Source organism: Bradyrhizobium sp. 139 (assembly GCF_023074175.1).
GTDB lineage: Bacteria > Pseudomonadota > Alphaproteobacteria > Rhizobiales > Xanthobacteraceae > Bradyrhizobium.
This window is the reverse complement of record NZ_JADPKS010000087.1, coordinates 1-50,167: the sequence shown is the minus strand read 5'-3', so window position 1 is coordinate 50,167 and position 50,167 is coordinate 1. Positions and strand designations below refer to the sequence as shown.

37 protein-coding genes, 4 pseudogenes and 1 riboswitch are annotated in these 50,167 nt (G+C 59.0%); of the genes and pseudogenes, 28 read left to right on the top strand and 13 right to left on the bottom strand.

What is annotated here, in order from left to right; translation table 11 throughout:
• From IVA80_RS20910 to IVA80_RS20900, 3 genes and pseudogenes are all read left to right on the top strand, one after another.
• A partial coding sequence (locus tag IVA80_RS20910; RefSeq protein WP_247434500.1) for a hypothetical protein occupies nt 1-418 on the top strand: 418 nt, incomplete at its 5' end.
• Nucleotides 419-591: 173 nt separating this feature from the next.
• The gene (locus tag IVA80_RS20905; protein WP_247434497.1) at nt 592-1,005 is read left to right on the top strand and encodes a hypothetical protein; all 414 of its coding nucleotides are present in this window, start codon (nt 592-594) and stop codon (nt 1,003-1,005) included.
• Between the two features lie 189 nt (nt 1,006-1,194).
• Nucleotides 1,195-1,606: pseudogene (locus tag IVA80_RS20900) on the top strand (ArdC-like ssDNA-binding domain-containing protein); the annotation flags it as partial.
• Here the strand turns inward: IVA80_RS20900 and IVA80_RS20895 are convergent.
• From IVA80_RS20895 to queD, 3 genes are all read right to left on the bottom strand, one after another.
• A complete protein-coding gene (locus tag IVA80_RS20895; protein ID WP_247434494.1) occupies nt 1,586-3,193 on the bottom strand; it encodes a recombinase family protein in 1,608 nt (535 codons plus the stop codon). The pseudogene IVA80_RS20900 and the gene IVA80_RS20895 overlap by 21 nt on opposite strands.
• Before the next feature lie 993 nt (nt 3,194-4,186).
• A complete protein-coding gene (locus tag IVA80_RS20890; RefSeq protein WP_247434491.1) occupies nt 4,187-4,390 on the bottom strand; it encodes a hypothetical protein in 204 nt (67 codons plus the stop codon).
• Between the two features lie 972 nt (nt 4,391-5,362).
• Nucleotides 5,363-5,725, bottom strand: a complete 363-nt coding sequence (gene queD / locus IVA80_RS20885; RefSeq protein ID WP_247434512.1) for a 6-carboxytetrahydropterin synthase QueD — start codon at nt 5,723-5,725, stop codon at nt 5,363-5,365.
• 781 nt (nt 5,726-6,506) lie between these two features.
• Here queD and IVA80_RS20880 point away from each other — a divergent pair.
• Entirely contained in the window at nt 6,507-7,934 is a 1,428-nt protein-coding gene (locus tag IVA80_RS20880; protein ID WP_247434488.1) for an MATE family efflux transporter, read from the top strand.
• Nucleotides 7,935-8,551: 617 nt separating this feature from the next.
• Nucleotides 8,552-9,718, top strand: a pseudogene (locus IVA80_RS20875) (Glu/Leu/Phe/Val dehydrogenase).
• A gap of 475 nt (nt 9,719-10,193) precedes the next feature.
• On the opposite strand, the gene IVA80_RS20870 reads toward IVA80_RS20875, so the two are convergent.
• Nucleotides 10,194-11,897: an outer membrane beta-barrel protein gene (locus IVA80_RS20870; protein WP_247434485.1), complete on the bottom strand. Its 1,704-nt coding sequence runs from the start codon at nt 11,895-11,897 to the stop codon at nt 10,194-10,196.
• 350 nt (nt 11,898-12,247) lie between these two features.
• Here IVA80_RS20870 and IVA80_RS20865 point away from each other — a divergent pair, with 350 nt between their 5' ends.
• On the top strand, nt 12,248-12,919 hold the full coding sequence (locus IVA80_RS20865; RefSeq protein ID WP_247434482.1) for a hypothetical protein: 672 nt from the start codon (nt 12,248-12,250) through the stop codon (nt 12,917-12,919).
• A gap of 439 nt (nt 12,920-13,358) precedes the next feature.
• Nucleotides 13,359-13,544 (top strand): hypothetical protein, encoded by a 186-nt coding sequence (locus tag IVA80_RS20860; protein WP_247434515.1) that lies wholly within the window; start codon nt 13,359-13,361, stop codon nt 13,542-13,544.
• A gap of 308 nt (nt 13,545-13,852) precedes the next feature.
• Here the strand turns inward: IVA80_RS20860 and IVA80_RS20855 are convergent, their stop codons facing one another.
• Complete coding sequence (locus IVA80_RS20855; RefSeq protein WP_256467482.1) at nt 13,853-14,542, bottom strand: IclR family transcriptional regulator; 690 nt, start codon at nt 14,540-14,542, stop codon at nt 13,853-13,855.
• Nucleotides 14,543-14,704: 162 nt separating this feature from the next.
• Between IVA80_RS20855 and IVA80_RS20850 the strand changes: the two genes are divergently transcribed.
• From IVA80_RS20850 to IVA80_RS20825, 6 genes and pseudogenes are all read left to right on the top strand, one after another.
• Complete coding sequence (locus IVA80_RS20850; protein ID WP_247434474.1) at nt 14,705-15,493, top strand: ABC transporter ATP-binding protein; 789 nt, start codon at nt 14,705-14,707, stop codon at nt 15,491-15,493.
• Complete coding sequence (locus IVA80_RS20845; RefSeq protein ID WP_247434471.1) at nt 15,477-16,250, top strand: ABC transporter permease; 774 nt, start codon at nt 15,477-15,479, stop codon at nt 16,248-16,250. Before IVA80_RS20850 ends, IVA80_RS20845 begins: the two co-directional genes overlap by 17 nt.
• A 33-nt stretch (nt 16,251-16,283) precedes the next feature.
• Entirely contained in the window at nt 16,284-17,306 is a 1,023-nt protein-coding gene (locus IVA80_RS20840) for an ABC transporter substrate-binding protein (RefSeq protein WP_247434468.1), read from the top strand.
• Nucleotides 17,307-17,360: 54 nt separating this feature from the next.
• On the top strand, nt 17,361-18,626 hold the full coding sequence (locus IVA80_RS20835; protein WP_247434465.1) for a CoA transferase: 1,266 nt from the start codon (nt 17,361-17,363) through the stop codon (nt 18,624-18,626).
• Nucleotides 18,627-18,681: 55 nt separating this feature from the next.
• Entirely contained in the window at nt 18,682-19,509 is an 828-nt protein-coding gene (locus IVA80_RS20830) for a citryl-CoA lyase (protein WP_247434463.1), read from the top strand.
• A pseudogene (locus IVA80_RS20825) lies at nt 19,506-20,405 on the top strand (SMP-30/gluconolactonase/LRE family protein). Before IVA80_RS20830 ends, IVA80_RS20825 begins: the two are co-directional and overlap by 4 nt.
• 580 nt (nt 20,406-20,985) lie before the next feature.
• Here IVA80_RS20825 and IVA80_RS20820 read toward each other — a convergent pair.
• The gene (locus IVA80_RS20820) at nt 20,986-21,501 is read right to left on the bottom strand and encodes a GNAT family N-acetyltransferase (RefSeq protein ID WP_247434460.1); all 516 of its coding nucleotides are present in this window, start codon (nt 21,499-21,501) and stop codon (nt 20,986-20,988) included.
• Nucleotides 21,502-22,105: 604 nt separating this feature from the next.
• Here IVA80_RS20820 and IVA80_RS20815 point away from each other — a divergent pair.
• Together IVA80_RS20815 and IVA80_RS20810 are read left to right on the top strand one after the other, a co-directional pair.
• The gene (locus tag IVA80_RS20815; protein WP_247434457.1) at nt 22,106-23,320 is read left to right on the top strand and encodes an EAL domain-containing response regulator; all 1,215 of its coding nucleotides are present in this window, start codon (nt 22,106-22,108) and stop codon (nt 23,318-23,320) included.
• A gap of 545 nt (nt 23,321-23,865) precedes the next feature.
• Nucleotides 23,866-24,132 (top strand): 4Fe-4S binding protein, encoded by a 267-nt coding sequence (locus IVA80_RS20810; RefSeq protein ID WP_346348009.1) that lies wholly within the window; start codon nt 23,866-23,868, stop codon nt 24,130-24,132.
• A gap of 21 nt (nt 24,133-24,153) precedes the next feature.
• Here IVA80_RS20810 and IVA80_RS20805 read toward each other — a convergent pair whose 3' ends face one another.
• Both IVA80_RS20805 and IVA80_RS38380 read right to left on the bottom strand, forming a co-directional pair.
• The gene (locus tag IVA80_RS20805) at nt 24,154-24,309 is read right to left on the bottom strand and encodes a hypothetical protein (RefSeq protein WP_247434452.1); all 156 of its coding nucleotides are present in this window, start codon (nt 24,307-24,309) and stop codon (nt 24,154-24,156) included.
• 132 nt (nt 24,310-24,441) lie between these two features.
• The gene (locus IVA80_RS38380) at nt 24,442-24,576 is read right to left on the bottom strand and encodes a hypothetical protein (RefSeq protein WP_256467477.1); all 135 of its coding nucleotides are present in this window, start codon (nt 24,574-24,576) and stop codon (nt 24,442-24,444) included.
• A gap of 649 nt (nt 24,577-25,225) precedes the next feature.
• A riboswitch (cobalamin riboswitch) is annotated at nt 25,226-25,426 on the top strand.
• Between the two features lie 99 nt (nt 25,427-25,525).
• Between IVA80_RS38380 and metE the strand changes: the two genes are divergently transcribed.
• The 8 genes from metE (at nt 25,526) to IVA80_RS20765 (ending at nt 37,074) form a co-directional block, all read left to right on the top strand.
• The gene (metE, locus tag IVA80_RS20800) at nt 25,526-27,841 is read left to right on the top strand and encodes a 5-methyltetrahydropteroyltriglutamate--homocysteine S-methyltransferase (RefSeq protein ID WP_247434449.1); all 2,316 of its coding nucleotides are present in this window, start codon (nt 25,526-25,528) and stop codon (nt 27,839-27,841) included.
• A gap of 1,137 nt (nt 27,842-28,978) precedes the next feature.
• Nucleotides 28,979-29,365 (top strand): hypothetical protein, encoded by a 387-nt coding sequence (locus IVA80_RS20795; protein ID WP_247434447.1) that lies wholly within the window; start codon nt 28,979-28,981, stop codon nt 29,363-29,365.
• Between the two features lie 11 nt (nt 29,366-29,376).
• Complete coding sequence (locus IVA80_RS20790; RefSeq protein ID WP_247434444.1) at nt 29,377-29,679, top strand: hypothetical protein; 303 nt, start codon at nt 29,377-29,379, stop codon at nt 29,677-29,679.
• Nucleotides 29,673-29,990, top strand: coding sequence for a hypothetical protein (locus IVA80_RS20785; RefSeq protein WP_247434441.1), 318 nt, complete (start codon nt 29,673-29,675; stop codon nt 29,988-29,990). Before IVA80_RS20790 ends, IVA80_RS20785 begins: the two co-directional genes overlap by 7 nt.
• A gap of 45 nt (nt 29,991-30,035) precedes the next feature.
• Nucleotides 30,036-30,263 carry a hypothetical protein gene (locus tag IVA80_RS20780; protein WP_247434438.1) on the top strand — a complete coding sequence of 76 codons (228 nt, stop codon included), beginning with the start codon at nt 30,036-30,038 and terminating at the stop codon, nt 30,261-30,263.
• A 508-nt stretch (nt 30,264-30,771) separates the two neighbouring features.
• Nucleotides 30,772-31,725 (top strand): tripartite tricarboxylate transporter substrate binding protein, encoded by a 954-nt coding sequence (locus IVA80_RS20775; RefSeq protein WP_247434510.1) that lies wholly within the window; start codon nt 30,772-30,774, stop codon nt 31,723-31,725.
• Between the two features lie 538 nt (nt 31,726-32,263).
• Nucleotides 32,264-33,706, top strand: a complete 1,443-nt coding sequence (locus tag IVA80_RS20770; protein ID WP_247434435.1) for an FAD-binding oxidoreductase — start codon at nt 32,264-32,266, stop codon at nt 33,704-33,706.
• A gap of 38 nt (nt 33,707-33,744) precedes the next feature.
• Entirely contained in the window at nt 33,745-37,074 is a 3,330-nt protein-coding gene (locus IVA80_RS20765; RefSeq protein WP_247434432.1) for an adenylate/guanylate cyclase domain-containing protein, read from the top strand.
• A gap of 272 nt (nt 37,075-37,346) precedes the next feature.
• On the opposite strand, the gene IVA80_RS38375 is transcribed toward IVA80_RS20765, so the two are convergent.
• A complete protein-coding gene (locus tag IVA80_RS38375) occupies nt 37,347-37,472 on the bottom strand; it encodes a hypothetical protein (RefSeq protein ID WP_256467476.1) in 126 nt (41 codons plus the stop codon).
• A gap of 279 nt (nt 37,473-37,751) precedes the next feature.
• Between IVA80_RS38375 and IVA80_RS20760 the strand changes: the two genes are divergently transcribed.
• Nucleotides 37,752-38,507, top strand: coding sequence for a Crp/Fnr family transcriptional regulator (locus IVA80_RS20760; protein WP_247434429.1), 756 nt, complete (start codon nt 37,752-37,754; stop codon nt 38,505-38,507).
• Between the two features lie 258 nt (nt 38,508-38,765).
• On the opposite strand, the gene IVA80_RS20755 is transcribed toward IVA80_RS20760, so the two are convergent.
• Together IVA80_RS20755 and IVA80_RS20750 are read right to left on the bottom strand one after the other, a co-directional pair.
• Nucleotides 38,766-38,990 (bottom strand): hypothetical protein, encoded by a 225-nt coding sequence (locus IVA80_RS20755; RefSeq protein WP_247434426.1) that lies wholly within the window; start codon nt 38,988-38,990, stop codon nt 38,766-38,768.
• A gap of 139 nt (nt 38,991-39,129) precedes the next feature.
• Nucleotides 39,130-39,381, bottom strand: coding sequence for a hypothetical protein (locus IVA80_RS20750; protein ID WP_247434507.1), 252 nt, complete (start codon nt 39,379-39,381; stop codon nt 39,130-39,132).
• 1,847 nt (nt 39,382-41,228) lie between these two features.
• On the opposite strand from IVA80_RS20750, the gene IVA80_RS20745 reads away from it, so the two are divergent.
• From IVA80_RS20745 to IVA80_RS20735, 3 genes are all read left to right on the top strand, one after another.
• Entirely contained in the window at nt 41,229-41,474 is a 246-nt protein-coding gene (locus IVA80_RS20745; RefSeq protein ID WP_247434423.1) for a helix-turn-helix domain-containing protein, read from the top strand.
• 323 nt (nt 41,475-41,797) lie between these two features.
• A complete protein-coding gene (locus IVA80_RS20740) occupies nt 41,798-43,738 on the top strand; it encodes an AAA family ATPase (RefSeq protein WP_247434420.1) in 1,941 nt (646 codons plus the stop codon).
• Nucleotides 43,739-45,041: 1,303 nt separating this feature from the next.
• Complete coding sequence (locus IVA80_RS20735) at nt 45,042-45,188, top strand: hypothetical protein (RefSeq protein WP_247434417.1); 147 nt, start codon at nt 45,042-45,044, stop codon at nt 45,186-45,188.
• A gap of 176 nt (nt 45,189-45,364) precedes the next feature.
• On the opposite strand, the pseudogene IVA80_RS20730 reads toward IVA80_RS20735, so the two are convergent.
• Nucleotides 45,365-45,883: pseudogene (locus tag IVA80_RS20730) on the bottom strand (transposase); the annotation flags it as partial.
• A 1,161-nt stretch (nt 45,884-47,044) separates the two neighbouring features.
• Nucleotides 47,045-48,112, bottom strand: a complete 1,068-nt coding sequence (locus IVA80_RS20725) for a cytochrome-c peroxidase (RefSeq protein WP_276007591.1) — start codon at nt 48,110-48,112, stop codon at nt 47,045-47,047.
• 1,865 nt (nt 48,113-49,977) lie between these two features.
• Between IVA80_RS20725 and IVA80_RS20720 the strand changes: the two genes are divergently transcribed.
• A partial coding sequence (locus IVA80_RS20720) for a transposase (protein WP_247434414.1) occupies nt 49,978-50,167 on the top strand: 190 nt, incomplete at its 3' end.

The following is a 50,167-nucleotide window of genomic DNA, read 5'->3' as shown; positions in this document are numbered from 1 at the left end:
TCCTGCCATGATGTCGCTCCTCATTGCGCCAATCGCAAACGAGGAATCCGCCAACACCCAATCAGTTCCGACGCAGATTTCTTGGAATCGATCGTCTAGCTCGTCCAACACGCCCCCTTCGAGGTGGGAAAATCGCTCCGAACCGCTTTTGATCCGGCAATGCGCGGTGCATTTCTGCGTCAGCTCCGGATCGAATGAGGGCAGGCGCAATGACGTCACCGGCGCGTGCTTTGACGATCTCTGTACGCTCGGCCAACACCACCTTGGGCGCCAAGGTCTGAAACGCTTCATCTCCGCGCCGCCAACGCTGATGGTAGAGGCTGAGGTCAACGATATCGAATGGCGGTGCAACGAGCCAGTAGTGTCCGGTCTCGTAACCAAGACCCTCATGTTCATCGACAATCGCGAAATGACGTGACTGGCCGTCTGAATTTCTTATGGATACCGAGCCTTCATCACTGTGTTCCAAACGCCGAGGCAGTCGAGCATTCTTGTGAGGATACCCGTTATAGCGATGCACGAGCCAAACCATTGATAACGGTCCAACCGCGCCGAAATGATCGGGGCAAGCTTCGCCAAGACCTCGCGCACATGGGCGTCGTAGTCTGCGGTGCATTCGCGGTGGACAACCCATTCCGAGTACAACTCGAGAAATCGACGATCCCGACGTTTCTCAGCGACGAACTGTGGATCATCGAAGAAGCCTGGCGCGGAGGTGTCGATACCAACGCTCTCAAACGTCTCAGCAACTGGCCTCTCCACACGGCGGAAGCGCCCAGCATCTTCTTGCGTTTGTCTTCGCCCATCGCCCGCCCCCCAAAAAAGCATCCCAGAGAAATATTCTTACAACGAATCGCAAGTGCGGCGCGCTCAATCGGAACCTTCGCATACAAGCTGCACCTGCAGCGATCCTCTTGGCAGCGCTCCGAGCAGCCGGAAGTCGGGCTTGCTGATCCGGTAGTCCTTGGGGCGTCTCCCTGCGGGCCGGCCTGTCGGCTTCGCTGAAGGCCCGGCTGACGCCGGGTCTTCACCCTTCGGGCTTCCATCCCTGACGCGGCCTCGCGGAAGCGTTCGCCGAAATTGCTCCTTTTTGAGCGCGTTGAGCGCGTCCAGGAGTGAGAGTGCCGGCCGGGTTGGCCGTGACGGGTTGGAAGTCGCGAGAAAGGCTCGCGGCGACCGCCGCGGAGACCCGCGATGTCGAGACATGTCGTTCGGGCGCGCGCCGGCGAGAGCCGGGCGAATCTCTATGACGAAATAACCGACAAGATCATCACTGAGTTGGAGGCGGGCCATGTGCCCTGTCCAGTCTTGGGGAACATCGTCGGCGAGGGCACCCCTCGCCATGCCCAAGAACGCTTCAACGGCCCGGCAGTATAGTGGCATCAACGTCCTCATTCTCTGGGGCGCGGTGATCGAGCACGGATTTACTGGCCAGAGCTGGCTGACGTTCCGCCAAGCGCTCTCGCTTGGCGGGCATGTCCGAAAGGGCGAGCGCGGCACAACTGTCGTCTATGCCGACCGCTTCATTCCCAACGATGAAAAGAAACGCGCGGCGGAGAGCGGCGAGGAAGCCCTAGCGATTTCGTTACTGAAGCGGTTCACGCTTCAGGTAGGGCGTATATTCGTAGGGCATCCGCTTGCGAACCGGATGCACTACTATGCATTCAATCAAGGTGCGGAAGGCGACGCGAGTTTCGATCGCCTTCGGATTGGTCTTGAGCGCGGTGACCAGCCTTCTAACCTCCGAACGGTATCGGTCACCGAACTTCGGGTGATCGAAGCCAATGACATTTTCGCCGCCACCGCCCAGCAGCCGCAAGCGCTCTTCAACGCTTTCCCGCTCCAGGTCGCACTCATCGATCCGCTTGAGCAACTCGTCCGGCTTCCGACGGCTATTTGCGATGGCATATGACAGGCGTTCGATCTCGGTAGTCAACACGCGGAGTCGACGCTCTAGCTTAGCGTGTTCGCTGCCCTTGTTCCGATCGTTTTTGCGCCCCTCCTTCCAGGCACACATCGCCTCTTCGATGGCTTTCGGCGAAAGCAATTTCAGTTGGATTTTGTCAGAAGCATCCTCGAGCAGAACGTCCATGTCAAAGCTACGGGTGTGCTCGCAGGTGCCCCGCTGATGCGCGCTCGCGCATGCCGCGCGCGGTGCACCGTTACGCGAGGATTGAGCGATTCGCATGTGGCCATTGCAGACGCCACACCGGAGCACACCAGCAAGCGGGTGCTCATTGTTGCGCGGGATCACGACCCGACGCCGCGGCTTGCCAGTTGGTCCGAACATAGATATGGCGCGCGCGCTACGAAGCTCCTGCGCTCGATTCCAGAGCACTTGCGGAACGATCCGCAGCTCTGGCTTCTTGACTACGATGTGGCGCTCTTCTGGATTGCGGCGCTTCTGTTTCTTCTGGGTCTCCGGGTTGAGAATTGTCGAGCGAACGTTCCAATGTATCTCGCCGATATATAGATCGTTGCCGATAATGCCGCGACCATGCCGACCGCCTGTGATGCACTGATGATTCCAGGTGGTACGGCCAGCCTTGTTCTTGTGACGAGTTGCCCCTGGTGAGGGCACGCCTTCGCGGGTGAGATCAGCGGCGATAGTTCGGGTCGAGCGGCCCGCTGCATATTCGGTGAAGATGCGGAGCACAATCTTTGCTTCGTTCTCATCGATCACGCGTTCGCCCGGCGCGCCCGGCCTCGGTCGATAACCATAGGCGTATGAGCCAGGAATTCTTCCGTTGGCAACAGCGTTGTCATGGCCGCGCCGAACCTTTTCGGCGAGCTGCGGCTTGTAAATCGTGTTGTAGAGACTTGCGATGCTGATGTCAGTGGCGGTCGCATAGACCCCTTTCTGATCCATCAGCTCAACGCCGTTGAACTCGAAAACCTGCTTGAGACGCTGGATGGTTGCGGGATCGCGCGACAAGCGGTCGAAATGCTCAACCACGACTACGTCAAAGTCCTGGTTTCTCACACCGTTGAGCAAGCGCTGATAGCCGTCCCGCGCACCTTCGGTAAGACCAGATTTTGCGGCATCCACAAACTCGCCGATGACATCGAGGTCGTTGCGCAATGCGACCTTCCGGCAGAGCAATAGCTGACCGTCAATCGAGGTCGCCTTTTGCATGTCGCTGGAATAACGGGCGTATAGTACGGCCGTTTTCTTCGATGACGCTGTCGTCATGCCGGTCCTTTATCGGCTGCCCCGAGCCGTGATTTTCATCCCGTGCGACCTGACGTCCGATAGCGCGCGCCAACTCAAACCAGATTTCCTCATTGTCCGGATTGTCCCAGCTCTGAGGATGAGAGGGGGCAAGCGGTCGAATGATCGCTCGTTGTCTTCGGAGAGATCGGATGCGGGTACGCATTTGCAAACTCGCGAGCAGAAGCTAGCGTAAATTTCTGCGCTGCGCTACAGCCAAGCCGCAGCGATTGCTCGCAACGCTTCTCTCATGCTGACTTCGGCAGCGTCGAATGAAAATGAAATTCTTCAAGTGCCGCGGCGCGCGTGAGGGCATTCCTAGCGATGAGGCGCGTAGTCGAGAGCAGATACGCTAAGCAAAGCGGAGTAAAAATACTTGCGGGTGACAGCGACGTAAGTCTGTGGCTGAGTGACCGGTGCCTAGCGGACCCGTTCTCGGTTCACGCGGCTTCTCGTACAGATGTGTAGTGGCTGCCGCGGAGCGCCGGCTCGTCCATCAATGAAATTTGGCCGCTGGCGGCGAATTGTCGCGCACAGCCCAGACGCGGTGGTCCGACCCCAAGGAACCGTCGCTGATTGGGTCTTTCTTATTCCGCTGCTTCGATGACCCTTGCGTAGAGCCTCCAAGAGCAAGCACTCCGTCTGCGTGAGCTCCCTAATCGGGCGTCGAAAAGCACTGTCAGAAAAACGCATACTTCTGACAGAGTCCTTCCGCTCCGATATCCAAGGAGTTCAAAAACTGAACTCGCTGCCCAGGTCCAGTCCAGCGTCTGGATCCTCACGGATTTCCTCCATGTCGGCTGGCGAGACACCGTCGATGGTACCCGTGGCCTATTTTATTGAAGGTTGTCGGGTTTATGTGTCCATGTTTTGCGGGAACGAAGACCGCGACCCCAAAGCATCAGACCTCGCTTGAAAAGATTGAACAGAAGATCGAGCGGAAGAAGGATGAGGCTGCCTTCCTAGCGCGTGAGTTCACCAAGTCTCGGCGGCGAAGATCAGGTCTTGGGCGCGCTTCGTGCCCTTCTGGGCAAGGGCTGTCTCGTACGGCTCGGCTACGCCCCATGGCCGTGCCAGTCCCTCGCGGCTGACGCCAGATGGCTTCGCCGGGTGGCGCGTCAGGCGCTCGATGAGCCTGGCGTGGAATGGGAACGCGAGTCGGATCAAGGTTGTGGCCATTGACCATCTCGTCGGTAATCCCGGTGAGAGCCGTAACCTCGGGGGATGGCCACCGACGGCTGGTTGAAACAGCTGAATGTATCGCGGGCTCGGGTGGTCCGGCCGTCCGGTAGGTACGCGAATTTGACCATTCCAAGCTCGATGATCTGATCGCGGGTCGAATTCACGCCGATCGTCTCGACATCCAGTAGGAGAGCAGTCTTGGCTGCTTCATCGTTGCTCGCAGCGAATTCTGGCCGCGGAACGAGCCGGCGCAAGATGCGATAATCCTATGATTGCTCGAGCGCGGCCGCCATTTCGGCCAGGTTACGGGATCGGTCACTTTCTTGGTCAACAGATGAAACCGCGCTCCGTGGCACCTGACTGCACTCTACCGGATGCGCTCGGCCGAGGCATCGGTGCCTGTGGACAGCTATTCGCCCGTTTACGTCCGCAGCTATCGGCTGGGTGGAAATAACCAGTCGGGCGAAACGGCATCCGCGACCAGCCAGCGGGGACGCTCGAGTCCAGCACCTTGCCAACTTCACTAGAGGCTTCGCCCGCCGAAGTGTCGAACGGCGGGTATTGATGGCGATCTCTATCGCACGCTCGCATCCACCCGTGCTCCTCGCATTCGCGGCTAGCGCCGTGCAGCACCGAGATTGCCCAGCCGCGAGCGTCCGGGATCGAGGGTCCTCTCTCCGGTACAATCAGCATCGAATTCGCTCCAACGAATCCCCAGACAGTTCCGGCGGTTAGCACAACGCGGGATTCCGGATCGTCCGGCCGAATGCGGTCACGTGCTAGGGGGGCCTCATGACCCAGCCGGGTGGTCCTCTGACCTCCCGCGAGATCCAAGGGCATTCCGCGAGCACGGGAATCTGCCCGCGGACCCGGCCGACGAGGAGCCGAAGTGCAGATCGAGCAAGTCGGCTTCGGAGCCGAAGAAGGACAGGCGTGCCTCATCGACACAGCCCCAAATGAGCGCTGAATTCAGCGATCGGGCCCGTCATATTCCGCCCAACAATCGGTCGTCTCGTACACCCTCACGCTCGAGAGTTGCGCAAGGCGCGGTTTCGCGTGCTTCCAGATCCAGATGGCGATATTTTCCGCCGTCGGATTTTCCAGTCCCAGGACTTCGTTCAGGCAATGGTGATCGAGCTTCTTTAGAAGAAGACCGAACGCTTCTTCCATGTTGAAGAAATCCATTACGAACCCGGTGTGCGGATCGACGGGCCCGTTCAGCACGACCTCGACCCGATAGGAATGACCGTGCATCCGATGACAGCGATGTGTCTGCGGGACTTTTGGAAGTCGGTGCGCTGCCTCGAACTTAAATACCTGGGATATCTTCATCTGATGCCGGGATGTTTGTGGGGTTGCACGCTGAGTCGCCATTTTCGATGAGCAGACATTACGCGACGGCGTGCCGCATGTGGTCGACGGCGTCAAATTGTCGAGCCCCCTCTCATCGAACCGGTCCGGCAGAGCTTCCGGCTGCGGCTACACGAATTTTGAGTTCGTGTCCGCGAGCGATAACCAGCGCGGCGCGATTTGCTGACGCAAATCCAGTTACCACGCCGGCCGAGACCAGCAGCCTGCCGTTCGTCTCGATCGCGACAAGGAACCCGAGATCATGGAGCGCTTGCACGAGATCGTCGCCGAACCGCAACAGTGGTTCTGGGCACGTTCATTGCGTGTGCCATGCAGACGATGGAGCGTCTACTACAAGATCCGGTAGATGCCAAAGCCAAATTGAGGCCCTAGGGTCCGGCCGCGTTCCCCCGCCGATCATCATCGAGGAAACAGAAATGAACGCAACCGATGAGAAGTCAACAAAGGGCAGAACAGCACAATACGACTGGCAGAACCTGGGTGGCTACCCACGAACACCTCAATCAGGATCCTCGTTGTTCTAACTTAAGAGCCGCAGAAGGCTACGATTGGCGGGAGGCGTATGCCTAGGGAAAATCGACCAAGGCAAAAATCAGCTTGTGAAACGTCAAACGGGTCCACGCGACCACGGCGATCGATCGGCGCAGATAAACTTATGTACCGCTGTGCAAGAGCGGATCCGGAGAGGGTAGCGCTGAGTACGCGATCAGCGAATTTGGAAAAGCTCGCGACACGTTCATGCATGAATGAGCCGGATACGGAATTCGCGCTCGAGAGCGAGCGAAATTTGATGCCACAGAAGAAACAGCACATCGATCTATCGGACCCGAATCTCTCAAGCCTTATCCTGCGGCTCGCCATTCCATCTGTGGTTGGGTTAACCATCCATGCGTTACAGCAGGTCGTCAATGCGATCTTTGTTGGCGCACTTGGCGCGCAGGCGATCGCAGCTGTGAGCATGACCTTGCCGATCATGGTCCTGCTCGCGGCAGCCGGACAGGGGATCGGTGTTGGAACGGCGTCGTTCATATCTCGTCATCTGGGCGCTCGTGAGTACCTAGAGGCGAGTCGAGGCGCAAGTACAGCTCTCGCGCTCACCGCTCCGACTGGTATCATCGTTACCGTCGCTCTGCTTCCAAGTCTGCCAGCGATATTCGCAACCCTCGGAGCGACTCCAACCATCATGCCCGTGGCGCTCGACTACGCGGGAACGCTTTTGTTCGGGAACACCCTGATGCTTCTAAACATCGTCAGCGGGTTCATTGTCAGAGCCGCAGGCGATACGAGATTCAGCATGTGGGCGATGCTTACCGCGTTTCTACTGAACGCTGTGCTTGACCCCGTCTTCATATTCTTGTTTGACCTTGGTGTGCGTGGCGCAGCCCTCGCAACGCTGGTATCGCAGATCGCTGCTATTGGACTCTATATCGCGTATTTTACGAAGCTTGGCGGGACAGTTCTCGTCAGGATATCTCACATATCATTGCGAGCAGATCGCATCAGACAGCTCGCGTTGGTGGGCGCGCCAGCGACAATGACGAGTATCTTATCGGCACTTGCGGTTATGCTCTTGTACGGAGCTGCTGCACCGTTCGGCGATGATTCCATCGCCGCAGTTGGAATAGCTGTGCGAATCTTGATGGTCGGCGCACTGCCTATCACCGGGTTCTGCATAGGCGCTCAAGCTGTCCTGGGTTTCGGTTGGGGCGCACGCGACTATGTTCGTATTCTGAAGGCTGCGAAGTTCATGCTCTTCGTGACGGTCGCATTCTCCATCGCGTATTCTGCGGCCGTTGTGATTTTTGCAAGGCCTTTGGTGAGCCTATTTAGCGATAACGAGAATGTCACGGAAATAGCCGTCTCGTCCTGCATCGTGTTCCATCTCTTCTTTGGACTGTTTGGGGTTCAGAGTTTCGTGACGGCAATGCTTCAGGCGTTTGGGAGAGCACGCCTCAGTGCAATTGTGGCCCTGGCGAGGCAGGGCTATCTCTTCATACCGGCCGTACTGTTATTCCCGGTGGTTGCGGGTTTCGATGGACTGTTAGCCAGTCAAGCAATCGCTGAGCTGGGCGCCGGAATGATCGCTCTGTTCGTCATGTTCCACCAGTTCGGTGAGCTCAGACGAGCGCTCCGGCACCGTGGTTCAAGAGCGATCGGGATAGCGGGTTGACCTTAGAACGGATGTCATCGAGCCCAGAGCATTGGGCGCAAGCCTCCTGAGAAGCTCGCGGCAAGATGCGCTACCAGTGGGCACGGATTTTGCGGGCTCGCGGGCGTGCGATCGGCGCGGTCCTTCATCCAGCCGTGCTCCTCGCACTCGCGGATCGCACCGGCTCGCCTAGCGGACGGATCGGGCAGTTCGGCGAGCGATAGCCGATGTGCTCCCGCTCGCCAAGCCGGGGGTGCCTTTTTGCGAGCGCGGTTGGCGGGGCGGCAAGGGCTCTACGCGCGGTCGAAAGGCTCGGCTTTAGCAGAGTGGGTGGTTTCTGCGCTTATGCAGGTTTGTCATAACCCGGGTCTTTGGAGCTGACTTGAATGCCGCCGCTTTGGGTCGACACTTCGCAGGACGCTCTTGAATTTTCGCCTGCCACGATTCGCTGTTGGGCCATCGTGGCCGCCTCGGTCAATCTCGCTTTCATCGCATTGGTCATATTTTTGGCGTGACCGCGAGACGCAATCTTGCTGATTGGACTAGTTGTCTCGCCCAAACGCGCAACACGCACTAGGGAGCTCGGTGCTCTGAAGCACAAGCATTCCGATGTTTCATATCCAGCCTCAGGAGCTATCGTGACTGTCTACACTGGGCCAGTGTTTGAGATGGCCGTAAAGCAATTCGAACTGACCGCGAATTATCTGGGGATACCAGACGACGTAAGAACCCGCCTGCTGATGCCGAAGCGATCTGTCACGGTGTCGTGCCCAATTTACCGTGATGACGGCACAACGGCGGTTTTTGAAGGCTATCGGGTGCAGCACCTTACACTTGGCCCTACAAAAGGGGGCACCAGATTCGGGCCAACCGTCGACCTTGGCGAAGTTGCAGCGCTCGCGATCTGGATGAGCTGGAAGTGTGCCCTGGTCGGATTGCCATATGGCGGCGCCAAGGGCGGAATTAACGTCGACCCTTATAGCTTGTCGAACCGTGAGCTTCAGACTCTGTCGCGCCGGTATATGCTGGACATGATCCCGTTTGTTGGGCCGCACACAGATGTCATAGCTCCCGATGTTGGAACAAACGAGCAGATCATGGCGTGGTTCATGGATATCTACTCGATGTATCATGGCCAAACCGTCACCGAGATCGTGACTGGCAAACCTGTCAGCGCTGGGGGAACGCTCGGTCGCCGTGAAGCCACAGGCCGGGGTGTGGCTCATTTGGTTCGCCGCGCAGCGGACGAGCTCAAAATCCCACTCAATGGCGCCGACCGCCGTTGTTCAAGGCTTTGGAAATATCGGTTCGATCACCGTACTCGAGCTACACAACAAGGGAGCGAAAGTGATCGCGGTCAGCGATCACACGGGCGCGCTTTATCGATCTGGGGGGCTCGATATACCACAGCTGGTCGGACATGCTGCCTCGCAAGGTAGCCTGGATGGCTACTCCAGCGAGCTTGCTCTGGACCCAGGCGAGTTGCTGACGATCCCGTGTGACGTGCTTGTTCCGGCTGCCGAAATAGCCAGTAGGAAGGCCATCAGGAGGAGATCTTCCTCATCCCCGATATTCTCTGCAACTCGGGCGGTGTCGTGGTCAGCTACTTTGAATGGGTGCAGGACCTCCAGCGACTGTTCTGGGAGGAGGAAGTCACGCGTAGGGGGTATCAACTTTTGGACCGTGCTTTCGAGCGCATCCTGGCGCGAAGCAAACGTGAAAACCTGTTCAATCGCACGGCAGCCATGGCGATAGGTGTCGAGCGCGTTCGCGCAGCAAAAGAAACACGCGGACTGTTTCCCTAGTAGTGTGATCTCGCTGAATGTCTTTGTTGTCAGTTCGATATGTCGGGCCGATGACAGACCGGACTTTCTGCACCGTAGGCCCAAGTGGGTCGCCGCCGAAGTTCACGGCGACGGCCCCTTTTTACTAGTGAATGAGTGCGTGCGTCTTACGAATTGCCCGTCGATCAGAATTGAACCTTGTTTTCACCCGTCCCACTTCGCGAATCGTCCTACAAGGGCAAATCTTTGCGGGGCTTGTTGAAGTTGCCGATTCCAGCCTGGCGCCGCTTCCACGTTTCCATCAGCTGCTCGACAGTATCTGACTACTATTTGGCGGCGGAATCCACCGTAAACCCGCGCCGGCGGGCCACGCCGGTAATGACTTCCAGCTTCGAAAACGTCTCGGACGGTTCAAGGTACTTCTGCTAGGGCGTACGGCTTCAGGATGCTCGTCCAGGAAGGCTGGAGTCTGGAGCTTGACTACGGTGGGGCCTTTTCAATTGACCTTATAAGAGGCCTGAAAGAACGTACCCCAGCGCTCCACGCTAAACTTCGAAAACTGAGTCGCTGTCGTTCCCGAATAACAGCCTGTGCATATCATCTCGCTGTCCTTTTGGGTCCACATTGCCCAATAGCGCCCGCCGACGCCGATGCTGAGATTATTGGTGATGAAGTAGGACAACACGCCTTCGACCTGTACACCCCCGCCTCCGTTCCCGCGTTGATCAAAAAAGGTAGTTCTCGGGCGCAAGAGATGGTGGTCGCGACCAGCGAAATCGGTCCAAGGCAGGTAAGCGACATCTGTGCTTAAACGCCAATGCTCGGTAAGCATGGTTTCGGCGCTCAGGCCGACGCGAGGTGCATTCCACTGCGTATCCTGGCTACCAACGATCTGATCAGCGGACGCGGAGCATGAAACGATGGGGTTGGCAATCTGCATGCATCCCATCGTGTCGGAGTTCTGGGCGTAATAGGTCCAGCCGATAAATCCGCCGACCTTGTAGTTGGCGCCGTGCAAAAAATCGTAACCTACGTCGGCCGTGTAGTACGTAAACCTCCCGTTTGCCTGGCCCGATATCGTGTTGCTATAAGAGACGCGAGGGATGCCCCAATCTTCATCGTTGAGCTTTCCTTTATCGAAGCGCCCGATGCCGACGTTGCTCTTCAGGAACACTCCCCACGGGCTGTCAAGACGGCCAAATAATTCCCCGGAAAGTCCGTCGAGGCCGTGGTAGGTGAGTCTTGATATAAGAATGTTAGGATCTTCAGTAGCGATCTCATCGGAAATAGCGCTGGCGTCCCATTGGAATCGTCCCCGGCTGAGCCAGAGCCGCGATCCGCCTTCGAACGACCAACCGGCCGTGTAAGCAACCGGCGGCACGCCGGCAGGTGCTTTCGCGTACAGCGGCGCATCGGACCATTGCGCCACCCATGGGACGGCGCCAAAATGGTAGTTCAACCCGATCTTTCCGATGTGATAGTTGCTGGACAGGCTCGTTGTGTTTGCCGGAAGAATTGCCAACGGCGGCAACTGCACCGTCGGAGGCGTTGCGACACTTGGCCCACCGAAATGCAGATAGTCATACTCTACTTTGACCGACCATGCAGGCGTAAGCGCTTGCTCGATGCCCAGCCCGATGACGCCACCGACCTGACCATAGTCGAAACGAGTGTTCTCCTGTGGCTGCAGGCCATTATATTCGTTGTTATTGAGCACGTTGCCCTGATTGTATTGCCAAGCCACGCCTCCCTTGAGATAGGCCAGCGTATGGCCGAGAGCGCCGAACGCGTAACCGACGCGGCCGGCCCCGGTGGCAAAGAGGTTTGGACCTGCCGTGCAGTTTGCGCTCACAACAAAGCCCGAGGCGGCCAGGCAAGTATTTGTGCCATCGGAGACAGCACGGCTGGCATCTAGTTCGACGCCAAACACCCAGCCGTTCTTCTGCCAATTGTAGCCGATCTGGCCTCCTGCGAGGAACACTGGGGTATTGACGACGCCGCCATAGATTGACGGACCGTAGGGATTGCTGAGGGAGGTTCGGCCGTACCCACCGCCGACGTGCCCGCCAATATAGCCTCCGGACCAGCTCCACACCGTCGCTGGCACTTTCATTTGCGGCTCAAGGTCCGCCGCATTGGCTGCACCGATTGCGATGAGCGCAATTGTTGTGGCTCCCGAAAGACGAACTCCAGATCGCATCCAATACTTCCCTGCATTTTCTCGGTCCACAACCGAGCGCCCTTAAGTTATCGCCGCAGCAAGCCGTCGGGCGGACCAGACGCTAACGGCGATGCGCGCCGAGTCCGTCCCGAGACCATCGCACTGATGATGACGTGAACAACGCAAACCTCGTGCCGAAGAGAGTTCGAGGCTCTGCAAGGCACTCCGTAAAGGTGTGTAGCGTCAAGTTGCTGACATTTGTCTCAAGACTGACAGTCTGCGCTGCTATCGTCCGACAGGACGTTGCGCTTCGAACAGTTGTCCTATCGCCCCTCAATATGCGGGACGCGCGTTAATGTAGGGCATTCAACTCGGCATCGTTCAGCGCGGTGATCGAGGAAGCGCTGCTTGGCGTCCATGGGGCGATCGCCGCTGCAATCGCGGCCGCCAGGAGAGCTAAGGAACGGCGGGATCAGGTGCGTGATGCTCTCCGCCGACATCATCCAGCCGTGCGCCAACTGGTGCTGATCGCCAGCGACGATCTCATTGTTGGCTTCCTCAATCGCAGTGGCCTCAAGACGGGCAACGGCAATCGCGTACCCGCGAGCGCGTCACACAAGTGCGCTCGGAACTACCACATCCCGGTGTTTAAGCCTGCCGATGGCGGAGTAGTGTGGTCGCCGCCGGGCCGTGTCCCCGTTGGTCTGCTTCACCGGCAGATCGAGATTGTACTCGTGGAGCCAGCAAAGCGCCTATCGCGCGCCGCCCAGTTCCTCGACCTTGTCGAACACCATCTTGATCGCTTCTTGGACACGCCGATCCGGGTCTTTCTCATAACGGTCGCCGGCCTTCATGAAGCCGACAGGCGCTGCCACAACCAACTCGCCCCGGCGCGCCTTCTCATAGCGTGCCGAGAGCGAGCTCTGTCGCAACAGATCCGGTTCGTACTCGTTGAGGCTGCCCTTGAGCCCGAGCAGCAGGCGGTCGTTGCCGTGCCTCGGCGCGTAGATGGTCTCCTGATCGACCAGAACCGGTATCGACCACGCGGCACATCTCGATGAGTTGCTGCCAATGCCGACTGTTGCGAGCTAAGCGCGAGACCTCGCGGGCGCAAAACCGCACCAACCTTACCAAGGCAAACCTCCGCTACCATTCGCTCGAAGCCAGCCGGCGCGTTGTACGCCGCCGGCGTCCGACCCCGCCGTCACCTACGATCGGCGACGCGATCAATGCCGGTTATTTTTATTTGGAAGTTCGGTGCCTGGGGTGCGACACCAATCAGACCGTGGCGCTCGACATCATCACGCTTGCGAAGACCACGCCGGTGCATGAGCTAGATGTGGTCTTTCAGGAGGTTGTCCATCTGATCCGAACCGAGGAAGCTGAGGTTGCGAAGCTTCAGTGTTCCACGGACAGACCAGATCAACAGCCACAAGAATGCTCTCCTGACACCGAAAGGTCGAGAGGCCATGGTGCGGTGTGTGGAGGCGGGACTGAGCAATGCACGCCGCCGCGCGCCAGTTCAACACCACGCCGAAGATGGTGGCCAAATGGGTCGAACGGCCGCACAATCTGCGCAACGTTCTGGCCGCGCTTGCATCGATGTGGGCGCGCCGCAGCTTACCCCTCAGCATATGCCGGCTCCAGAACACCAGCACATATATCGAGCAGCGTAATAGCCTTTGAAGAAGCCTCCCTCCTGATGCCCGTGTACGGGTGGGGGCGTCGAGATCGAGGATGATCTGCGGCGGGATCACTTGGGCGACTCCAGGAACAGCTTCAGGGGCGTCCCACCACTCCAGACTGATCTGCACTACGCTCTGTCGTTATCAAGGCATTCCTTGAACACCACAAAATTCTTGTCGCAAAAGAACGCCTCGCCGAATCGCGCCCCGATGCGCCTCAACAATGTGAGAAATGCACGCTGCGCTCAGGAGAGGCTCCTGCGGCACCCGCTGAGCTGTGCGTCATAAACGGAACGCTGCCATTGTAGCTCAGCGCTCGCTTGCAGGCAGCAGACCGATCAGCGCTTTAGCCTCGGACTTCAGAACTACAATCGCAGCCTTCCGAGCATCTGCATCAAAGCGAGTCCGAATGGCGGAGACCGAGAGGGCGCCGCGCAATTGACCATGAACGTCGATCACAGGCACAGCTGCGGCCGCGACCTCAGGGTCCCGCTCGCCGATCGAGACGTAGAAGCCACGATCTCTGACCTTCTTTCCATCGGCTGATGCAGAATCGCGGTAGGCGGTAAGAACACGGCCGGCAGCGCCGCGGTCAATCGGCAATCGCTGACCCTCTTCGAGGTGATGCCGGACCGAACGCGGAGAATTGACGCGATAAAGGCAGATGCGCTCGTCGCCCTGCGCGATGTAGAAGGATGCGGTCTCTCCGGTTGCCTCGACCAGACGATGGAGCGAGGGTCTGATTAGGTCACCGAGGTCGAGCCCGCGCTGATAAAGCGCCCCAAGGCGCCATAGCTCCGGTCCGGGTCGAAATAGCCGGTCCGTACCCCGCACTAGGAAGCCATCCGCCTCAAGAGATGCGGCAAGGCGAAGAACTGTGCTCTTGTAGAGGTCAGTCGCATGCGCAATCTCCGTCAGCGTCATCGCGGCGCGCTCCGGGTCGAACGCCTTAAGGATTGCCAGTGCCCGCGCGACCGCATCAACCCCTGTTCTTACCATCGATACCTCTGGTTCTGCTGTGCAGAACCAATAGTCAGAATGGCGCCAAGAGTCCAGCCACTTAGCACGATCGCCATTCTGCACATCAGAATAGGATTGACTCTTCGTGAGACCCGAGCTACTCGGTTCCAGACATCAGAACAAGTTCTATGGAGCGAAACAATGGGGCGGCCGGGACTTGCCGTGGACTTGCGCGACGTGATGATTCGCTTCGGCGACTTCACGGCCGTCAAAAGCATGAACCTCCAGGTGGCCGAGACTGAATTCGTTGCAGTGGTGGGGCCGACCGGCTGCGGAAAATCGACCATTCTCAACACTGTCACCGGACTGCTGAAGCCCGCCGCCGGCGACGTTCGCATTTTCGGCAAGTCTCTTACGGGCCTGAACGGTCAGTCCGGCTACATGCTTCAACAGGAAGGGCTGCTGCCCTGGAAGACCGCCCAGGACAATGTCGGCCTCGGGCTCGTCTTTCAGGGCAGCTCGATCGCGAAAGCGCGCGAGCAGGCACGGCCCTGGCTCGCCAAGGTCGGATTGAGGGGATTCGAGGAGCGCTATCCGCATCAATTGTCCGGCGGCCAGCGCAAGCGCGTTGCGATGGCACAAACCCTGATCATGGAGCCCAAAATCGTTCTCATGGATGAGCCGTTCTCCGCGCTGGACGTTCACACACGCCGACTCATGCACCGCATCCTGCTCGACCTCTGGCAGGCGGACCGGCGCTCGCTCATCTTCATCACCCATGATCTCGATGAGGCGATCACGCTGGCGGACCGCGTCGTTGTGATGTCTGCCGGTCCCGCCAGCGGCATGGTTGCCGACGTCAGGATCGGGCTGCCTCGTCCGCGCGATGTTTCTGCGCTGCAGACCACCGACGAATTCGTCGCGCTCTATCGTGAAATCTGGTCGCTGCTCGGCGCCGAAGTGGAGAAAAGCTATGTCACGCAGGGGTAGGGTCGCTCTCACGCAGTTCGCCATCGTCCTTGGCCTGATCCTGATCTGGGAATTGGGCGTGTGGGCCGGACTGATCGATCCCTTCTTCTTTCCGGCACCGTCGACACTTGTCGCAAGGATCGGGGAGTGGATGTCGACGGCGGACTTTTGGACCGATATTGGCATAACATTGCTGGAGACGGTCCTGTCGTTCCTGGCTGGCATTTGGATCGGCACAGCACTTGGTATCTGGCTGGGCTTAAGCCCGTTCGCTGCCGAAGTCGTTCAGCCCTTTATCAAGATGTTCAATGCAATCCCGCGGATCTTGCTTGGACCCATTTTCGTCATCTGGTTCGGATTGGGCCTCACCTCCAAGGTTGCGCTCGGCGTCACGCTGGTTCTATTCGTCGCATTCTTTAACACGTTCCAGGGCGTCCGCGAGGTCAATCCGGTCGTGCTGGCGAATGCCCGCCTGCTGCGTGCATCGAAGTCGTCCCTGCTACGGCACGTCTACCTGCCGTCCGCCACGACCTGGATTCTGTCGAGCTTGCGGGTGTCCGTCGGCATGGCCGTGATGGGAGCCGTGGTCGCCGAATATCTCGGCTCGTCCGCAGGATTGGGGCACTTAATTGCGCAGGCCGAAGGCGTCCTCGATGCGACCGGAGTGTTCGCAGGAATTATCGTTCTCTCCGCCTTTGTCGTTGTCCTCGATGCCATCGTCGACTGCGCGGAAAAGCGGCTCCTGGTCTGGCGGCCGGCGCCTGCGCACGAAAGCTGATCGTACGCTCTCCCATCAATCATGGAGGTTCGCATGCACGTTTCCATAAGACTGATCCCGGTCGTGGCGCTGGCCGCATTCTCGGTCATTTTGGCGCATGCCACCGAGCCCAAGAAAACAAAATTGAAGATCGCCGTGGGGTCACAGATCCTCAACTATATGCCTGTCGAACTTGGAGTGAAGCTTGGCTCCTTTAAGCAAGAAGGCCTTGACGTTACCGTCGAGAACTTCCAGGCCGGTGGCTCAAAGGCTCTGCAGGCCCTGATCGGCGGCTCCGTCGACGGGACTATCGGCTTTTACGATCACACCATTCAGATGCAGGCGCAGGGTAAGCAAATTTCCTGCGTGTTCCTGCTGAACGACATTCCCGGCGTCCTGCTCGGTGTCCGCAGCGATCTCGCCGACAAGGTCAGAACCGCCGCCGACCTGAAGGGTCTCAGGCTCGGGATCACGGCGCCGGGGTCATCGACGGAGACTATGGCGCGTTACTACATCAAGAAATCAGGATTGGGTCCACGCGATGTCAACATCATTGCCGTCGGCAGCGGCGCACCGGGCATGGTGGCGCTTGAGGCCATGAACGTCGATGCCCTGGTCTATTTCGATCCCATCGCGACGCTTCTCGCGCGCAAGAAGAGCGCGACAGCGCTGTTCGATGCGCGCACGATCGAAGGCTCAAAGCAGGCCTTCGGCGGATCCTATCCGACCGCGTGTCTCTACCTTCAGCAGTCTTTCATCGACAAAAATCCCGAAACGGTCCAGCGCCTGGTCAACGCCTTGCTCAAAACTCACCGCTGGATCAACGCAACGCCGACGGAGCAGCTCGTCGATACGATTCCTCCTGGTTACAAGACTGACAATCGCGAGGTGAATATCGAAATCATGAACGCATCGAAAGCGCTCTTCTCGCCAACCGGGCAGATGGACATTGAGGCGGCCAAGGTCCCGCTGGCTGTCCTGAGCGACTTTGATCCAAAAATCGCTGCCGCAAAGATCGACCTGAACAAAACCTTCACCAATCGCTTCGCGGAACGCGCCGCACAACAACTGAAATAGCTGCCCGCCGGCCAAGCCCTCACCATCGGATCACCTAAAGGAAGGCGTCTTCAGATGTCTCTGCCGCTCACCGGCATCCGCGTCCTGGACCTGTCGAACGTGTTAGCCGGTCCGTTCTGCGGTTATCATCTCGCACGTCTTGGCGCAGAGGTCATCAAAGTCGAAAATCCGAACGGCGGCGACCTCGCGCGGCGCCTCGGCGCCGATCCGCAAAGGGCAGAGCGCCTGCAGGGCCTCTCTTTTGTCGCGGTGAACGCCGGCAAGCAATCCGTGGCGCTGGACTTGAAGTCGGAATCGGGCCGCGAGGTATTCTTGCGGCTCGTCAAGGAAGCAGATGTGGTGCTCGAAAACTTCCGGCCGAAGGTGATGGAACGGCTTAGGCTGGGCTTTGATGTGCTCAGCAGGCAGAACCCGCGTCTGGTGTACTGCGCGATCTCCGGCTTTGGGCAGAGCGGGCCGTGGTCCGCCCGTCCTGCCTATGACCAGATCGTTCAGGGTCTGTCTGGTGCCATGAGCGTCACTGGCGATACGGCCTCGGCTCCCCTGCGCACGGGCTTTCCGATCTCGGATACGATTGCGGGACTGACTGCTGCCTTTGCCATCGCCGCGGCTCTGGTCGACCAGCGGCATAGCGGCCGCGGTCGGTTCATTGACGTGTCCCTGCTCGAAGCCACCGTCGCAGCGATGGGATGGGTCGTCTCCAACCACCTGAACGCTGGTGTCGAGCCGCAACCCATCGGCAACGAGAACTTCACCGCGGCTCCCTCCGGCACGTTCCGCACCGCAACAGGCCCGCTGAACATTTCCGCCAACGAGCAGAAGCAGTACCAAGCCCTATGCGACCTGATTGGCCGACCGGACCTGAAGACGGATCCACGCTTTGCTGGGCGCGAGATGCGCAAGGTCAATCGCGCAGCGCTGAACACGGAGTTGAACAAGGCGTTGAGTTGCAAGCCCGCTGACGAATGGGAGGCCCAAATGAATCTGGCTGGAGTCCCCGCAGGCTGCGTGCTGACGGTCTCGCAAGTTTTGCAGCAGCCACAGCTCCTCGAGCGCGGATTCGTCGAGACTTTGGCCCCAGAACAAGACGGTGCGCAGCCGTTACGAATCACGCGGCCGGGCTTCCGGCTGGATGAGGAGTTTTCGGTGCCTTTACCACCTGCGACGCTCGGAGCAGACACCGAGCGATGGCTGCAGCGGCTCGGCTATTCGTATGCGGAGGTCGAGCAACTGGTCTCAAGCCGGGCCGTCGGGACGCCAAAGCAAGGAGAGGCTGATTTCCTGCCCGTCCGCGTAGCCGCGGACGGGCCAATATCATGATATTCGACGGCTTGCGGCGGTTGGCAATCGGCAGGTTGAAGGGGCGGAACCGGAAATGAGCGAAGAAGAATTGCGACAGCAAGCGGCCCGTTGGTGGCGAACCTCCATCTGCGACATCGCGCCCGGTCGCATCGCCTATCGGGGTTATCCAATCGAAGATTTGATCGGCCGGATTTCCTTTCCCGGCATGATCTGGCTGATGTTGCGCGGCGATCTGCCGACGCCAGCGCAGGAGCGGCTGCTGCAAGCTGCGCTGGTCGCGTCCGTTGACCACGGTCCGCACGCGCCCTCCATCGCAATTGCGCAGATGGCGGTGAGCTGCGGGCTGCCCCTGAACGGTGCGATGGCCTCCGCGATCAATACACTCGATGACGTGCACGGCGGAGCAGGGGAGCAGGCGGTCGAACTCTACGAAGATGTGCTGCGGAGGCGCGATGGCCTAGAGATCGGCGAGGCCGCGGCCGCCGCAATCGACCATTTCACCGCAAGGCGCGGCAAATACCTGCCCGGCTTCGGCCACCGGTTTCATCCGGTCGACCCGCGCGCGGCACCGCTATTGGCGCTGGTGGATGGCGCAGGTGCTGAGGGCAGTGTCAGCGGCGACTATGCCAAGGCCGCCCGCGCGATCGAGCGCGTGATGCAGCAGCGCAAGGGCAAACTCATCCCAATGAACATTGATGGCGCGACCGCGGTCATTTATGGCGAGCTCGGCTTCGCGCCTCCGCTGGCGCGCGGCGTCTTCTGCCTGTCGCGCGCGGTCGGAATCCTGGCCCACGCCTGGGAACAGACCAGGCGCAAGGATCGTAACAAGGGACCGATGCCCAAGCAGTTTGGCTACAAATATGAGGGCCAGCCGCGCCGCACGCTGGGAGGCGTGTCATGATGTATCTCGACAAGCCGCCTCAGGTGGTTGAGACCCGCGTGTTCTCGTCGATGCCGGCGGAATTTCGTCGCCCTGGTGTTTCCTCGAAATGGGCGGATGCCAACCGCGGGGGCCATCCGGTGGATTGTTTCATCGAGGGGCCGTCGTTCGACAAGTCCGGGAATCTCTACGTCGTCGATATCCCCTTCGGCCGCATTTTCCGGATTTCGCGCGACGGCATCTGGTCTCTGATAATCGAATATGACGGCTGGCCCGAATGGTCTGAAGATCGCACCTGATGGCCGGGTGCTGGTGGCCGATTACATGAACGGCCTCATGGAGCTCGATCCGCAGCGGGATACTATTAGCCCGCTTCTGGGGCACCGCAATTTCGAGTCCTTCAGAGGCTGCAACGACCTGCATATCGCGACCAGCGGCGACATCTATTTCACCGATCAGGGCAAACTGGATTGCACGATCCGACCGGCCGGGTGTTCCGACTGTGTCCTGACGGCCGGCTCGATTGCCTGATTTCGAACGGGCCAAGCCCGAACGGGCTGGTGCTCAGTCCCGACGAGGCCGTGTTGTTCGTTGCAATGACGCGCGACAACAGCATCTGGCGCGTGCCGCTGATGCGTGACGGTGGGGTTGGGAAGGTGGGACGGTTCAGCTTGTTCTTCGGGACCAGCGGTCCTGACGGGCTGACGATGGATCAAAAAGGGCGGCTCTTTGTCGCGCACGCCTCCCTCGGCCACGTCTTCGTCATGGCGCCGAACGGCGAAACGATCGCCCGCATCAAGTCCTGCGCTGGGGCGACCTGCACGAACCTCGTATTGGAGTCGGCAAACGGCACATTGCTCATTACGGAATCCTCTGCCGGATCAGTGTTGATGGCTGATCTCGCTCACTTTCCTTGAACGTTCGCCAGCAGGAGTGACAAGGTGGTACCGAATCCTTTTACGCGACGGTCCACCGAATCAAGATGCAGGAATGAGCCCGGTAGATGATTGTGATTGGCTTGCCAGTTGCCGAGGCATTGTACTTGGCGACGAATGGATCGCATTTGTGTGCGGTGATCCGAAACTGGCGTCAGTAAGTCGCATTGTGTGGGAAGCACGAAAGAACGACTCGGCCATCGTTTGTAAGGCTGGGTCGGGCTTCGCCCCCAACGGGTCGCCGCCGACCTGGCTCCGCGCCTTTTAGCCGGGCAGGTTTCGGCTCGCGGTCCACGAGCCTTGAGAAGACCATCGTATCGCTTCGCACCATGAAGAACGATTTGATGGCTGATACCCGCCAAGAAGGTCGAAGAGGTAATCCGCTCGCAGTAGGAGTAAGCACCGCATCAGCGTCGAGGTTCTCGATCATCCTCGGCCGCGACGCACGCGTTGGAGCGTTCGTTTTGAGAACCAACAAGCAGCAGGATTTGCTGCTTTGAAAGTCTTTACTGATAAGCCCAGGAGCGCTTTTTAACTGTGTGGAGCAGAGGTCGCAGTACTGTCATAGCCTCTTGCGCGCGCGCAATCCTCCAACCCGATATCCCCTCTCCTCGTAGAAACGGCGTACCCGTTGTAAAGCTGGATAGCCATCCGGGGGCAACGCAACCTCAATTTTCTGCCAGCCTCGGCGCTTCGCCTCCGAATGTACCGCCTCGAGCAGATGCCGACCGTGGTCAGAGCTTCGGAAGTCGCGCGAAATCCATAGCTCCTGAAGCACACCGTACGCTCCGGCTGCTCTCACGGCCTGTACGGCCGAGGTGGCAGCGACCCCTACAATCTGCCCGGTGGCTTGTTCCTCGATAACAAAAATGAAGCCCTCTTCGGGATCCTGAATCAGGCGCAAAGCAGCCTGCTTCGCGCCTTCAAGGCTGAACTCTGGTCCGGGGCCACCTAATTCAGAAAGTAGCTTTCCGACGGCTTCTGCGATCGCGTTCTCATCTCCTGGCACGCCTTTGCGCAAAGCCGTGCCCCCGTGGGGCAGGCCTTGCGCTTCAGCGCCAACACGAACACCCGTCACGTTAGTCCCTCCAGTCCCTCTTGAGGATATCCATGCTTCAGAAGGATACAGAAAACGCAACTGAGAGCAACTATCAAGCTCGATAGGGAATAGGACGTCCGCACTCGCTATCAGCAACAGAGGTGAGGTAAGTGCAAGCTGTTGCCGTTCTCAGAATCGACTGCGGCTTGACCTGCTGCGAACTCATGATGGACTTCCTTCGATTGGAAAGGAAATCCACGAGACGGCACATTCTCACGTGGGCAGGCCGGCCATGCCGATCAAACATTTCGTAAGAGTGATTTCCGATCATCACTCACGAGCGACTCGATTCAGTAGATCTTGCGGCATGGTAATCGCCGTGCCATAGGGCGCATCAGCTCGGCGCGTCCGAAGGTGAGATTCCCCACACTCGTGTGCGTCACTCGTACAAAGTTGCGCGAGGCGGGAGAGGTATCATACGCGTGCGCCCGACAAAATCGTCTGAACAACATCGCGAAAGATTTTGCACGCTAATGCACTATCTTAAGCTTACCTCGAAGAATCGAAAGATAATGGCAAGCACAGCTTGTTTTGGACCTTCGCTCCTCGTTTAAGGGACCGTCACGGAACGGGAGTGGTTGCAATGGAGCATGGGCAGGCCGAACTGGTCGGAGGGAAACCTGTAATCTTCGGACAGCGTAAGGTGCGGCCGCGAGCGTGCGTGGCCGTCGGCAAGCGGCATCTGCGCGCCTTTCTTCGGGATGTGCTGGAGGATATGGGGTTTGTTATCAGCGAATGCGGGACTGCTGACGAGCTGCCGCACGTACTCGGCACGGACTTCCCTGATCTGATCCTGCTCGGCATTGGCTCGGATCGCATCGAGCCTGGACGATTGCTCGAGATACTCGTACGCGAAGGATTTGCAGGCGGAGTGCTGGCGTTCGGCGCCCGCGAGTCGATCATCATGACGGCAGTGCAGCAGGTCGGGGGCGAATATGGACTTGCTATGCTGCCGCCGCTGAGGACGCCGTTTGCAGCCGAAACGCTGCGCGATCGGGTCGCCATGCTCTTGCCCAGAGAGCCGGCGCCCCGTCCCGCGGTCCATGTCGGAGAGGCCTTACACGCTGGCTGGCTTGAGCTCTGGTATGAGCCGAAGTTTGACGCGTGTACCCTCAGCCGCCGCGGCGCCGAGGCGCTTGTGCGAATGCGGCACCCGACCTGGGGCGTTGTTCCACCGGCCTATTTCATCCCGGAGGCTCACGATCCGCATTTTAGGGAGTTGTCGCAGTTCGTGATCGACCGCGCCATCAAGGATTGGCAGTATCTTCTGGAGCAGCAAACTTCGATCGATCTCTCCATCAATCTCCCGGCAGCATTCCTGATTGACCCGCAAGCGGTACGCGATCTCTGTCAGCGCATGCCGTCGCACCCCGCTTTCGGCGGCTTGACGATTGAAATCGATAGCGAGGAAGCGATCCAGAACCTAGATCTCCTGATCGAGGTCGCGCGTGAGGTTCGCTTTCACAACATTGGCCTTGCAATCGACAATGTCGGCGCCAATTGGCCGCAGCTGATGGGGGTGGAAAAATTCCCGTTCATGAAATTAAAAGTGGACCGGCAGTACGTCGCCGGTTGCGGAGATGGGCCCCTGAAGCGAACGGTGTGCCGCCATATCGTCGATCTAGCCAAAGAGTACAGTGTGCGCACCGTCGCCGAAGGTGTGGAGAGCCACGCCGACCTGATCGCTGTGACCGAACTCGGCTTCGACCTTGCGCAGGGCCATCTGTTCGGAAAGGCCATGCCGCTGAAGCAATTTGCACAGTCATCTTTCAGCCCTGTTCCACTTCGTCCAAAATAGCTGCATGAGAAGTGGCTGAGCACGGCCAGGCAAAGCGTATCAGCGCTCGCCCGCACGCCATGCCTACTCGGCACCAAGCATGCGGCAATTAAATCGGTCGCTTTGCAAAGCCAGTATCGCTCCTCCCGGCGCAACTTCATTTCCCTCCGAAGCGACGCTGAAGCTTGTTGTAGCACAACCCGTTTTGGCACGCCTCCAGCGAGTCAATCCGCGGAGTTAACGTTGCAGCCGTGAGCGAGGCTTGCACAAAACCTCCAGTCAGGGCGTGTGACCGGAGGTTTGCCGAGGTCCGCGTAGACGTGCGTCGGCTCGCGGCTTTTAGTCGCGCCGCCGGTTTCAGAATCGTCGAGCGTCGCTTGCCCCGCGCTGCCGTGCCAGACAAACCGACGGAAGCTCGCAGCGGTCGAGTCGCGACTGGCTCTCGGAGTAGGGCCCGAGGGCTCGCATAGCTTGAAATTGAAGTGGCCCGTTGCTGTCGCAGATGCAACATGGTCTCAGACCCGGGACAGCACAATTGAGCAAATTGCCCATCATTGAGCGCGTCTGTGTTTGGCACGGCATTTGAAAGGGATCGCCAATGGCATCGCTCGCCTAAGGAGTCGGAAGGCATGGCTTACAAGATCGTCGCTTCGCAATGCACCGTTTGTGGGGCATGCGAGTTCGAGTGTCCCAACGCGGCGATCAGCCTCAAGCGTGACATTTACGTTATCGATGCCAAAAAGTGTACGGAGTGCGCGGGCCATTCCGACACGCCGCAATGCGCGGTCGTCTGTCCGGTGCCTGACACCTGTGTCCCGTCTAAGACAGCATAAGCAGCCCGCGTCCAGAAGGCTTCACCGCTCGATTTCGCGAACGAAGTAGCAGATGTCGAGCTTGAGGAGGCCGCCGACCGCATGGGGCGCATCGAGGTCGATCAACATCGTTATGACCTTAAGGCGCTGATCGACTCCGAGAAGCCCTCGAAGGGCTGTGTCAGAGGACAGCGTCAAATTTGTCTCGAATAAAAGAAAAGGCCGCCTCGATGCTCCAGTCGCCGCGTCGAGGCTTATCGTCGCTGGCTGACGAGCCAAGGCGAGGTGGAAGGGGCGTCATATCAAGATCGACTTGCAGGATATCTAAAGCTACGTCACGGCCGAAGCCGAAGAGACGGTCTCCTCGCGCGACGAGATCGGTCCGGAGATCCTGAAGACGTACGAGAAGCTCGGCATCCGCTTGCCCGTGGTCACCGTGCACAAGTGCATGGAGCGTAGAGTCATAGCACGATCCCGCCGCGCGCGCTCTCGCCGCTTACTCCAGTTTCGCAAGTCAGCGTGCATCCTGAGGTTCGGAACGGTTCCTGCGGTGTCGCGCAGGCCAACGTCCAGGCTGCACTATTCGCCAAGCGGCGACGGAGACAACGAGGCGCGCGCCAAAGTCGCTCAGCACGTAAGTGCTTGGCGCACCGAGGAGATCATCTTGACCAAAGCCACGGAGGCGATCGAGTCGCGGCTCGTCGCGGGGTCCGCCGAACACAGGCAGTTCGACCTGATCATCCGTTCGATCCTGGAGTAATCCGGCCTTGGCAATTCCTAAGGAGTCTCATGACGCTGTGATCAAGCGGATGCCGGCCGAGGATGATCGCAACTTCCTCACGGGCGAGTTCGAGAAGCTGCTGACGGAAAAGACCAGGCTTTGTCGCGATCACGCAGATGTCGAAAGCGCCGGGCGCGTTCGTTCTGCTCGCGGAGCTCATCCGACTACGCGAACAGGGTGTTGAGCGGACGCATTCACAAGCGGAGGCTCCACAGATCCACGCGTTTTTACCAGGCCGGGAATAAGACCGTTGTAGCCTACCTGGTACAGCTCGCAATCGCTTGGGCAATATCGCGGCAACACTTAGTAGGTTGACCGATCGATCCTCGTGCGCATAATGCTAGCCGTCGTGGTCTCCGGATTTCGTTTGATCCGGAGCTAAGAGGGAAGCCGGTGCAATGCCGGCGCTGCCCCCGCAACTGTAAGCGGCGAGCCGCTGTCCAACGAAGTCACTGAAGCCATGCGGCTTCGGGAAGGCCGGACAGCAGCGACGACCCGCGAGCCAGGAGACCTGCCTCGACAATATATCGTCCACGGGCGGGGTGTCCCGGTGTGCGCCAAGCAGCTGTCGCTCACTCGATATTCGCTGCATGCGTCCGCCATGGCCTTTGCCCCAATTATGGGGTCTGAGCTATGTCTATTCTTTCGCTTCCCGTTGCGACACTGGGGACGTCACGCATCGGCCCACGACGCGAACTCAAATTCGCGCTCGAGAGCTACTGGGCGGGAAACTCCAGCGAAGCCGAGCTCCTCGAGGCGGGGAGTGGACTTCGTGCCGCTAATTGGGCACGGCAGAAATCCTGCGGTGCGACCGTCATTCCTTCGAATGACTTCTCGCTCTACGACCATGTGCTCGATACCAGCGTAATGGTCGGAGCCATTCCCGACGTCTACGGCTGGACCGAAGGTCCTGTGTCGCTCAAGACCTACTTTACCATGGCGCGTGGCGCTCAGGACGGTGATCACGCTCAGCATGGGCCTGGCGTAGCCGCACAGGAAATGACGAAGTGGTTCGATACCAACTACCACTACATGGTGCCGGAATTTCACCAGGATCAGATCTTTAAGTATTCCTCTCGAAAGCCGATCGAGGAATATGAGGAGGCAAAAAGCCTCGGCTACCAAACGCGCCCCGTCCTAGTTGGCCCAGTCACTTTCCTGAAGCTCGGCAAAAGCGCAAATCCCGCATTCAATCCGCTGTCGCTGCTTGATAGGCTCCTCCCAGTCTATGTCGATGTTCTCCGCGAACTAGCCTCGCGCGGTGCTGAATGGGTTCAGCTCGACGAGCCGTGCCTAGTGATGGACGTCGACGAAGCGTCGCGGGCGGCTGTCCGCCGGGCCTATGCTCATTTCGCAAAGGTTGTGCCGGCCCTTAAAATCATGCTGGCCACTTATTTCGGCGCTATCGGCGACAATCTTGAAACAGCCTTGGCCTTGCCCGTTGCCGGGCTTCATGTCGATCTGGTTCGGGCACCCGACGAGTTGGACGCAATTGTCGCCACAGTCCATAGAGATCTCGTGGTCTCGCTAGGTGTCGTTGATGGTCGCAACGTGTGGCGCTCCAATCTTGCGGCGCTGCTCGACCAACTTGCCCCTATGGTCAAAAAGCTGGGCAGGGACCGTGTTCAGATTGCTCCTTCCTGCTCGCTGCTTCATGTTCCGATCGACATTGAGCTAGAGACCGATCTCGATCCCAATCTGAAGACGTGGCTGGCGTTCTCAGTTCAGAAGATCAAGGAACTTTCGATATTGGGCAAAGCGCTGGCCGGCCATGCTGCCGAGGTGGCCGATGAACTTGCGCTTTCGGAGGACGCAGCCGTGACCCGCGAAACATCGCCCGAGATCCACAATGCGAATGTCGCCGGACGAATGGCCGCGATCGACGATAGCATGCGTCGCCGTCGCAGCGCGTTCACCCAGCGTGCCGACGTCCAGCGCGTCGCGTTCGCATTGCCGATGTTTCCAACGACAACCATCGGATCCTTCCCGCAAACGGTCGACGTCCGGAATGCGCGTGCGGCTCATGCGCGCGGAGCGCTGAATGACGCGCAGTACGAGCAGCTTCTGAAAGCGGAGACAGCCCGTACCGTGCAGTGGCAGGAAGATATCGGCCTGGACGTGCTCGTACACGGTGAGTTCGAGCGCAATGACATGGTTCAATACTTTGCCGAGCAGCTGTTGGGATTCGCTTTCACCAAGCACGGCTGGGTTCAGTCTTATGGGTCGCGGTACGTTCGTCCGCCTATCCTGTTCGGAGATGTTTCCCGGCCGAAGCCGATGACCGTTGAATGGTGGCGCTATGCGCAGTCTCTGACCAAGAAACCCGTCAAGGCTATGCTGACCGGACCGGTGACGATCCTGAACTGGTCGTTTGTCCGCGACGACATTTCGCGGAGCGAGACATGTCGTCAGATCGCTCTTGCGATCCGAGACGAGGTCATCGATCTTGAGGCGGCTGGAGCGACCATGATCCAGATCGATGAGGCTGCGTTGCGGGAGGGATTGCCGCTACGCAAATCGCAGTGGAGGAACTATCTCGATTGGGCAGTGGACAGCTTCCGCGTTTGCTCCTCCGCTGTCGCCGACGGAACTCAGATCCATACCCACATGTGTTATTCCGAGTTCAACGAAATCATCGATGCGATCGCAGCAATGGATGCTGACGTCATTTCAATCGAGACGTCGCGTTCTAAGATGGAATTGCTCGAGGCCTTCAAGAGCTACAAATATCCCAATGAGATCGGGCCCGGCGTCTATGACATTCATTCACCGCGCATTCCCGCAGCGGCGGAAATCAAGCAGCTCATTGTGTTGGCGCGGCAGCGAGTTTCCGATCGGCAGCTCTGGATCAATCCCGACTGCGGACTGAAAACTCGAAGGTGGGAGGAGGTGCGTCCCGCGCTCGTCAATATGGTGGCCGCCGCACGCGAGTTGCGGGCTGAGCCATGATGGTGAGGAGCGTTTCGCCAACGCGTTTGTGAACAAGATGCACGCGCTTTGGGGGCTTACGATGTCCTTGCAAGCTCTCAAAGTTCCCAGCGCCTCGGAATGCCGGCTGGCGTCGGCGGAGGCGGTCGCATACAGCCGGCGACAAGCTCGATTCTCGACCCGACGGCCGACAGCATGCCGGCGACGTCCGATCAGGTCACATATTGCGACGTCATTAACGCTCGACGCGAAGCACAGCCCTACTTTTTCATTTATCCATCGTGTGGATGCGTCCCATCACAACAATCTATTTTACCGTCCTTACGGAACGTCATACGAAATTCGCGCCCTGGCACGCTCTTCGGGAAAGGTAATCGAGCGTTGTTGGTTTTTGGGGGCGTGCCAAATGCTGCTGCGCGACGGCAAACTGCCGCTTGTGTTTCAGGGCACGGCAGCCAAACCGCTTGCGCGAAGGATCCCAGCTCGATCAAGGCACTGCCGTCCCAACCGGACAGCGGGCGAGTGGTGGACAAGTCGTGAAGTTTCCGACAGGAGCGGAAGGCAAGCGGCTCCAGATTTCGCGCGGAGTGATATTCGTTTCTCCTTGTTTGACGGCGAATGCCCTCGCCGAAAATCGATCGCCGGTAAGTCCTCCCTACCGACGAAAGCTGGAGCGATGCGTAAAGCAGCGTCGTTCCTGCGTGACTTTCGCCCGGCCTCCGGAGGAGGCCGGGCTTTTTTTTGGTGCGCCAGGCATGGCGCGGACCGCCGTGACTGGCGCGATTCGACCGGAGTGGTGTCCGGTCGATGACTTGGAGGTCAGAGTCCTTTCCTGGGCACCATACAGTTCTGGATATCAAACAATTCCAGATAGATAAGCCCTTTCAGAGTGTTGCGTTGGCCCCGACTGTGTAACAATGGGGTGTAACATTGCTGTTCAGGGTTGTTCGGCCGATGCGCCGGGACGGATCTCGTTTTCCTTCATTCGTGCAGCGCATTCCAGCGGACGTTCGCGCCAAGGCGGCGGGCAAGCGGTGGGTGCCGTGGCTGTGTGCCTTTACGGGCGCCCGCGTGGGAGAGATGATCGAGATTCGCAAATAGGACATTCGGCGCGAAGGCAAGCTCTGGGTGTTGCATGTGACGCCCGAGGCGGGGCCGGTGAAGACAGACGAAGCGCGTGATGTCGTGCTCCATCGCCAAATCGTCGAGGAGGGCTTCTTGGAGTTATTTGAGAAATCCAAGGGGGGCTATCTGTTCGTTGATCCCAAGGTCGGTGAGCTAGGGGTGCGCAACGCGGTGAAGACGGCGCGGAACAAGGTCAATGAATTCGTGCGCGAGGTGGTAAAGGATAAGAACGTTGGTCCTAGCCACGGCTGGCGTCATCGCTTCAAGACTGTCGGCATCGATCAGGGCGTTGAAATGCGCGTGCTGGATGCGATACAAGGGCATGCGCCGCGCAATGTCTCGGAGGGTTACGGAGACGTGACTATCAAGGCGAAGGCGAACGCAATCGCGAAGTTTCCGAGGATCAAGGTGTTAGGCTGAAGGAGGGCAGCATGAGGACTTGGACCGCCAAAATGCGCGGGCACGACGTTTCCATCACTAGCGATCGACTTGCTGAGTTCGGAAAGTTCTACGTGTCAGACCCCGATCTGGCGTCGCGCATGTCCGAGTTACTTTGGCTCGACATGTATGTCCTCGATCAGGAGTTTGGGGTCGGCCCGCGCGACATCCTTAAATCAATCGAAGTCTGGAGGACGGCGAGCCGCACAGTGGCATCAAGCCAGCCAGTGAATTCAAAAAGCCGCCCCTCAAAGGACTTTGGCACAAGCATTTTTTCGCAGCCCACTTCTTGGTGAACAATATTTTGCTCGGCTTAGGAAAGAATGGGCTGGAGAAGCTGGCCAACGAAGTGATTGACCCTCAGAAAGCGAGCGTCTTCACCCCGGAAATGATGGAAGAGCTGGTGCACCGTGCAACCCACGAGCCAATCGAGAAGCGGGATCAGCAAGGCAAAATCACTGGCGAGTGGGTGATCTTTGCTAAGCACGAGGGTAAGAATTACTATTTGTGCCTGAACACGCACGACGCCGGAGATCAGCAAATCTACGACAAAATCATGGAGCATTGTGTGCGCGATTTTCCCGACCTTCCGAATTGGATTGTCTAAGATCGCGTGCTCTGCTGCTGCAGAGAGGACACTGTTTATGGACACGTGACAGTGCATGGCTTCCGCTCGACCTTCGCAACTTGGGCTGAGGAATGCACCGACTATCCGGATGGGGTCCGCGAGGCCGCGCTAGCCCACAAGTACAAGAGCGAGACGACTGCGGCCTATCAGCGAGGCCAAAAGCTGGAAAAGCGACGGGCGCTAATGAAGGATTGGGCCGCATTCCTCACCGGCGCCAATGTGATCCAATTGGGTGACCGCAGGGAAGGATAGGGCCATCGGGCGGATGGCCCGCAGAAGACGTCGGCGATGTCACGGGAGAACGTGACTGACTAGGGCGTGTACCTATCAAGCGTCTGGCGACCGACGTCCGCTCACCCCCCAACAGCGACGGAAAAGCGGACTTCGGACCAAGTCGCAAAAGGGCCGATATTGTTGCAAAAGTCCTTTTGGGGGGACAAACGAAATTTTTTAGAGCCGCTGATGCGTTTTGAGAGCCGCGATGTGAGAGACCACATCGTTTCATCCAAAATTGACCAGGGACCTCCGTGGTGGCCTTGAAAAGTGACACAGCGGCGGAGAAGTCCAAGATCAACTTTCGCGAGATTTTTCGGGTCGCTCGATTTTCGACTTTTGCAACAATATCGGCCACGAGCTGACATTTCCGGCTGCAAGCTCCGTCGTTAGAAGTGTCAGGCGGTGCAAAATAGGCTAATTTCTACCCCTCGGAGCTTTCCAAGTCCGGAAGTGATGCACTATGCGGCAGTGTCTTGTGTTGCTGGTGGCTGCCGGTGCGGCGGTCTGGTCGGTCGCGGCGGAGGCGCAATCCTATCCGGCGCGCTCCATCACCATGGTGGTTCCCTACGCGGCCGGTGGCGTATTCGATACCATCGCCCGCATCATCGGGGCGCGGATGGGAGAACTACTCGGCCAATCGGTAATCGTGGAGAACGTGACTGGCGCAGGGGGCATCATCGGCGTCCAACGCGTGATCCATGCCAAGCCGGACGGCTATACGGTACTGCTCGGGACTGTTGGCACCCACGCCTATAACCAATCGATATACCGGAAACACCGCTATGATGCGGTGAGCGACTTCACCCCTGTCACTCTCTTTTCTGACCAGCCGATGGTACTCGAAGGCCGCAAGGATCTGCCTGCAAACAACCTCACAGAGTTTATCGCGCTGCTTAAACAGAACGGCACGAAGATGCAGTACGGCTCGGCAGGCGTCGGATCGACCACGCATCTTGCTTGTGCGCTGCTCAACGCGAGGATCGGCGTCGAGGTGACGCACGTTCCCTATCGGGGTGGCGGCCCTGTCGCCAACGACCTGATCGGCGGCCGGATCGATTACATGTGCGGCAACATGGGTAGTTCTGTGGTGCGTGTGGCCGCGAAGCAATCGAAGCCCCTCGCGCTGTTGTCTCGCGACCGCACGCCGCTGATGCCCGAGCTTGCGACGGCGCACGAGCAGGGTATCAATGACTACGATGTCGTGACTTGGACGGCTTTCTTCCTGCCAAAAGGCGCGCCGAAGGACATCGTGGTCAAGCTCAACGAGGCAACCAATGCGGCAATGGATACGCCAGCGATCAGGGCACGATTTAACGACATCGGCGTAGTCGGCGTTGCACCCGAGCGGCGCGGGCCGGAATACCTCGCCAAATATGTGGTTGAGGAGATCGCACGCTGGGAACGTCCAATCAAGGATGCCGGTTTGCAGGCAGACTGATCCTAGTCACTGCGGTCCCCGTCACCCACGCGGGATGTCAGCTCTGGGTCCAAAAGCGGCGATGGAAAGGGAGATCCAGGTCCGGTGTACTGCCGAGAGCCGACGTGGCGATGACTGTTGGCCGGTTCGGCTCGGGGCCAAAGGCGGAAGTCGCCGCTCTCGTTAGGTCATCTCGTCAGATCATCTCGTCGCCACGGGCGAGCACCTAGCGACGATGGTCATTCGGGCAGCCGGCTTGCCCCAATCCTTCTCCGTATCGCGCCAAGATCTTCGGCGCGACGGAAAAGCCCACCTCCTTGACGCGGGCTTGTAAGCACCTCATCCGAGCGCGACAATCTGTCGCTGAACCATCCTTTTGCTGAGGGGACTAACATCCAGGCGGAAATTCGCCGTTCGCCAAGTCGAACGGCCGGCAAACGGACGATTCTGCGCTACTCCGGTTGCGAATACAGCTGTCAGCGGCGCCCGCCTTTTTGCTGTTCCTATCCAAGAGATGTGAGCTGGCGCGAAAAAACCCACCAGTTACGGAGGAGATGCCATGACGGAGATCCGGCTGACCTCGCTGCAGGGCGGGGCGACTACGCTTGGAAGCGATGCGATAGCTGCCTTTCGCCAGACGCTACGGGGCAATTTCTGCCTGGCCAAGGAGCCGGGCTACGATGAGGCGCGCACGATCTGGAATGCGATGATCGACCGCCACCCAGGTGCGGTTGTGCGCTGCAGGGGAGCCGCAGACATCATTCGTGCCGTGCGGTTTGCGCGTGAGCACGGGCTTTTGATCGCCGTGCGCGGCGGCGGCCACAACATCGCAGGCAATGCCGTTTGTGAGGGCGGGCTGTTGATCGATCTTTCGCTGATGCGCTCGGTCCGGATCGATCCGTTTCACCGCACCGCGTGGGTCGAGCCGGGCGCAACGCTGGGCGAATTCGACAAGGAGGCGCAGGCTTTCGGCCTTGCCACCCCGCTCGGCATCAACTCGACGACCGGCGTTGCGGGATTGACGCTGGGCGGTGGTTTCGGATGGCTGAGCCGCAAGTTCGGGCTTGCCGCCGACAACCTGATCTCGACCGACGTGGTGACGGCCGAAGGCGAGCTTGTCCGCGCGAGCATCGCCGAAAATACTGACCTGTTCTGGGCGCTGCGCGGAGGCGGCGGCAATTTCGGCGTGGTAAGCTCCTTCGAGTTCCGCCTGCATCCCGTCGGCCCTATGGTTTTGGCTGGACTCATCGTCCATCCCTTTGCGCGGGCGAAGGAGCTGCTTGCAGGCTATCGCGATGTCGCTGCCAAGGCGCCCGACGAACTGACGGTGTGGGTGGTGCTGAGACAGGCGCCGCCGCTGCCGTTCTTGCCTCCCGAGGTTCACGGCAAGGAGATCGTCGCGTTCGCCGTTTGCTACACAGGCGGGGAGAGCGAGGGTAATCGCGCGCTGGACCCGTTGCGCCGGCTCGGAGAGCCAATCGCCGACGTGATCGGCATGCAGCCATTCGCGGCCTGGCAGACCGCGTTCGACCCGCTGCTCACGCCCGGCGCCTACAATTACTGGAAGTCGCACAATTTCGTTGAGCTCAGCGACGCCCTCCTCGATATCCTCGTGAGCCACGCGGCGAGCTTGCCGACCGCGGAGTGCGAGATTTTCATTGGTCAGCTCGGCGGCGCCACCAGCCGCAAGGCTGTCGACGCCACGGCATTTCCCCACCGCGATGCAAAGTTCGTCATGAACGTGCATACGCGATGGCGCGACGTGGCTGACGAGCAACGTTCGATCGCCTGGGCGCGTAAGCTCTTTACTGAGACTGCGCCCCACGCAACCGGCGGCGTCTACGTCAACTTCATGCCGGAAGACGAGGCCGATCGCGTGGCCGGCGCCTATGGTCCGAACTACGCTCGTCTCGCGGCGCTGAAGGCCAAGTACGATCCCGCCAACCTGTTCCGGTTGAACCAGAACGTCCAGCCGTCCGCCGCACAGCGGCCGGCAGCCTGACGAGAGACGGGAGGAGAACCGATAGCTGGGAGGCGAAGTTGGACATCGGAGAATGGCTGCGCGCCCTTGGACTACAATCCTATGAGCAGACATTCCGTGAGAACGGCATCGACCTTGAGGTGCTGCCTCGCCTCACGGTCGATGATCTCAAGGAGATTGGAGTCCAGGCCGTAGGCCATCGGCGGAAGATTCTCGATGCAATCGGCTTGCTGCCAGCGGACCTGGCGGCGGCTCGGCCCCCCACGTCGGTTGAGCGCCGTCAGCTCACTCTCATGTTCGTCGATCTCGTCGGCTCGACTGACCTCAGCCGCCGTCTAGATCCCGAGGAGCTGCGCGAGGTCATGCGGGCCTACTCGAATACGGTGGCGGGAGAGATTGCGCGACTGGACGGCCACGTCGCGAAGTTTTTGGGAGACGGGGTACAGGCTTATTTCGGCTGGCCGCGCGCAAGCGAAGATGCGGCAGAGCAAGCCGTCCGAGCGGGACTAGCCGTCGCGAAAGTAGTCAGCGGCATGTCGTCAGGCGCAGGAGGCCTGCTGGCAGCACGCATCGGCATCGCCACCGGGCTTGTGGTGGTGGGCGATCTGCTCGGCGAAGGTTCTGCGAAGGAGGAAGCGGTGACCGGGGAAACGCCTAATCTCGCTGCCCGTCTGCAACAGGCTGCGGAGCCCGGTACGGTCGTCATCGCCGACAGCACGCGCCGCCTGGTCGGCGATCTGTTCGAATTTGTTGGGCTCGGTTCCCTCCAGCTCAAGGGCTTTGCCGAGCCGATGCAAGCGTGGCAGGTCGTCGGCGAAGGCAGGGCAGAGAGCAGGTTCGAGGCCTTGCACGGAGCTCACGTCACGCCACTCGTCGGGCGCGGCGAGGAGCTCGATTTGATGCTGTCACGCTGGCGACTTGCAGAAGGAAGGGCTGGACAGGTCGTCCTGATTTTTGGCGAGCCAGGAATCGGAAAATCGCGATTGGCGCTCGCGCTGCGCGAACGGCTAAAGGCCGAGCCAATCACGCCGGTTAGCTACGCCTGTTCGCCGCATCACTTGAACAGCCCGCTCTTTCCCTTCATCTCGCAGCTCGAGCGGGAGGCGCGGTTCGCACCAGATGATGCCGCGGAAAAACGGTTCAAGCGCCTCGAATTACTCCTTGGCGAAAACGGCGAGGGCCTGTCCAGCGATGCAATCCAGCTTTTTGCCGATCTGCTTGGCATTCCAACCGAGAGGCCGAGCACCCAGCCGGAGATGTCGCCGCAGCAAAGGAAGGCGCTCCTGTTCCGCACGTTCCTAGCCCGGCTCGATCGACTTGCCGCTCGTGGCCCGGTGATGATGGTGCTTGAAGACGCGCATTGGCTCGATCCGACCTCGCGCGAGCTGTTCGACCAGATCGTGGATCGTCTTCAGGACCTGCCAGTGCTGGTCGTCGCCACATTCCGCCCGGAACTCCCACCGCCATGGACCGGCTTTCCGCACGTCACGTTGCTCATGCTAAACCGCCTGCCGCAGGCACAGGTGGTTGCACTCGTCGACCGGATCACCGAAGGCAAAGCGCTTCCCGCCGAGGTCCTCGGCCAGATCCTGGCGCGGACCGAGGGTGTGCCGCTCTTCACCGAGGAGCTCACGAAGGCCGTGCTTGAAGCCGGGATCCTCCGCTACACCGGCGCTCGCTACGTGCTCGCCGGAGCATTCCCGTCCCTGGCGATCCCGGCGACGCTGCACGATTCCTTGATGGCGCGGCTTGACCGCCTTGCTCCAGTCAAGGAAGTCGCCCAGATCGGAGCCTGTATCGGCCGCGAGTTCGATCACGAGTTGCTCGCTGCGGTCGTGTCGATGCAAGAGGTGGAGCTCGCCGCGGCGCTTGACCGCTTGGTAGCGGCAGAGCTCGTTTTCCGGCGGGGCCTCGCGCCTTCCGCTACCTATGTTTTCAAGCACGCCCTGGTGCGCGACGCCGCCTACGAAAGCCTGCTCAAGCGGCGCCGCCAGGAGCTACACGCGCGGATTGCCACATCGATCCAAGCGCGGTTTCCGCAGCTCGGCGAAGCACAGCCGGAACTCGTCGCCCGTCATTTCGGCGAGGCGGGATTGGCAGAGAAGGCCATTCCATACTGGCTGAGGGCAGGTCGGCTTGCGGCCGCCCGATCGGCGAATATGGAGGCAATTGCCCATTTGCGATCGGGGCTCGAGTGCGCCCAAGCGCTTCCTCCCGGAGCATCACGCTCGCGTTTGGAGCTTGCCCTGCAGCTTGGGCTTGGCGGGCCGCTGATTGCAACCAAAGGCTTTGCTTCACGCGAGGCAGAAGCGGCGTTCCAGCGCGCCCAGGAGCTCAGTCGCGAGCTGCAGAGCGAGGATGATCTCTCCGCGGCCTTGAAGGGGCTCGGCCACGTCTATCACGTGCGCGCCAACCTGCGCGAGGTCATAAAGCTCGTCGAGGAGACTGACGTACTGGCGAAACGAAGCGGTGATCCCCTTCGTCAGGCCGAGGCCGATCATCTTGCGGGTGTGCTCTCGTTCCACCTCGGCCAGTTTCAATTCTCACGCGACCGGCTCGAGAGAAGCGCACAAGCCGGGGAACACCGCGGCCGCTACTATTCCGACGTTTACGGAATCGACATGAGCGTATTCTGCCGTGCCTACATGAGCCATTGCGACTGGCATCTCGGCTATCCCGTTCGTAGCCTTAAGGTTGCTGAGGAAGGGCTCGCCGTCGCGCGCGAGATTTCACATCCATTCAGCATCGCGCTCGCGCTCAACTATCTGGCGATGCTCTATCAGTTCCGGCGAGAGCCCGATGCCGCACTGAAAGCCGCTGCTGAGTCACGCGATATCTGCGCCGAGTATCGCTTCGACTACTATGGCGCCTGGGCCAGCCTCGTTCGCGCTTGGGCAATCGCTGAATCCGGCCGGCTTGACGAAGGTCTTGCGGACTTTGATGCCGGGCTTGAGGATTTCCGGCGAACCAGTGCGGGATTGCGTATTCCGCACCATCTTGGCTTGCTCGCCGCGCTCCATCGCAAGGCTGGAAACGCCATGGCCGGGCTTCGGCTCATTGACGAAGCGGTCGCTATTGCGGACGCAAGTCGCGAGAGCTGGTGCGGCGTCGAGCTTCACCGGGAGCGCGGTGAACTGCTGTTGCTGGCAGCCGGGGAGGAGGCCGTAATCCAAGCGGACGCGGAGTTCGAGGCGGCGATTGAAATTGCCGCTGCCCAGGGAGCAAAGCTGCCCGAGCTTCGCGCAAGCGTTGCGCGCGCCAGACTCCACGCGGTACGCGGCGTGCGGCAGCAGGCGCGCGACGCACTTGTGCCGATCTACAGCTGGTTCAACGAGGGCTTGGAAACGCGCGATCTCGTGGAAGCTCGCAAGTTACTGGCAGACTTGTAGTGGGGTTGTGACGCCATACAGGTAACCGCAATAACCGCTCGATCTAATTTCCGCTTCGTCGCCGGACAAGGCAGAGCTTCCGCAGGTCGGCTTTGGGTCAAAACGCGAAGAACTCAACCGGAGCAAATCTGGTCCGCCATGCCTCGCTGAGCGGACCTCAACGAGTTGCGCCGTTACTTCACTGATGGGCCATGTGCGGACGAAGCAAGTCGCGTGAAGAAGGCGACGGGCGCGGTCCACTGTTCCCGTCAGCGCGATATAGGCGTCGTGGATCAATCCAGCAAATACATTGAGGCGGCAAAGCGCTCGCCGGGACTGTCCTTGCTGCCGATCGTCAGATCAAGGGCAAGTGTTGTTTTGATCCCACTTTTCCTGGCGCATCGAATGGCTTCATTCAATTGCGGCGCGTCAATAAGAACAAGCTAATGACAGTCATAACAATAAATGCATTTGCCGCATGCCAGTTCTGCGCGACGCTAGCTTGCGTTTTTCAAGGCAACGCAAAGGATGTGACGCCTCGCAGTCGCGAGCGTTAGGAGCCTGATTGTTGCGAGAGAATGCGTCTGCAAGTGAATTGGATCCTGGTGCGCCTAGAGAAAGCAGATTTAAGAAAATGTTGAGGCCGCCGTTGGCGGCAGATTCCTCACAACTGGTCACCTACAGTGAAGGGTAACCCAGTGAAGGGTAACCGCCTTCTGGCAGCGCTGCCGCCAGCAGATTTCGGTCTGCTGGTGCCCGGCTTAGAGACGGTCGGGCTCGATCAGGACGCGGTCCTCTCGCGAGCGGGCGATCAGATCGAGCATGTGTTCTTCCCTCACAGCGGCGCCATCTCGCTGATGTTCGACATGGCGAACGGGCAGACGGTCGCCACCGCCGCAGTCGGGCGCGAGGGAGCAGTAGGGGTTCTTTCCGTGCTAGGGCCGTCACCTTCGGCCATTATCGCCGTCGTTCGTGCGGCGGGCACCGCCTCGCGGATCCCCGCATCGCGATTTCAAGCCGCGTTCAACCGGAGCCCCGCGATCCGGCACGCGATCCAGATGCACATGAGGGCGATGCTGACTCAGTTTCAGCTCGGCACGGCCTGCAATGCGCTGCATCCGGTCCAGGCCCGTATGGCACGCTGGCTGCTCCATCTTCGCGACCGCATCGACCATGACGTCCTCCCGCTCACCCATGAGGCGCTGTCGCAAATGCTCGGTGTGCGACGAACGACGATGACGCTCCTGATGCGCAATCTGCGCGCATCCGGAGCGATCAGATCTGAGCGACGAGGCCAGATCGAAATCGACCGATCGCAGCTCGCGGCGGCGGCGTGCGAATGCCACGATACCCTGCGCCTCGTGGTCGAGGAGATCTTCGCGATGACTACAGCTCGATCTCGCGTTTTGGTTGCGCGCGATGATGCAGTAGGTGAATCGGGCGATGCCATGTGAGCCGTTTCCGCGGCGCGGCCCAATGAAGCCGGCGGAAACGGTGCTGAAATCATAGCCGCTTCGCCCGAGAGGAATAGCTGGTCCTTCCGCCCCGATCAGGCTGGCGAGCGGCCCAAATGCGCTTGACCGGGGATTCCCCACCTAATGTCCGTTGAGGGTCAGAAAGCGCCATTTTGAGGCCCGGCCGATCACTTCCGTTCTGCCCTTACAAGCAGACGATTTCTGAGCCGCTTGCCTTTGTCTCTGGAGTGAGGACAATCATGTTGATGCCAATCTCGCTGAATGGCTACGCCCAAGCAGCTTCTCATCGCGAGTCGGCAATAACCCGCGTTCATAAGCAAGCTTGTAGGCGTATGCGGCCGTTAGTCCGTTGCTCACCGCAACTTCGGTTCCTTTGATGGGATCGCCTAGATAAGCATACAGGATTTGCTCCCGAATCTCTTTGGTGATCCTGTTGCGGCTATTCCATCTTCCGGTTGTCATTTGGCGCCTCCTTACGCGAAGCAATACACAGCATCGAACGAGTTGGAGCTAGTGGGCGGGAACTGCTGTTCGCCCTGCGCTCGCGATCAGCCCCCGGCATGAAGCAGCGAGCCTTCGGGTGACCATTTAGGTCGTATGGCTAGACCATCGTACGGCCAGCGCGGTTCGGTCCATCCACGACAGCGTCGTTCGGAACATCAACCCACTCGCCATCAATGCGCACGCGATAGTGACCATCCTTACTTTCCCAATCGACGTCATCAACGTGCTTCGCATCGCTGCCGTCGCAGCAGGGTCCTTTGCCACTATGCAAGCTTTCATACCAACCGTTCAACTCAGGGTGCTGATAATCGTGGGCGCGTGCGTGACCGATGGTAGAAATCGGCAGCATGACAGTGAGTACAACAAGCGCCGCATGCCAAAAGTGATCGTTCATCTCAGACGCAATCCCGGAATCTCTATGTGGTCGGGAGATTCATCTAGCCGGATCAGCATGCGAAGCTTTCTCAGCTCGTCGCTGGTAGTCGTCGGCAAGGGCCTTAAGCTGACCCGCAATCACGTGGTCAGTCATGGTTTGGGCAGCGCGGAGCAAAGTCCGCGCTGTCTCTAAATATGCCTTGCCTCGTTGTGACATCTGGACCGTCATAAGGCCCTCGCGCGGTTCTCTGGGAGCTGGTTGAAGGCGATTTGGAGCCAGCCTACCCAATTGCGGTCACTTTCCCTGCGAAGTCTAAAGCGATCGACGCACTTCTTGGAACAAAGAGGCGTTCGCCACGAGTAGTCCGGACGAGACCAAACTTGCCTTCACAAACAGCGCATCGCGCAGCACTGCCAGATTTAATGCTTTCGGAGCAGTTGAGCATTGTAGTCTCCTCTTGGCTTTATCGCAGCTGTTGGTCGCTCATCCTTTTTTCACTGTCGCACTTCATAAGCCTGCGTGCTTTCCCGACGCACGCAGCCTAGGACGATGGCGATCAGTAGCTCAATTGAACGTAGGTAATCGGCCGGCATCTAAAGGGTCACGGAACGATACGAAGGTTTAGGACGCTCGCCCTTAAGCCGACCACTTCCGCAACGGGTCATGAACGACAAAACTCAAAGTGAGCAAAATAAGTCTGCTTTCGGGTGGGATAGCGGACCAACCTCTACGAAGCGACATCGTTTGTTAAGGGAGCTGCGATCCAAGAGTGGCTCTCCTAGGTGGTCAACGCTCCTCATGCTTCGCGCAATGATCGCAGGGCCTCGGCTTTTGCCCTCTTCCCGCCGCTCGGCGCGTCCGATCCAGCCGCTCGGAAACCAGCTTCTCCAATCAGATCGGGCAAGCAGCCCCTAAGCCCGGTTCGATCTCAGCGTGCTCAAAGAGCCACGGCGATGTCCCGCCGTGCGAACGGCCGCGCAAGCTTCGCCTTCCGCATCGCAGCGGCAGTCTTTCGCAGCCAGAATCCCGTGACGTTTGGCGATCTCGTAGCTTTCGACCGTAGCTATTGAAGTAAGCGCCAAGTAGTGCAACGCAATCAACACAATATGGAGGAGGGAGTATCCTCCGACGTTTTCACGATGGCCGTCAAAGCCGGATGGTGCATTCGGAAGGCGGCAATTTTTCGAAGGCAATGCTCGCTTAGCTTAAATCAGTAGGTCAGTAGGTCTCGGCCGTGTCGCCCTGCACGGCGTCCGCACGACGTTCGCAACTCGGCAAAGAGTCCATTCCGATGGCGGGTAAGAAGGTGAGAAGCTGACCTGCTCACGAAAAGATTGGTGGATGACCGCAGTGTGTCGGCATGGCCAAAGGCCTGAGTAGTGATGCACTCGGAAGCAGGGGCACTCCGGTGTCGCAGGCGAACGTCAACGACGCGAAAGAGATGATTGTTTCTACAGCCACGCGCTGCACGGCCGTGCCAGTTGGGCATTGGTACCGTACTAGTTCGGCACCGGTACCGTACCAGTCCGGCACCGAAGCGGTGCCGTACCGCTGAGATACTAACTCGGCATCTTCGTCAATTCTCCGCCTCATTTTATCCACAACTGCTGAGTGCGCAGTTTTCGGCTCGTGACTCTTAATTTCCGAAACCAAAAACATATTTATGTTCAGTAACTTGTTGCGGGCGGTCGATAAAACCGCGGGACGGAAAGGCTAGTCGATAAACCCCAGGGTTGTATCTTCAGCTCGTGATGACGTTGCATTCGCTGGTGTTCTTTGATGTTCCTTCGAACCAGCGAGAGCGAAGAAAGTAACATCCGATGTCATCATGTTCGCCAGAAGCGATCAACGCAACCTTCGGCAGCAAGCGCCCGATCGTTGCGAGCGTGAACGAAACAATGATCGCCCTGAAGATCGGGCGCGCGAAAATCTACCAACTTCTTAATTCGGGGGAGCTGGAGAGTTACCGTGAGGGCGGTTCGCGCAAGATCCTGTGGCGCAGCATAGAAGCTTACGTAGAGCGCCGGCTCAAACAGGAAGCTGAACGCCGTGGTCGCGCTGCATAGTCACCCCACGCATCGCATGCTGGGTCTATGTGTTTCTCTCGGCCAAGCAGCTCTCACCAAAACGCCTTTCGGGCTGTCGACCAGCTCGAACGAGGTCGAATACAACTACATCACCGCCGCTCTTAGCGATCGGTAATCTATTCCTTCCATCGCGAATCTGAGCGCCTTTGACGCCGACTGCTTCCGCGTCAGTGTAACGATGCACCGCGAGGGGGGATCGTCGGCACGCAGGATCGGACTCCGCAGTCTCATGGGCTTCGTATGGTCCGTGGCGGCGAGACCGTCAAAAAAAAGCTCCTTCGCGCGGGATGCGGGGCGCCGCCATGACTCTTTCCCCGCAGCAGCTTGCCGCGGCTTTGGGCGGTGAGGTCTCGGGCAACGAGGTCTTGGCGCCTGGGCCTAATCACTCTCGTAAAGATCGCTCATTGTCGATTAAGCTGGATTCCACCGCGCCCGGCGGCATGTTGGTGCACAGTTTCGCCCACGACGACCCGCTGGTGTGCAAGGACTACGTTCGGGAACGCGCGGGCATGGCCCAGTGGGAGCCGATCAAGCCTAAGGCCGAGCATATCGCGCCAACCTGTGAGAGGGTTTCGGGACAAGTCGTTGCAAAACCTGAGGGCAAACCTGCGGCCTACACCTACCAGCAGGCAGATGGCTCCCCATATCTGCGCATCAATCGCACGGCGAACAAGCGCTTCTGGCAAGAGCAATGGACCGGCTCGACATGGATTAAGGGAGCCCCCAAGGGTCCAAAGGTCCTGTATCGGCTGCCCGAGATGCTCGCTGCCGACAATACTACGCGCATTCTGATCGTAGAGGGTGAAAAGGACGCGGATAACCTTGCGGCTCTTGGCTATGTCGCCACGACGAACTCGGGCGGTGCCGGCAAGTGGACAGCAGATCTCAACCACCACATGGCGGGCCGGGACGTCTACATCTTGCCGGACAACGATGAACCTGGCGCTCGCCATGCGAAGCAGGTTGCCGCCGGGCTCGCGGGCATCGCGCGATCCATCCGCATTGTCCACCTTCCTTTGAAGGGCGACGTTTCCGACTGGCTTGGTGCCGGCGGTACTGCCGAGCAGCTTGCGGATATTCTAAGGATCGCGCCCGAAATTGCGCCGAACGAACCCGCGCCAAGCCCAATTACGGCTAAACCTTACGCGTGGACCGAGCCAGAGACCATACCAGAAAGGCAGTGGCTGTACGATCGCAGGTTGCTGCGCAAATTCCTCACGGCGACGGTTGCGCCCGGCGGGGTCGGCAAAACCAACCTTGAGATCGCCGAAACCCTGTCAATGGTATCGGGCAAGAGCCTGCTAGGCGCAAAGCCCGCCGGTTTGCTTCGTGTGTGGTTGTGGAATCTTGAGGATCCCCATGAGGAGATTGTCCGCCGCATTCAAGCAACGGCCCGCCACTATGGCTTGACGCCGCAGGACGTAGGCGACCGGCTGTATGTGAACTGCGGGCGAGAGCAGCCGCTTGTGATTGCTGAAACCCAGAGGAATGGTGCGGTTATCTGCCGGCCGGTGGTTGATGCTTTGGTCGACCAGATCAGGCTGTGGAAAATCGACGTCCTTATTGTCGACCCGTATGTGTCGAGCCATCGAGTTGCTGAAAACGATAACGGCGCCCAGGAAATGGTTGCCAAGGAATGGGGCCGCGTTGCGGATGCTGGAAATTGCGCGGTTGAGTTGGTGGCCCATACTCGAAAGGGAGAACACGAGGTCACGACCGAATCGACACGCGGCGGAAAGGCCCTAACCGATGCCTGCCGAACCGTACGCGTCGTCAACCGGATGACCAAGGATGAAGCGGAGCGCGCTGGCGTTGAGAATCCGCGGCTCTATTTCCGAACGATCAACGACAAGGCCAACCTTACCCCACCTGCTGATAAATCGGACTGGTTTCGGCTCGAAAGTGTGGACCTGAACAACGGTCCTCATAGGAGTACCGGCGATAGCGTTGGCGTGGTTGCGGCCTGGGAATGGCCGGACAATCTGGCCGGGATCACTGGCGCTGACTTCGAGAAGGTTGCGCAGGCAATCAGGGCCGGCAAGTGGCGAGAGAGCATTCAAGCCAAGGACTGGGCCGGCAAGGCCGTGGCGGAGGCGCTGGGGCTCGATCTTGAGGTCAAGGCGGAGAAGGCAAAGGTCGGTGGAATGATTAAGGCATGGCTGGTGGCCGGCTCGCTCGTTGTGGTCCAGGGCGTGGACGAAAAACGAAACCCCCGGAAGTTCATCGAAGTGAAGGAGACCTGATTTTGCCCCACCTTATTTTTCCTCAGGAGCGTGCCACGCCCCACTCCCCACCCTTAGGAAAAGGGTGGTGGTGGGGCGGTTCAATGCCTCACTTGCCGAACCATTGCCTCACTTGAGGTGTGGCAGGTGAGGGCGGTTGCTTCCCTGGTACCCGGCCGTATGCCGAGTTATTGCCTGCCGGAAGACCGCTGGGTCACCCTGTAAAAGTGTGAAACACTTGGCGGGACAGTGGGACGGTGTGTCGGACAGACGAGCGCAGCGAACGACCAAAGCGGGCCGACGGCAACGCATTGGTAGATCTGTTGCCTTTATCCCCTAGAGGTGGAGGTTCTCAACCGGTTCCCACCAGTCCCTGCCTGCCACTTTGCCCGCCGGCTCACTCACCACGGCGACGCACCTAGTGAGCGCGGATGGGATGCGGCTCGATTGCTCGCCTGGCTTTTTCCTGGGTAGCTCCGTCGGTCCGCAATGGGTAAATGTCGAACGACATGCCACTTTATATCGAGATGGTCACTTCGGAGCCGCAGCATGTCTGCATTTGGACGAACCTCCGCCGGAATCCAGATTGTCATCCCCGGATGCGAACGGCGCACACGACCGAGGTCCACGACCCGGGTTGATGAAATCGGTCAGGGCCCTTCACTTTTGTAAGCTGCCGACTTTGCGAAGAAACTGGACACTCGCGCGGATGCACCGTTGCGGCCGAGCAAAGGATAAAAGGCATTGGCGAAAAGTGGCTTGTTCGGCTCCTAGGTGCCGAGCATCAACATTGCGAACGCCGCACATCTTGTCGAACTCGCATTCGACCTTGGCCTTGAATTCGGGTTCGATTTGATAAATCTCGGTTAGTTCTGAGAATGCCCAGCGCTCCTCCTCGCAAGGAACTTCATCAACGGGACGGGAGCGCCGTCGGGGGGAGTGAGTGGGACGTACTCGTTTCCGACTGTATGAGCTAAAATACGCATTCCGTCGGACCAGCCCAACAATTCGATCATCGTCCTTTGATCGTGCCGGTCGCGCTCTTGCCAACCTACCTGCGATTTAACCGACACTTGGTCGACTGATCCCGATTCACGTGCCCAAGCCTACCTAAGTATTGTCACTTCATACCTGCGCGCGATGGCGCCGACCAAGTGCTTGGTGTTACCGATACATCCAGAGTGAAAAGCAACGGAACCGGCCTGCGAGCCGGCAGTTGCGGGACAAGGCCGGCGGCGTAGTGCCCGCCGGCCCTTCTCCCGATCCAGCGGCGCTTTGCCGCTCACCTGATGCTTACTGCCATGGTTGGTGCAGGGAGTACACCATGAGAAACATCGCCGATCTCCTGATGCGGTTCTGGCAGGGAAGCCAGCCCGCGGCCAATACTCAGGTTGCGGCTATGGCCGAAAACCGAGATCGATCCAGCATGGCTGATTTTGTCCGGATCCTGCAGGCCTACGATCACGCCTAGTAGGGCAAGAGTTAGGGGCGACCGCGTCCGTCCATCATACGGGCGTCCGAGCAAACCAAAGCCAAGTCCTGAGACCGACCGCGTCCAGGTTTTGTATCTCCCACGTCCGTTCAGGGTCTTGGTCGTGTAAAAACGCCTTCCCCGGGAGGGTGGTGAGAAGCCAGGACGGTTTGGTCTCAGGCCGCGATCGCGGCCATCAACGGCTTGGTCCCGACGATGTTCATGGCCCGTGTCAGGTTATAGGCCAGGACCGAAAGAGCCATCTCGGCGGCTACTTTTGGAAGTGTTTTGGTGAGGAAGTGTGTCGCTCCCATGCGGGCCTTCATGGTGCCGAACGGATGCTCGACCGTCTCGCGACGCACGCGCATCGCTTGTGCGTTTGCATCAAGGCGCTGCTGCACGGCTTCGAGCAGATGCTCATGCTCCCATCGTGGAATCCGTCGCTCCGGCCCTGTCGTGCATTGCGATTTGAGTGAACATTTTTGACAGGCTGTGGTCCAGTAGCGCTTTATCCGCTTGCCATCTTCCTCGTTCGTAAAGCGATACGGCAGTTGCTCCCCAGCCGGACAGCGATAGGCGTCTTCCTCCGGCAAATAGGCAAAGTCCTGCTTGCCGAAGCGGCCGTCTGACTTGGCACCCGACGTCTGCGGCTTGGGCAGAGTTACGGTGATGCCGGCCTCGTGGCACGCGAGGATCGACAAACACGTCGATCACGCGAACAGGGTTGCTCTCGTCAATGAAATCATCGAGGCATTCGGGTAATAGCGTCCGTTGCCCACGATCCGCCTGCTTAACGAAGCGCCTCATCAGCTTCCCCCGCAGAATCACGAGGGAATCATAGCAAAGCAGCGGCGTTTTCACACAGCCAGGGTCATTTTCGGAAGTCGCAGCTGACTCAACTCACTTCCGGTTCACTCTGGACAAAGGACATCGCGCGGCCGCTCGGCGGGGCCGCGTCGCGTGCAAAACGTGACAAAAGCCGATATCGCCGGAACGACAGTCTCGGGCCTTATCACTCAGGTCTTGCGCGCGAACTCACTTCGGCGAAATCGGGGTGCGGCGTGATGCGGGACGTGCCGCTGAACGCTGCAAAACAGCCAAGGGCCTGACTGCGCTCATTGTCAGTCTGAAAGCCGAGAGCGCCGCAACGAAGGCTCGTCTAGTCTCTAAGCGCTCACCTGTTCGGCGCATGAACGGCTAAAGCCGAACTGAGCACAAAGTCGGCGCTTGATTGCGGCGAACGAATTTTCTTGCATCGGAGAGGGCAGGATTGTTTCGAGCGCTATGGAAACTCGTGGCCGTGTAAGTGGCTCGGGGCGAGCATGCGCCAGCTGGGCAGTAGTCGCGGTCCGATGAAGTATTCCGCCGATGCCGCCTCGGGACGGAGCCAATCATTGCTTTACGACTCCAATGCCTCCGTGATGTCGAAACCTTCGAGCGCGCTCTCGCTGGCGGAGGGGACAGCTGCCGGTTTGCACTGCGTCTGGGATTTGGGCGCAAGACCGTTCTCTGCTCCAACCTTGCGAGGACCGTAAAGAGCCAGCTCGCTTGATCATTGCTAATGAAGGCTTGCTCTCCATATCGTTCAACCTTGCGAGAGATGCTTTGTAAAAATCCCAATTCCCGAACACTGCTGACCCTGCCATCGTAGAGGGCTTTGGCAATGCGCTGGCCTAGTTGTTTACGGACCCGTACGTACGGTGTGTGGGAGGGGGAAGCCGTGAGGCTTCCTCCTACCCGATTGCCTGGTTATGAATGACAGCACGGATCATTCATTTTGACGTCATTGCGGGACGCCGGGTTCTTGCGTCGCATCTGTTATTATTCGGCAAGACATGAGGCCGGTGCTGTTAATCCTATCTGTCTATCGAAGGCTTTGGCGTCGTGTTCGTACGGGTGGGTAGTATCGGATACTCGATCTTAGGTAGCCGCCCGGTAAGCGAATTCAGAAACGCGACAATGTCGTTTTCTTCTCCATCGCTAAGCTTGGCGCCGAGCTGGATTTCACTCATCAGGGCAACAGCCTGCTTCAGGCTCCAAACCTGGCCCGAATGGAAGTAAGGGGCTCGCAAAGCGACGTTCCGCAACGGCGCCGCGCGGAAGACATATTCGTCGCCGACCGCCTTGGTGACCGCGAATCGACCCTTATCGGCTTGCGGAAGCAGGGTTGCGTCCGGCTTCTTCATCACGCCGAACTGGAAGTAGGCCTGTCCACCGACATTGATTCCATTGTGGCAAGAGGAGCATCCCTTCTCCATAAACAGCGCCAACCCTGACTTCTGCTGATCATCGAGAGCATGTGTATTGCCCTCCAAATACTGATCGAACGGGGCCGCAGGTGTAATTAGAGTCGCTTCAAAAGCCTCGATTGCCTTCGCAAAGTTTTCAAAGCTGACCGGTCTCGCTTCGTTCGGGAAAGCATTTTTGAACAAGACGACATAGCTGGCCATTGAGTTCAAGGTGTCGAGCACATGATCCGGAGTCGCATTCATTTCGGCACTCGCCTGCACCGGGCCAGTTGCTTGCGCCTTAAGGTCCGCGGCGCGTCCGTCCCAGAATTGCGCCGCATTGAACACCGCGTTGTAGACGGTTGGGGCCCGACGTAGGCCGACCTTCCAGCCGTGACCGACTGAGGTCGGACCGGCATCGACTCCGCCGCCGCCGAGATTGTGGCACGTATTGCAGCTAATGATCTCGCTTGCCGATAGCCGCGGATCGAAGAACAGAATCTTGCCAAGCTCGACCTTTTCATGCGTGACTGGATTGTCCTTTACCGCAGGAATGACTGATGGGATCGGATGGAAGATCTGTCTGGCGGTTCTCATCAGATCATCGTCCGCGCTAGCTCCTGACGACATCAGCAGCCCAATCGCCAAAACAGATACTTCAGCCACAAGCCGAAGCTCACGGATCGATTTGTTCATACACCCGCCTCATCAGTTCTGATTGATAATCAAGGAAACAGTCGAAAGCGATGCCACACCCTGTTCCCTCAACGGGCCGGCGCAGCATGCACCGGATCCTGTGAAGCGAGGCTGCATCAAATGTTCGATTTCGAGGTGCTCGCTGCCGGCGTTCGCCCACGAGGCTTTAAGCCGTTATTTGATTCGCGAGTTCGCTTTGAGCTTGGATCACGACCTTGGTAGATCAGACTAGCGCCTCAACCTTCGGCATGATGGCCGATTGACAACAACAAGCGTGCCGAAAAAGGATAATCTGTCCGGTGGCCGCATCGGTTCTCCATTAAGCGATTGGGTGGCCAATACGCTCCAGCGAAGTTGATCGTATCCGTCTTGCACCGCTGGTCGCGCTCAGCGCTCACGGTGCGGCTGGACAATAGCAACCCCCATGCCAGTTGCATCTGACATGCAAGCTGCTGATTTAGTTACAGAACGAGTCCGGGCTACCGAACAACGTCGGATGTCTTGGTTTGATACATACATACAGTGTCACAGATGCGACAAGCGCCAGTCCCGGCTAGACATCATCGCACAGAAAGTTTTGTGATGAGATCCAATTGCCAGCTTGCCGGCCACACGTGGGACGGCGGTAAAAAGATCTACGCTGGCCTACGGCGAGCGGTGCGCATCGCTCACGATTTCGCCTCGCCCTGCCGACTGAAGGCTCTCCGACCTCATATTCGGGCCGGCTCTTTGCGCGCCGCCGCCGAAATCCCGCTCGTTTGTAACAGACAAGCTCCGAAGCCTGAACATTGCTTGTCTTGAATCCCACCTGGGGTTCGCTGGCATGGCAATTGCCGATCTCAAATCTGTTACCCAGAGTTTGACGGTACGGCCGTCCGATTTACTCGGATACTCCCATTCGACACCAGCTTAAGTGCCGGCCTGACACCTGATCGGGCCGCGTGTTGGTTGGGATAAGATAACCATTTCGACCCACTCACGGCCGAGTGGCAGCTTTTGAAATCCTGCGCGCTGATGGCAAAAATCGCTGAACTTCTGCAGAAGCAACGGTCACTTCGTGCTCTTGCGTTGAAAGACTTCGGTACAAGAGGACATGCTGGGAGGAGATCGTTACATCATGCCCGCAGATGGCCAGGTCGTGAGATCTCATCGGCGTCTTACCGAGGGAAGGACGTGATTGACCAGTTGTCCATGGCTCGTTCAAGTTAGATATGGTGTCCGTGATGGCTTCGATTGACGATCCCTTGAGTGAGATCAGATACGTGCGGAATGAAATTTGGCGCTGTCGAAGAAGGCTTAAAAGCGAGCTAAGTGATCTCGAGCGTAAGGTTCTCGAAGATCGCCTGCTTGAGCGGCAATCTGCCTTTGAACGGCTCCTAGCGACCACGTTTCCTTTTACATTGACACTGTGAAGCAAAATTCGGGACCTGTGCCGCGGGTCATTGGCGCGGAGAATGGCGTCCGCTCATAGAACGCATGCGCCTGCGTCAGGAACGTAGCGCTCCGTCGCCGCGGGCCGCCGCGCCCGTCATGGCCGCCGCCGAGCTGAAATGCGTCGGTCCTCAGCCTTGGTTCACCGATGTGCTGGCCCGCGGCGCACCGTGAGCGCCGATAATGGAACCGTTCGGGCCGCCCATCCAGGACCACCGCTGGGGGGACACCGATTGCGCCGTTTGTGCGAAACCGCGGTCACCATGAGTAGCTTTCATCCGACAGAGCAATCGAAGAAGCTTGAATCGGCCGTAGCGTCAGATTGTACAGAGCAGGCGAACGATACTCCAGACTAGAGCCTGTCCTCAATTAGAGGATTCCCAAGCAGATTATCGCGTGATTCATAGGCAGTCAGCTGATTCGGAGCTGACAAGATGCGCCGCTACGCCCTTCGGGACGATCAATGGGACAGGATCAAGGATATTTTGCCGGGACGTGAGGGGCATGTGGGGGTAACTGCCAAGGACAATCGGCTGTTTGTAGAAGCGGTGATCTACCGTTATCGGGCCGGCATCCCTTGGCGGGACTTGCCCGAACGCTTTGGCGACCCGATCAAGATCCATA

Bases quoted from the DNA above. Each gene is read 5' to 3' on its own strand.
- IVA80_RS20905 (WP_247434497.1), top strand. From the start codon at position 592: ATGGGCGTCGTAGTCTGCGGTGCATTCGCGGTGGACAACCCATTCCGA.
- IVA80_RS20895 (WP_247434494.1), bottom strand. From the start codon at position 3,193: ATGACGACAGCGTCATCGAAGAAAACGGCCGTACTATACGCCCGTTAT.
- IVA80_RS20890 (WP_247434491.1), bottom strand. From the start codon at position 4,390: ATGGCCACAACCTTGATCCGACTCGCGTTCCCATTCCACGCCAGGCTC.
- queD (WP_247434512.1), bottom strand. From the start codon at position 5,725: ATGAAGATATCCCAGGTATTTAAGTTCGAGGCAGCGCACCGACTTCCA.
- IVA80_RS20880 (WP_247434488.1), top strand. From the start codon at position 6,507: ATGAATGAGCCGGATACGGAATTCGCGCTCGAGAGCGAGCGAAATTTG.
- IVA80_RS20870 (WP_247434485.1), bottom strand. From the start codon at position 11,897: ATGCGATCTGGAGTTCGTCTTTCGGGAGCCACAACAATTGCGCTCATC.
- IVA80_RS20860 (WP_247434515.1), top strand. From the start codon at position 13,359: ATGCACGCCGCCGCGCGCCAGTTCAACACCACGCCGAAGATGGTGGCC.
- IVA80_RS20855 (WP_256467482.1), bottom strand. From the start codon at position 14,542: ATGGTAAGAACAGGGGTTGATGCGGTCGCGCGGGCACTGGCAATCCTT.
- IVA80_RS20850 (WP_247434474.1), top strand. From the start codon at position 14,705: ATGGGGCGGCCGGGACTTGCCGTGGACTTGCGCGACGTGATGATTCGC.
- IVA80_RS20845 (WP_247434471.1), top strand. From the start codon at position 15,477: ATGTCACGCAGGGGTAGGGTCGCTCTCACGCAGTTCGCCATCGTCCTT.
- IVA80_RS20840 (WP_247434468.1), top strand. From the start codon at position 16,284: ATGCACGTTTCCATAAGACTGATCCCGGTCGTGGCGCTGGCCGCATTC.
- IVA80_RS20835 (WP_247434465.1), top strand. From the start codon at position 17,361: ATGTCTCTGCCGCTCACCGGCATCCGCGTCCTGGACCTGTCGAACGTG.
- IVA80_RS20830 (WP_247434463.1), top strand. From the start codon at position 18,682: ATGAGCGAAGAAGAATTGCGACAGCAAGCGGCCCGTTGGTGGCGAACC.
- IVA80_RS20815 (WP_247434457.1), top strand. From the start codon at position 22,106: ATGGAGCATGGGCAGGCCGAACTGGTCGGAGGGAAACCTGTAATCTTC.
- IVA80_RS38380 (WP_256467477.1), bottom strand. From the start codon at position 24,576: ATGACTCTACGCTCCATGCACTTGTGCACGGTGACCACGGGCAAGCGG.
- metE (WP_247434449.1), top strand. From the start codon at position 25,526: ATGTCTATTCTTTCGCTTCCCGTTGCGACACTGGGGACGTCACGCATC.
- IVA80_RS20790 (WP_247434444.1), top strand. From the start codon at position 29,377: ATGAGGACTTGGACCGCCAAAATGCGCGGGCACGACGTTTCCATCACT.
- IVA80_RS20770 (WP_247434435.1), top strand. From the start codon at position 32,264: ATGACGGAGATCCGGCTGACCTCGCTGCAGGGCGGGGCGACTACGCTT.
- IVA80_RS20755 (WP_247434426.1), bottom strand. From the start codon at position 38,990: ATGACAACCGGAAGATGGAATAGCCGCAACAGGATCACCAAAGAGATT.
- IVA80_RS20750 (WP_247434507.1), bottom strand. From the start codon at position 39,381: ATGCTGCCGATTTCTACCATCGGTCACGCACGCGCCCACGATTATCAG.
- IVA80_RS20745 (WP_247434423.1), top strand. From the start codon at position 41,229: ATGTCATCATGTTCGCCAGAAGCGATCAACGCAACCTTCGGCAGCAAG.
- IVA80_RS20740 (WP_247434420.1), top strand. From the start codon at position 41,798: ATGACTCTTTCCCCGCAGCAGCTTGCCGCGGCTTTGGGCGGTGAGGTC.
- IVA80_RS20735 (WP_247434417.1), top strand. From the start codon at position 45,042: ATGAGAAACATCGCCGATCTCCTGATGCGGTTCTGGCAGGGAAGCCAG.
- IVA80_RS20725 (WP_276007591.1), bottom strand. From the start codon at position 48,112: ATGAACAAATCGATCCGTGAGCTTCGGCTTGTGGCTGAAGTATCTGTT.